Origin of the sequence: Paenibacillus lemnae, assembly GCF_012933385.1 — a bacterium.
Taxonomy (GTDB): domain Bacteria; phylum Bacillota; class Bacilli; order Paenibacillales; family Paenibacillaceae; genus Paenibacillus_AQ; species Paenibacillus_AQ lemnae.
This window is the reverse complement of record NZ_JABBPN010000006.1, coordinates 115344-173014: the sequence shown is the minus strand read 5'-3', so window position 1 is coordinate 173014 and position 57671 is coordinate 115344. Positions and strand designations below refer to the sequence as shown.

Genomic DNA, 57671 nt, shown 5'->3' with positions numbered 1-57671 from the left:
CGCATAAAATCGGTTTTTGCCTGGACACCTGCCATTTGTATGCTGCCGGCCAGTGGGATATTAGTCGTACTGATCAATTGCTCGCAAAAGGAAACGAATTAGGCTACTGGGATCATCTCGTGGCCGTACACCTGAATGATTCGAAATATAGTGCAGGTTCACGAAGAGACCGTCATGAACGAGCAGGCCGTGGAAATATTGGAAAAGAAGGTCTTCAAGCACTGCTGCTTTCTGAAGAAATGTCGGACAAAGCCTTTATTTTGGAGAGCGAAAAAGGTGAGGACGGGACACACAAGGATGATATTGCTGAAGTGATGTCCTGGCTGCAATAAGGAGGGAATAGGAATGATCCATCTGTATCTGGATGATTGGCGTGCCTGCCCCGAAGGATTTGCCCTGGCTAGGAACGGGGAAGAGTGTTTAATGATGTTAAGGGAATGCGAGGTCGGTATTTTATCTCTCGATTACGAGCTGGGGCCTGATCCAATGAATGGTGGAGACGTGACCGCCGCTCTGATTCGTGAGAAGCTGTATCCGAAGGAAATATTTTTGCATACCTCAAGTCCTTGGGGTAGAAAAAGAATGTACGAAATGCTGTATGAACATATGCCTGCTGAAGTGAAAGTCCATAACGGTCCCATGCCCGAGCATTATCTCAGTCAATTTAATAACAGGAATCAGCACCGGACATGATTTCATTATCACAGCGGCAGTTGAAGGAACGTTTGGATTGGCATCAGCATTTGATTGCACAAAATCGCTCCAGACCCACGCCGGTTATTGTTTTTCTTCATACTCCTTTATGTGGAACCTGCGGGGCTGCGCGGAAAATGCTGAATGTGGCAGAGATGATGCTTCCGGAAGGCATACTACTGGAAAGCGATGTGAATTTTTTGCCTGAAATCGTTACGCGCTTTGAGGTTCGGAGTGTGCCTGCTTTATTAGCGGTAACGGGTGATCCGGGTGAACCTTACCAGCTTCTATACCGAATGGGATCGGTACAAGATATTTTGAATTTTGTCAGGAGTGTGCTTTAATGATATCCCTTCATAACGTTAGTTTTCGAAGAGAAAACAGTCTGATCCTGAATGATATTTCCATGGATATGAAGCAGGGTGAGCATTGGGTTATTCTCGGCCGTAATGGCTGTGGAAAAACGACCTTGCTTGAACTGTTGACTGGATACATGTTTCCTAGCAGCGGGCAGGTTCAAGTTCTGGGCAATATGTATGGACGATGCGATGTGCGAGAAGTGCGTAAAAAAATCGGATATATCAGTCAGTCGCTGATGGAAAAACTGTCTCTCCGGGATCCGGTGTGGGAAGTGGTGGCGACAGGAGCCTATGCTTTCCTTCGTTTTTACCAGGCGATTCCGGAAGAGGTTCGTGAGAAGTCCTTATCAATTCTAACGGAGATGAATTTTAGTCATTTGGCAGACCATCCGCTGGGTACGCTATCTCAGGGGGAACGCAAAAAAGTAATGCTTGCGCGCTCACTGATGGCCGACCCCGAACTGCTGATTATGGACGAGCCTTGTGCAGGTTTGGATTTGTTTGAAAGGGAGAAAATGCTGATCGAAGTAGATCGATTGAGACAAAGAGATGTTTCGGTAGTATATGTCACACACCATATCGAAGAAATCGTTCCTCTTTTCACCCATGTTGCATTAATGAAAGACGGACAATTGGCAGGAGCTGGCCCGAAGGAAGAGGTTCTGAACCGGGAACTTATCAAAACTACGTATAATATCGATGTTGAATTAGAATGGGACGGTGGTCGTCCCTGGATCAAAGTCATTTCTGGAGGCTAACCCCATTGAACGAGCATGAAAAACAAGATTTAGAAGAACAATCAACAGAAATACCAATTATAGAGGATCAACCTGTCACTTTGCAGCAGGTACGTCTCATCTGTACAGCAAATCACGGATTTGCACCTTATGCACAGGAAGAATTAAGACGCCTGTTCGGCAAGCTGAAAAGTACGATGCTGATTCCAGGTGAGGTCTTTGTGGTTACACTGGATGCCGAGAGTTTCGCTTCTGCTGTAGAGCGTATTCAGGCACACTCCCCGGTATTTCTGAGACATATGTTTCCTGTTGGACTGGAACTGTCCAGTGCTGCTGAAGAAACTCTGGTTCAGGAGACCGTTAATTTCTTACTTCGAAAAGAGGATCTGGCGGGCAGACGTATTTCGGTGCAGGTGCGCAAAGCAGAGAACAGCTGCTGGAGCGAAAGCCCGGGCAGCTTGAGAGAAGTGCTGCAGGACAAGTTTTCCGAACTGGAGGCGGAGTTTACCGTTCAGGATCCGGAGTGGATCATTTCGGTTTTTGCCGATGAGGAAAAATGGTATATTGGTGTGTCAGAGCCTTCCACCAATTTGTCGGACTGGAATGGCGGCGCCATCCGGTTTCAGCGCGAAGATGGTCAAATCTCAAGAGCAAAGTTTAAATTGCTGGAAGCTGAAAAACAATTTTCCATTCCGTTTTCTTCTTTTCGAAATGCCCTTGATATTGGCGCTGCCCCTGGCGGATGGACGTCATTTTTACTGGAGCGGGGATTACGGGTGACTGCTGTTGATCCTGCAAAAATGCATGAATCATTGAAACAGCATCCGGGCCTTCGAATTTTGAACAAAAACGCATCTGAGGTCAAATTCAAAGAGAACGAATTCGATCTGATTGTCTGTGATATGAGCTGGAGTCCTAAACAAATGGCCAGACTGGTTACCGAGCTGTTGTACAGCTTGGAGCCAGGTGGAACCGCCATTGTAACGGTGAAGCTGCTGACCAAAAAACCGATGGCATTGATCAAAGAAATCACAGCCTGGTTTGAGGATTCCCGCATGCAGATCCAGGCAGCCAGGCAGCTGTTCCACAACCGCGATGAGATCACTTTGTATATGGTTAAATATTAATATGAACTGAACTATATATAATAACTGAATACTAAAGCGGAGGTGACGAGTGATTCTGTAGAAGCGATCGGAAGAACACTCGCCATCTCAGCAACAGTAGGAGGTTACATTAAAGTTTAGTCTATATTAAAAAAACTCTTTACAAAGAAGATCGAAATGAAATATAATGATTCCAAAATTAACCAAACAATCAGGAAAGCATCCTGTCTGATCAACTGCAGTCTTCTGCATGAGATCCGGCGGGGTGCTTTTTTGTGTTATCGACATGTTGAGGAAGGAAGAGAAAACCGATGAAGCAGCCGACGAAGCTGGCACCGGGGATGATGCTGGGTGAACGTTACCGGATTGTGAGAAAGATCGGGGAAGGAGGGATGAGCTGTGTTTATCTGGCAGAGGATTACAAGCTGCCGGGAAAACAGTGGGCAGTAAAGGAAAGTGTTCATCATCACGGAACGTTAAACCGTGTGCAGGAGGAAGCCAATTTATTAATCAATCTGAATCATCCAAGGCTTCCCGGCATTATTGACTTCTTCGAACCGGATGAAAGCGGATATGCCTATTTGATCATGGATTACATTGAAGGACAGACTCTGGAACAATATTTAAAACAATGCCAAGGCCGTGTGAGCACAGATTTTATCCTCATGATTGCCCGGCAGCTGCTCGATGTCCTTGGTTATCTTCACTCCCATACTCCACCCGTGGTGTACCGGGATTTGAAGCCAGCCAATATAATGCTGAAACCCGACCATACGGTCAGCTTGATTGATTTTGGAATTGCGAGAAACTACACGGGACTCAAGGAAGAAGACACGGTCAAGCTGGGTACGGTCGGATTTGCAGCACCGGAGCAGTACGGAGGCGGGGAAAGTGATTGCAGGTCGGATCTATATGGACTGGGCGCACTGCTTCTCTATATGCTGACGAACCGGCGATTTAGTGAGTGGCTGCCGGGAGTGAAATCCAGTATTCGTGAGTCGGCTCCGTATCCCTTAATACCCGTAATTCGCAAGCTATTGGAGCATCGTCCGGAAGATCGTTACGCTTCTGCTGCAGAGGTGGCAAGAGTTATTCAGGAAACACTGCATCCAAAGCGTAAAGATCCGGTTCCAGCGCAAATTGGCTCTGGCTTCTCAGGCAGTCTGGTCACAGCCGTAATGGGTGCTTCAGCAGGGCTTGGAGTGACACATTGCTGTATTATGATGGGCCACTATTTAGCACAAAAGTACAATCGTGTAGCCATAGTAGAAATGGGTGTGCAAGCTTCCGCATTCAAGCGCATCCAAGAAATTGCATCCGGCTCATCGGGACAGCATCTGCGGAAGTTTGTTATTCACGGCATTGACTTTTGGAGACAGGCGGCCCGGAGCGATATTATTTCCCTGCTGGCAGGAAGCTATGATGCTGTAGTTTTGGATCTCGGTGTCTATCGTGACACGGAACGTCTGGAGGAATTTTTGCGGGCACATGTACCTGTCATCATTGCTCCCTCAGCCGAATGGAGATGGCGGGATGTCACCGTCCTCCAGGATCGTTTATCAAAGCATGATCAACCGGGCCGTATGTTTGCTGTACCTTATGGCGACGAAGAAACATCCAGAAGCTTAAGCAAAAGACTCCAAGGAAGCAAAGTCATTTCTCTTCCTGCCTTAAATGATCCGTTTCAGTTTACAGACAAAAGTCAGCTGGCAATGGACCAAATCTATGAAGGTTATATTCATGGCAATATTAAAAAACGATGGTTTAGATTTAGAAAGATTTGAAGATGAAATAGGAGGAAATAGCAGAACATGCCGATTATGACAAGGCGAAGCAAAAAACTTTTGTACGCAGGCCTTGCAGGAGCCGGGATCGCCGCATTGATATTGGCAGGAGGGTTTCTCTGGATTCAAAAGTCAAGCAGCGTTCAGCACAATGAAGAGGTTGGCCGTTATCTTGAGAAAATCAACGAATTGGAGTCCTTTCAGACTGCATTGGAGGAAGTAAGCAGCACGGCGTGGGTTCCACTCCGAAATGTGCCGGCGGGCGAATTGTTGAATCCAGGTGACTTAGAGAAGGTAATGCTTCCTCAAGAACTGTCACCTGATAACCTGCCCAATAGTGTGGAAGAACTGGCAGGCAAAGGAGCTAAGATCGAGCTCCGAAAAGGTACGCCGATTACCATGTCCATGCTGTTTGATCAGGAACTGACGCCGGCAGACTTGCGGAATCGGGAGATGAAGTCCATTTGGATCCCAAGTAATTTACAAGTCAAGGACACCATTGATATCCGGATTCAGTTCCCTACGGGACAAGATTATATTGTGCTATCCAAGAAAAGAGTCGATCGTCTTGCGGCCCCGGCCTTTTGGACCACACTCAGTGAGCAGGAAATTCTGCTTCTGTCCAGCGCGATGGTGGATGCGTATTTGAACAAGGCTTCGCTCTATGCACTGACATATGTTGAACCGGAGCTTCAGCAGCGGCCTGTGGCGAATTATCCGCCCAAGCAGGAGGTTCATAAGCTAATCAAGAACAATCCCAATATCGTCTTCACTGCAGAAAGACAGCTGGAAAGCACATTACGCGCAGCACTGGAACAGGATTTATCGAGGTTCAATGAATTAGGTTCCGGGACGGCTAGTACTCAGTACGCAGAGGGGAAGCAGGACTTTAATACTTGGAGTGCAGCTAATCCTGAGAATGAAACCTTTACATCTTCTGAACCTGATGGGAATGAACCCTCACTTTCAGAACATGAAAAGGCAGATATTATTTTTTCAGCACCCTAAGTTAGAAATGAAGGAGGTTAGGAGATGAAGCAGTGGGTTTTTGGCGGTGTATGCGATAAAAGTGATTTTCTAAAATATGTGGCAAGTGTTCTGAGCAAGAGCGGCTCAAAAGTACTCCTTGTGGATGGAACGCCTGACGACATCTACCAATACAGCATGGGTCAGACCATTGACATACCAGGAATCTATGAATTTTTTGGTTTTGATATTGCTTGTGGTTTTGACACGATGGCTGATGTTGAAAATCAAATCCGGCGGACATCCGAGTGCAGTTATGATTATTGGCTGATCGATGCAGGGAAGCCGTCTTTTATGAATGATGATGACTGGGTAAAGGCAGACGACATCATATGGGTAAACAATTTTAGTCTAAGCGACCTTTCAAAAAACAGTAAATGGCTGATTGAACTGTCAAAAGGGGAGCAATTTCAAAATCACTGTGCCTGTCATTCGCTGTTGCTGAATGTGGTCGAGGATCTGACAGATGATGCTTATATCGATGGCCTGATGTCTTTGACAACCGTTCGCTGGCTGGGTACTCCGATTCGTGTACCTTGGGATGAACATACCTATGCCTTGAAGATTGAAAATGAACATCATGCCAGACTGAAGCTCAAACCTTTAAACCGAAAATATAAGCGGGCTCTTGCAGAGCTGATTGAAAGGCTGAGTGAAATGGAGCAGCGGCAGATCTACAAGGCCTTTCGTCAGGCGGAAAGGAGAAGGGCATGAGCTTGATCGCATTATGGAGTCCGCTTTCAGGAGGAAGTGGAAGTACAGTTTTAGCTTGTAGTCTGTCTATAATGCTCTCGATGGAGTATAAAGCAGCATGTTTATTAATGCACGGCGGCAAGATGAGATCTCGTGTAGAACAAGCTTTTCCAGGAGTGAACAATGTAACGGAAACTATTTATGACGATGGTAATCAAGGCATGTCTGCACTGCATCGTCTGGCGGTGTGCGGCCGTTTAAGCCAACATAATTTCAAGGATTATGCTTCAACGGTGATTCCAGATAGAATGCATTTCATGAAGGGAACACCCGAACCGCTACTACTGCGGGACGAAGCAGAAGTACATACATACAGGACAATATTAAATGCTGCAGTTCAGTCTTACGATGTCGTGGTAGCAGATGCAGGCAATGGGCGTCCTGAAGGTATGGATCTGGAATTAATCATGTCCGCTGACCTGCTCCTCATCGGGCTGAATCAGAACATGCATGCTTTGGATGAGCAATTTGAGAACAAGCTTTACGGTATACCGGAACAAGTAAAGTCTTTTGGATATGTTGTCGGAAGGTATGACACTGACAGCCACTATACATTACAAAATATCAGGCGGAAGTTTGGGTTGAAGGAATTTATCGAAAAAGTTCCATACAGCTCGAATATTGCTGACGCCTGGAATTCCAGGAGCATTACGGCCTGCTTACTTCGAGGTCAAGGCGGAATGAAACATAAACGAGAAACGGCGTTTAATCAAGCAGTACGGTCCATTTCATCATTAGCGTCTGATACTGTGGGGATGCCGGGGCTGCGAAATTCAGTGGAGAGAGGTGCATGATGGGTTCCAACATGTGGTCCCATGCGCTGGCGATTCTTTTGATCATCCTGTTAGCCGGGTTGTACCTGTATCTGCGAATCCGCCGAAATCCGTTCAATCCTCAGTCCGGCATTCGTAATATACCAATCTCAATTGAAAGCATGACGGAATTTGTTAAAAACAGTCTGCATCATCTTACTCATAGTCAGCTTTCAGATCTGGGCCTTCATGAAGAAGAATACCGAAAAAGACTAAACAAGCGAACTGAGCTGCGTCGAGCCTTGAAAGGGTGTGTCTCAGGCGATCCACTGGATAAACTGTACGTGAAATCGATCCTTAAAGAGCTGCTGATGACAAAGCTAAGGTTAAGTGAATTTGAAATAAATGCTGCCCTGCCATTTGATCAGCATGAACGTTTAACATCCCGGGATAAATTTGATATTATGCTGTATCTTTTCAAACAGGACTTCAAAGACCAAGCTTTAAGTCACATGATCGAGAAATATCAGCTGGCAGAACCCCGGATTTTGGAAGCGTATGGATCTGACAAAGTATACGCGGTAACGGCAGAGGACATTGAGTATATGTATGCCAATGAAATCCGGATGCTCAGTAAAGAGGAGAAGCTGGATATTGTCGTCCAGCGTATTTATCAGCACTACAAAGGGTTTTCGGTGATCGACGAAATCCGGGATCAAAGGATTGATGGGGTCAGCGGAGGGGTCAGCGGAAGCATTGGAAAGCTGCCTATGCAGCAGCTGGAATTGAACATGGATTTATTCTCATCTGACCCAGCGGGAGAATGTGAGAGCGTGTGGTTGTTTTATAAAGGGATTTCGCTGCATTTGGGATTTCTTTCTTTTGAGCAGCCCAATGAACTGAAACGGGTATGCCAGAATATCTACAAGTACAATCATCCGGGGCAGCTGTCAGAAACGGCCGGTTATAAAGTAAATGAGATGAAAGATGGATCACGGGTTGTGGTAGTGCGGCCTCCGTTTTCCGAAACCTGGGCATTTTTCGTCCGGAAATTCGATATTGAAGATGTGTCGTTAGAGCAGCTGATACAGGGAAGAGAAGCGTATCTGCCCATCGGCCTGCTTGCTTATTTAATGAAAGGCAGCAGGATCACAGCGATCACTGGTGCTCAGGGATCAGGCAAAACCACATTACTGATGGCTATGATCAAGTATATCTACGCGACCTATAGTATAAGAGTACAGGAAATGTCCTTCGAGCTGCAGCTTCGTAAAATCTACAGCCGCCGTAATATTCTGAGCTTTCGGGAGACGCCCCATATCAGCGGTCAGAGAGGGTTGGATCTTCAAAAAAAGACAGATGGTACAGTGAATATCCTTGGCGAAGTAGCAAGCGATGAAGTCGCATCCTGGATGATTCAGATGTCACAGGTCGCAAGTTTATTTACTGTGTTCACGCACCATGCCAAAACTTTTAATGATCTTGTGTTTTCTTTGAGAAATTCACTACTGAAGAGCGGCATGTTTCAGCAGGAAGAAGTTGCAGAACAGCAGGTGGTCAGTGTCATCAACTTTGATATCCATCTCAAAAGAGATCACACAGGTCACCGCTATATTGAACGCATCACGGAATGTATTCCTTCGTTGAAAGGTTCCTTCCCGGATTCAGAATCTAAAGCCGGATTTCAGTACCGCAATATCATTGAATATCGAGATGGTGGATATGAAGCCGTATTTCCTATTTCCACATCCTCGGTTGAAGAAATGAAGGGTCATATGCAGCCAGAGGACATCCAGGCTTTCAATGATTTCTTACATACTGGATGGGGGTATACCGCTTGAGCGTTAAACAGATTTTGCTGCTGGTCCTATCAGGCTCTCTGCTTCTGTTTCTATGTTTGGCTGTATTGGCTAGGCATATGCAGCGCAGAAACGATGTCGCTGTTGGTGTGAGAGATACGGCTTCCTTAACTCAGTTGCTGGCAGAAATGAAGCAGCAGTACAGACAGCTGCTGCAGCGGCTTTATGTGATCTTGGCTAGAATTCCTGTATGTTCGACCTATGTTCGAAGAATGCGCAAGCGAATTTCTTTTCTGCATCCTTTTGATGAAATTTCACTTCGTTATGAGACGATGAAACTGGTTGTTAGGGTCGCTGCAGCAGTGTTGATCTCAGCTGCACTGCTTATTTGGAGCAGCAAAGGTCCTGTCTTTTTTGTTACCGCTATGCTGGCGGCCGCGGTTCTGCATGATTTGATCCTGGATTTGTTTTTGAACCGGCTTGAACGAAAACTGTTGAGGCAGTCTGTCGAGCTGTTCTCCAATATCCGGCATCACTATCAACAGCACGGGATGGTGGAAGAAGCGATCTATGAGGCGGCAGAGACGGCTGACCATGAAATATCCATTCATGCTCATGGCATTTATCAGGCATTAGTATCTCAGGATCCGGAGGAAGCACTGGAACGATTCTACGAAACTTCCCCGAACCGATACCTTAAAGCTTTTGCAGGGATATCTCATCTTGTGCTGGAGTTTGGTGATCATGAGAAGCGGAGCAGTTCCATCTTTTTAAAAGGGATTAGCAGTTTGACGAAGGAGATTCAACTCGAGATCTTAAGGCGGGATAAGCTGGATTACCTGCTCAAAGGATTGAACATCATTGCATTGATTCCTGTTTTCTTCACTACTCCAATTGAATGGTGGGCGCGCTCGAGTTTCCCGGCAATGGACGCATTTTATATGAGCAAACTTGGAGTGATCACAAAGCTCGTTGTTTTCGTCACAATATTGGTCTCTTATGTTCTGTTACAACGATTGCATCAGAACCTGGAATCGGAATACCGGGCAGGCTTTGACAAGAGCATATGGGAAGCAAGGGTACTGCAAACGAAATGGCTTTATAACGTTGTAAGTCTTTTTGTTCCTGAACCGGGAACAGCGAAATACGAACGGAGAACAACACTGCTCAAAGAAAGCAATACAAGAATCCGATTGGAGTCATTCTATCTTCGAAGGCTGGCAGCTGGTTTTGTCTTAGGGCTCTTTGTACTGCTGGTTTCTGTCTTTTTGCAGTTTCATGCCAAACATCAAATACTATATTCAGTTCCAGTGGGATCAGCCTACTTCGGTTCCATGAATCAGAATGAGAAACTATCGCTTCAAAAACAAACAGATGAGGATAGACAAGTGATTCAGAAGATCCAAACATCATCCCGGAGAGACCAGCAGCAGGTCATTGAGATCATGGATCAGATGACTGGCGGCCGCTGGAGTGAAGAGCAGTTGACAGCTGCGGCAGAACGAGTCCTGAACAAATGGCATCTCTTACAGCATGAATTTCTGAAGTGGTGGGAGGTTTTCATTGCGGTAATAGGCGGTATTCTGGGCAGCTATTTTCCACTGTGGCTGGCGTATTTTAACCGCAAAGTCCGCAGGATGGAGATGAAGCATGAAGTATACCAGTTTCAAACGGTCATTTCTGTTCTGCGTGAGATGGACAGAATATCAGTCGAAGAGATTCTGGAATGGATGAACCGGTTTGCGTTTATGTTTAAGGCTCCGATTCAGAAAGCGATATTGCATTTTGAACATGGTGCCGATCTTGCTCTGCAGGAGTTAAAAGAGGATATCTGGTTTCCGGAGTTTCGCCGTTTAGTAGATCAATTGATGATGGCCGTGGATTTGGTACCGATAAAAGAAGTCTTTGACGATCTGGAAGGTGAAATGGCTTATGTGTTCGAACAGCGTCGTCAGGAATATGAAAAAATGATCGATGTCAAAGCAGCGTGGGGGAGATTTATTGGATTCACCCCGATGTACGCCCTAGTATTTCTGTATCTGGTTATCCCTTTGATCGGAATGAGCTTTGACCAGATGAATGATTATTATGAACAGATTCAGAAGATTTAATGACACGGTCCATGCCGTGATCAACTAAAACAAGTCCGCTAACGCGGTTACAGGAGGAATTAAAAAATGAATAATGCGTCTTCTGCTCTCAAGGTTGCTGCGGGTATTTTTCTGACCATTGCGCTGATTACAATTGTAGTCATCTTGTTTATTTCGGCCCAGGAAGCTACCAAAACCGCTCAAAACAATTTTTCGGATATTCAAACCGAACTTTCCCAGGCTGCCTTCACCGTTTATGACGGGACAACGATCAGTGGTTCACAGGTGACCAATGCGCTGCGGAAATATAAGGACAAAGACCAGTTCGGCATTATGATCAAAACCGGTAAAAATCCTGCTGGACAATGGTACGGAAATGTTCTGAACACAGATGGTTCAATGGAGAATCCAGATTCCCGTCAAGGCATAATTGCTGAAACCTGGAACGAGAAGAGCTCAGAATATGTGAATCCGAGCGGTAAATTTAAAGCGGCGATTGTAAAAGATAATTCCAATGTCATACGCGGGATTATTTTCGTTCAGTAAAGCTGTGAAAAATGCAGCCGTCTCGATGCTGGAACTGGCCGCTGCTGCCGCACTGTTCCTGTCCGCTTGTGTTATGGCTTATAGTCTTCAGCAGGACATCTCTATGGCCCAGAAGGCTGTTTACGGAGTGCTTGAAGACCAGCATGTCTCGATAACTACACAAGTCTATCAGAATTCACCTCAACAATTAAGAGTCAGCAGCGCGGATCTGCTTTATTTCATCCATTCTTCCCAGCACAGAACTTATCCCGTTAAGATTCATGATGAATGGTATGGTGCTGGTATTGTAATTCCGCCTGAAGTTATATTTGATCACCTTCCATCATTCTACCAGGTTCAGTATCAGTATAATTCCGCTGGAGAAATTGCAGCCGCTGCATATATAAAGGAGAAATAAATAGGATGTCCAACGCACTTAGCAAGTGGTTTGCCGCTTTACTATCTGTACTGCTGCTGTATTTATTACCAGCCTGGGAGGGTGCGCGCAGACAAGACGATCTATCCCGGTTAATGGTTATGCAATCAGTGACCAAATTCACGGACAGTATCCGGATGAAAGGTTACATCTCTCCTGGTGTCTATAACGATTTTCGAAAAGAGCTAGGTGCAGCGGGAAATGTATATCAGGTAGAGATGGAGCATCAGCATAAAAGATATCATCCGGAATACAGTGACCCAGCGGATCCTGCCACGTTTTTGGGCCGTTACTCTGTCGTACATGATGCATATTACACTTCAGATATTATGCAGGTCTTGTTTCCAGAATCAGAATTATCGAGTGAAGCTGATGAGCGTCTCTACAAACTAACAGCCGGTGACTACTTCAGTGTTGAGGTATCGAATATGAGTACAACGCCATATCAGATCTATTCAAATGTTTTGACTACAACCGACCCCTCAGCCGGAGCAGGCATCGCTTATGTTTACGGCGGGATGGTGCTCAATGAAGATTACTGATTTCGCTATTTTGTTTGTCGCGCTTGTTTTCCCTTTTTTCTTTATCCTTGGAATGCAGAGCCACCATATGCAGGATACGGCGTTCATTGAAATGAAGTATACTTCCGGATTAAGGACGGCCGTTCAGGATGCCGGGGTAATGCTGACGCTCAATGAAGATCCTGTCATGGAAGCAGGATATGTGTCTGCAAAGTATTTTCGGGCAGATAAGGAAAAAGCACTGCAAGCTTTCTCTAAAACACTTTATGTAAATATGGGGGTGGCAGACGACCCGAAGGCTCAAGAAGCGCTGTGGTGGTACATTCCGGCTTTGGCTGTTATTGATTATAACGGATTCTATATCTACTCGATGCAATCTGTGCCAGATGAAGATGGAAGAGATGCATGGAAACATGTGTGGTCCCCTAAAATTCCGTATTCGTATATGGATGCTGATCGTAATATGATTTATTTCACATTAGATGACAAGGTTACAGCATTTAATGAAGTTCACAGAACGTGGATAAGCGGCTTTCAAAAAGAGCTTGCGGGTACAACTGGAATTTCACTGCTTGATTCTGTAGAAAGTTTTGAGGGAATCCGGCGTACAACCATAGTACATTCCATCCAGGATAACGTGGCTTATTACATCCATAAACACAATGAAATAGCACTGCGCAGCGGTATATCATATCAATTTAACATGCCGGTCATCGGGCAGGAAGAGTGGGTAAACACCATTGACGATATTGGATTTATGGCTTTTGTACAGGGGATCCCAGTAGGGGACAAAGCCTATAACAATTATGCCTTGGGCGGGGGCAGACTGATCAAGAAACCGACCTATTATGGAGTATACGATTACAGTACTGATCGCAAAATCGTTGTCCGTGACAGCTGTGCGCATTCTTATGAAATACAGGAAGTGTTCCAATCACCAAAAGCAGCAGCAGAGGCAGGATACATTGAAGGTGCTTGTTTGCATGTTCCAATGCCGTAATGCCTAAAAATACAGTTTCAGCTTCGGGGCTGTCTATGTTACAATAAATTCTTGATTACGTCATTGGTTTCGTTAATTCAGATGATGCAAGAGCTTATTTTATATAGACAGGAGTTACCCAGAATATGAGTTTATTGACTGTAGAAGAGGTTTCCCATAATTTTGGAGACCGTGTTCTGTTTAAAAATGTATCCTTCCGCCTGCTGGCTGGAGAACATGTGGGTTTGGTTGGTGCGAATGGTGTGGGTAAATCCACGCTGATGAACATTCTTACCGGTCAGCTGCTGAAAGACAGCGGCAAGGTGGAATGGACTCCAAAAGTGCGGTACGGATATTTGGATCAGCATACCAAACTCATTCCCGGAAAGTCTGTAAGGGACGTGCTGAAAGATGCGTTTCTTCCTTTACTGAAGCTGGAGCAGGAAATGATGAGTATCACAGATAAAATGGGAGATGCCTCTCCTGAAGAGCTCGAACTGCTGCTTGAGCAGATGGGCGAAATACAGGAGCAGCTCGAAATGGGCGACTTTTACATGATCGATGTGAAAGTGGAAGAGATGGCGAATGGTCTTGGCCTGTCCGTTATCGGTCTGGATCGGGATGTTGCCACTTTGAGTGGTGGCCAGCGGACAAAAGTTTTGCTTGCCAAGCTGCTGCTGGAAAAACCGAATGTGCTTCTGCTCGATGAGCCTACGAACTATTTGGACGTCGAACATATTGAGTGGCTTACCCAGTACTTGAAACAGTATCCGTATGCGTTTATGCTGATTTCCCATGATACGGAATTTATGAACAAGGTTGTTGATGTTATCTACCATCTGGAATTTGCGAAGCTGACTCGCTATACAGCAAACTATGAGAAGTTTCTGGAGATGGCGGATATCAACAAAAACCAGCACATTGACGCATATGAAAAACAGCAGGAGTTTATCAAGAAGCAGGAAGATTTCATCCAGCGCAATAAAGCAAGATATTCCACCTCTGGCCGGGCTAAAAGCCGGGAGAAGCAGCTGGATCGGTTAGACCGAATCGACCGTCCAGAAGAAGCGGCCAAGCCGGTCTTTAACTTCAAAGATGCACGTGCTAGCGGGAAGACCGTATTTGAAGGTGTGAATTTTGAGATTGGATATGACCGCCCCCTGCTCCCGAAGATGTCGATCACGATTGAACGGGGCGAAAAGATCGCGATTGTAGGCTGTAACGGTGTAGGTAAATCGACTCTGCTTAAAACGATTTTGGGTAAAATCCCTCCCTTCAGCGGCAAAACCTATCAAGGTGATTTTCTGGAGCCTGCCTATTTCGAACAGGAAGTTCGTCCTGGTAACCTGACTCCGATTGATGATGTATGGAATGAGTTTTCCCATTTGAATCAACATGAGGTTCGTGCGCATCTGGCGCGCTGCGGGTTAAAGAACGAGCACATTACACGTCCTCTAAAGGCATTAAGCGGCGGCGAACAAGCGAAAGTCCGGCTCTGCAAGCTGCTGATGCGTGAGAGCAATTGGATTCTCTTTGACGAACCGACCAACCACTTGGATGTTGCCGCCAAAGAGGAACTGAGAAGAGCGCTGAAAGAATTTAAGGGCACTGTACTTCTGGTATCTCACGAACCTGAATTTTACGAGGATTGGGTAACAAAAATTTGGAATGTCGAAGACTGGTCCCAACAGTCATAGCCCAAAACATTAAAGCCACTCTAAGGAGTGGTTTTTTTATGATCTGAAAAGGAATGAATACTTCTAATTTAGGCAACCTATGGTCAAATGGGCAAATACAGAAGTGGAGGCGCTGCCCCTTGAACGATTCGGTGCTGCTGGCTGTCACGGACGTTGTTCGAAGAAATCATATTCAAAAGTGGTTGCAGAAAGCGGGATATTCGATTCTTGTTGCAGAGCATTTGTCATCCGCAATGATTCATGCAAAGCAATCTCCGCCGGATATTATCATTGTGGACAGTGCTCTTGAAGGCATGAAGTCATTCCAAGTCCTGCACAGTTTTCAAACAGAAAAACAGCAGGTACCGGTCATCGTTCTTGGTACAGACGGTACTGAAGAAGCAGCAGCTGCTTTAGAAGCTGGGGCCAATGATTATATCTTTGACTGGACGGATGAGCGCGAATTCAAAGCCAGGGTAGGCAATCTGATCCATTTGTTTCGCCGCAGCAAGATCAATCACACAAAATATAAAGAACAGATCATCTCAATCGGAGATCTCAGCATCAATCCGTCGAGCCGGCAGGTGCTTCGTTCCGGTAAACCGATTGACTTGACCCGTAAAGAATTTGAACTCCTGCTATATCTTGCGAGAAGAAAAGACGAGGTTTGTGCCCGGGAAGAAATATTGATGAACGTCTGGGATTATGATTTTCATACAGGTACCAATGTTGTTGATGTGTACATTCTTCATTTGCGTGAGAAAATGGACAAGGGCTATAAGTGGAAGTTAATTCAGACGGTCAGGGGGGCTGGATACTTACTCCGTACCCCGGCAGGAGAAAGGAATAGCTGAGATATCATAACTCTCACAATAAAAAACCGTTCTCTCCAAGACTTGCAGGAAGAGAACGGTTTTTGTTTAGGAAATTCAGATTACAACACGCGGCGGGCTTTCAGATAAGTCTTGCTCCAATGTCCAGAAGTCAGCGTTGAAACCATAACACCCGGCTTGCCATAGGTGTGCATGAACTTACCGTTGCCAACGTAAACGCCGACATGGGTTACATTACGGCCGTTCGCGCGGCTGCCGCTGGAGAAGAATACCAAATCACCTTTTTGAAGATTAGATTTTGATACCGCTTTGCCCATTTTAGATTGAGCAGCGGATGTGCGCGGGAGATAGACTCCATATTGTTTGAAGATATGCTTCATAAACGAAGAGCAGTCAAATACCCGGGTCGTGCTGGTTGAAGCACCAAATTTGTAAGGAGTACCCATATATTTTTTACCAAAATTAATGACTTTTTGGCCTTTACTTATAGAGTAAGAGCTTGTTGCTGCCTCTGCTTGTCCAGCAGGACCTGCTGCCAAGAGTGAACCCATACCGAGTGATGCGCTCAAGCTGATCATTACCGCTTTTTTAATCCAAGTCTGTTTATTCATGATGTAGTACCTCCAAAAGTGTGTATTGTGTTGCGATGAACCGAGTATAACAGATTTGAAACCATACATATTTTTCTAATGTTGCTGAATCGCTTGATAGCCTTCAAATGAGAGCGATTTATTAAAATCAAATTAAAAGTTACAAAAAGTAAAGATTATGTGTGGAGAGCAAGCTGAAAAGAGCCATAAAACCTCACTGGTTCAAGGTTTTATGGCTCTTTTTAAGATCAATCATATGGATGACAAAAACGTCATAAATTAATGATCTTTGCTCTGAATAATTAACAGAAGTCCATCATCGATCTTAATTGTTCCTCTTTCAGCTGTTAATCGGTTGCTGATGCCGAGTGACTCTCCTAAATGAAGGGTCGCATTGTACAGTGGGTATTGAAAACCTTCTAAATAAATGCCAGTTACTACTGGAGTCATGGGAAGCAGGGACACATAAGTATACCCTTTATCTTCAATCATGCATGACGAGTTGGTGAGTGTTATGTAGTTGTTGAGATCTACTATAGAAGTCTGGACATGCTGTTCCACACCCCGAGTCAGCATCTGAATATTGGCAAGCGTGTGGTCCATGCGGGTTCCGGTAGCTCCAATGATCAAAATCTGTTCCGGCTTACGATTTAAGGCTATATCCATTGCGAGTTCCGTGTCCGTCAAATCCTTCTGGATCGGATCACATGTCATCGTATCCCCGCTCATAATCCGTACCTGTTCCAGCTGTTCTTTCGAAATGGAGTCAAAATCACCAACAGCTATATGCGGTTTAATTCCGTGCTCTATTAAGAACAGTGCTCCCCGGTCAGCTCCAATAATATAATCTGATGCTTCAATTTCATCCAGCAGCTTTGGAGACAGGTTCCCTCCCGTAAAGATGAGGACTCTATCTATGTTCATGCATTAACCTCCTTCGCTTTGCGGAAGCTGTCGTTTATTATCAGTATAGATAAGTTTTTGATCTTGCACAATTTTATCAACGGCGGATAAAATGAGAAGAGCAAAGTAAGCGAAAGCGGAGGAAATCAATTTTGGACATGCATGTATTTGATTGGTTCAGCATCATTGGCACTGTAGCATTCGCCATGTCCGGTGCATTTGTGGCTATGGAGGAAGAATACGACATTTTGGGTATAGTCGTATTAGGGCTCGTTACAGCGTTTGGGGGCGGCGTTATCCGAAACGTTCTTATCGGTGTACCGGTAACAACACTGTGGAGCCAGGGAGACTTGATCCTGCTTGCAGTTATTTCAGTCTTTGTAGCTTTTATTCTTCCAATGGCTTGGATCAAGCATTGGAAGCGAACAGAAGCCCTATTTGATGCAATAGGATTGTCGGCTTTCGCCATCCAGGGGGGAATTTATGCGACGCAGATGAATCATCCGATGAGTGCTGTCATTGTAGCAGCGGCTCTAACAGGAATCGGAGGCGGTATTGTCCGTGACCTGCTGGCTGGCCGTAAACCGCTGGTCCTGCGCGATGAGATTTATGCAGTATGGGCTATGGCTGCCGGTGCTGCAATTGGCCTGGGAATCACCACTTCAACCTGGCAGCTGCTCCTGCTCTTTGTTCTAGTTATCATATTCCGGATGATGTCTGTACACTATCGCTGGCGACTGCCTAGGCGTCTGCTCACTGCAGAAACTGGTCAAAAAGGCAAAGACACAGTCATCTGAACATTTGATAAGATCTCCCACATTATCTGAAAGGAATGAAGCTTATGATTTCTGTCCTGTTCGTTTGTTTGGGCAACATCTGTCGTTCACCGATGGCGGAAGCTGTTCTGCGTCATAAAATCGTTCAAAAAAGATTGGATGATAAAGTTAAAGTTGATTCAGCGGGCACTGGAGACTGGCATATTGGCAAACTTCCTCACGAAGGGACACGTAAGCTGCTGGACAGCTGGCGAATCAGTTATGAGGGAGTTTCGGCCAGACAGGTGAACAGCCAGGATTTTACGGATTTTGACTATGTGATTGCTATGGATGATTCCAATGTAGAAAATTTAAGATCTCTTCCAGGCGGTGAAGGAGTGGATATTATTAAATTCATGGACTTACTTCCTGATGAAATACTGAGAGAGGTCCCGGATCCGTACTTCACCGGTAACTTTGATGAGGTTTATCGTTTAATTGATTTGGGGTGCGAGGTATTGCTGGACAGAATTGTCAAAGAAAAGTTATAATCATGTTCAACAAAGGGGTGCTTTACGTTCCTCTTTACAAAAATTATGTAAGCGGATGCATCTCCGAAGCCAAAAAGATGAACAAAGCACATTCTTTATCAATGCGCATATTGTTCATCTTTTTTTAAAGAGTACATGATTATTTTAAGAAGTACATAAGAGCTGACGGAAGTTCTTTCTGCCAAAATCCCCAGATATGGCGGCCGTCCTTCTCTTCATAATGCACCGTGGCACCGCGGTCTTCCAGCAGCTGTTTGGTATCCCGGTTCAGCTCCACAAAATTGTATACACCGGTATCGGTCGTATAGCTGTCCTCTTGGAGGCCGACGATCATAAAGATATTCAGCCAGGACAGATCGGTTTCCAGGGTCATAATATGCTGAGACTGCTCATAAAAGGCACCGGACAAGCTAATGATGCGATGAAACAGTTCGGGGTAACGCAAAGCAATATGCAGGGATACACTTCCTCCCAAGGAATCACCTGCCAGGACACGTTGATCCGGATCTTGGCGCACGGGATATTTCTCTTCTACATAGGGAATAATTTCTTCGGCAAAACAGGAGAGATAGGCATCAAACCGATTCCCGAAAGGAGCATATTCTTCCGTGCGTATCTTGGTATTCACTTCGACTCCTACAATAATGAATGGATCCAGTCCTTCTTCCAGGATCAGCTGATTGGCCCAGGTAGCGATACGTCCAAAATTAAAAAACTCTTCACCATCCTGACAGTAAACGACAGGATAACTAAGCAGTTCATTGTAGCTCGGAGGAAGGTAGATGCGCAGGTTCCGCGACTCTTTTAAATGACGGCTTTGAATTTCTTCTTTCACAATGGTACGCTTCATTAATGATTTATCTGTCATGTTTCGTCACCTTTCGAGGGTAAGTTTTTGAAAAGATGTCCACAATAAGTTAAGATTAACCTGTTGTCACTGGAATGACTGGTAAGATGTGATCGCTGTTATGCTGTTATAGTAATTTCTCATCCCTGTTACATATACAAAGTGAGAGGGAATCGAAATTTATTCCCTATTTCTTTGACGAATGAAGTGAAACAGGTGTATAATAATTCTATAACAGCGGAACTTGATATTCAAATATTTATTGAGGTGAAAAAAATGACCAAGGTTCCTTACGAAGTATATACCGAGGAAGTCGAAACACTATCCGTACTATCCCCGGAAGGCGAGATTGTAAACAAAGATCTTATGCCGGATTTAAGCGATGATCAACTGAAAGAAATTATGTACCGCATGGTATTTACCCGCACCTGGGATGACCGGGCCGTAAACCTCGGCCGCCAAGGACGTCTCGGGTTTTATGCGCCTGTTTCCGGTCAGGAAGCAACAATGGTGGGTAGCGTATACGCTCTTGAGAAAGAAGATTTTGTATGCCCGGGTTACCGTGATATGCCGCAGATCGTGTGGCATGGCCTGCCGCTTTACCAAGCTTTCCTTTATTCCCGCGGCCATCAACATGGCGGACAAATTCCGGATGGCGTGAATGTGCTGATGCCACAGATTATTATCGGTGCACAAATTTTGCATGCGATGGGTATTGCTATGGGTTACAAGCTCAAGAAACAAAAGCAGGTTGTTATTACTTACACAGGTGACGGCGGATCTTCTGAAGGTGACTTCTATGAAGGCCTGAACTTCGCAGGAGTTTACAAGCTCCCGGCCATTTTCTTTGTTCAAAACAATGGCTATGCGATCACGACTCCGTTTTCTAAACAAACAGCTGCCTTGTCTATTGCACACAAAGCGGTTGCTGCAGGCATCAAGGGCGTTAAGGTAGACGGTATGGACGTATTTGCAGTCATTAAAGCTGTGCGCGATGCAGCTGAGCGTGGACGCAATGGTGAAGGAGCTACGCTGATTGAGGCGGTGACTTATCGTTTCCGTCCGCATTCCATGTCGGATGATGCTTCCAAGTATCGTACGAAAGAAGAGGAAGCAGAATGGAACGAGAAGGATCCTATTGCCCGTCTTGCTAAGTACCTCGAGAAAAAAGGTCTTTGGACAGAAGAAGACACACTTCGGGTAAAAGATGAAGCGAAAGCTACGGTGAACGAGCAGATCAAAAAAGCTGAAAAAACCGACAAAATGACGGTTTCCGGCTTGATTGACAGCATGTTCGAACAAACCCCTAAGCACCTGGAAGAACAAAAAGCCGATTTCAAATAAGATAATGCGGCTGTTTGGCCGCGTCTCATACAAAATGCGGTACTGCTAAGCTTATGTGATCTGTTATGTCTAAGGAGGAAATGAAGCAATGGCACAAATGAACATGAAAGAAGCGATTCGCGACGCTATGCGCGTCGAATTGAACCGTGATCCGAACGTTGTCATCTTCGGTGAGGACGTTGGTAATGTCGGCGGTGTTTTCCGTGTAACGGAAGGACTGCAAAAAGAATTTGGTGAAGAGCGCGTCTTCGATACACCGCTAGCTGAGTCTGCCATCGGTGGTATGGCTGTCGGTCTGGGTATTCAAGGTTTCCGTCCGATCGCTGAAATTCAGTTTGTCGGATTTATCTATGAAGCACTAGATCAAATTTTGGTACAAGCGGCTCGGATGCGTTACCGTTCAGGCGGCAAATATACCTCACCAATCGTTTTCCGCACACCGTTTGGCGGAGGCGTAAAAGCGGCTGAGCTTCATACAGACTCACTGGAAGGTTTAATTGCTCAAAGTCCGGGTATTAAAGTCGTAATTCCTTCCAATCCTTATGATGCAAAGGGTCTTCTGATCTCTGCCATCCGTGACAATGATCCGGTCTTCTTTATGGAGCATTTGAACTTGTATCACGCTTTCCGCGCTGAAGTTCCGGAAGGTGAATACACCGTTGAGATCGGCAAAGCCAACATTGTTCGCGAAGGTTCCGATGTGACAATCATCTCTTACGGACTGATGGTTCACACGGCAACCAAAGCGGCTGATGAATTGGAAAAACAGGGCATTAAGGCTGAAATCATTGACCTGCGCACCGTAGCTCCAATCGATATCGATACACTTCTTGAATCCATCAAGAAAACGAATCGTGCGATCGTGGTTCAGGAAGCTCAAAAAACAGCCGGCGTTGCTGCAGAAGTTATTGCCCAAATCAATGAAAAAGCAATTCTGCATCTGGAAGCTCCTGTGCTGCGTGTAACTGCACCAGACACAGTATATGCCTATGCTCAAATTGAGGATGCCTGGCTGCCAACACCTGCTCGTATCGTAGAGGCTGTTAAGAAAGTCATGGAATTCTAATTGCAGTAATTATCTAGGGAGGTTTTACAGTTGGCAAAATTTGAATATCGTTTTCCAGAGCTGGGCGAAGGTTTGCACGAAGGTGAAATTATCAAGATGCACATCAAGCCAGGCGACAAAGTAACAGACGACGACATCATCATGGAAGTACAGAACGACAAGGCCGTCGTTGAAGTTCCTTGTCCCGTTAACGGTACGGTTCAGGAGGTCTTTACCAAGGACGGTCAAGTGTGCCGCGTTGGCGAAGTCGTTGCGGTTATTGATGCTGAAGGTGAAATCCCTGAGCAAGAAGAGCAGGCAAATGAACAAACTGAGCAGGAAGTTGATTCGGCTAAAGGCGGAGTGGATACACAATCATCTCCAGCATCAGATGCACCTGCAGATGCCAAGGAAGGCGAAGCTGGCGAGGCTTCCACACCGTCAGCTCCTAATAAAGATGTGCTGGCGACACCGAGCGTTCGTAAATTTGCTCGTGAGCAGGGCGTCGATCTTTCTCAGGTTCAAGGTTCCGGCAACAACGGTAAGGTGACTCGTGAGGATGTTGAATCCTTTAAAAATGGCGGCGGCGCTGCAGCTCCTAAAGCTGAAGAGCAGGCAGCAGAAACACAAGCAGCAGTACCAGCAGCTTCTTCGGCTGCACCGGTTTCCGATGCTCGTGCTGAAGAAGAGCGCGTACCATTCAAAGGTATTCGCAAAGCAATTTCCAATGCAATGGTTAAATCGGCTTACACAGCTCCGCATGTAACCATCATGGATGAAGTGGATGTAACCGAGCTTGTAGCATTCCGTACACGCATGAAACCAATCGCTGAGAAAAAGGGCACTAAAGTAACATACCTGCCGTTCATCGTTAAAGCATTAGTTGCAGCAAGCCGTCAATTCCCGGCTCTGAATGCGATGATTGACGAAGAGAGCAACGAGATTGTGTACAAAAAGTACTACAACATCGGTATTGCTACAGACACAGACAACGGCCTGATCGTTCCGGTCATCAAAGATGCTGACCGCAAGAGCATCTGGATGATTGCTGACAGCATTCGTGATTTGGCTGCTCGCGGTCGTGAAGGCAAGCTGAGCGCTGGAGAGATGAGAGGTTCCACAATCTCGATCTCTAACATTGGTTCTGCAGGGGGTATGTTCTTTACTCCAATCATCAACTTCCCTGAAGTTGCGATTCTGGGTACTGGACGTATTTCCGAGAAAGCTGTAGTTAAAGACGGGGAAATTATTGCTGCTCCGGTTATGGCATTGTCCTTAAGCTTTGACCACCGTATTATCGATGGTGCTACAGCTCAAAACTTTATGAATTACATTAAACAACTGCTCGCTAATCCTGAGCTGCTTGTTATGGAGGTGTAACACATGGTAGTAGGAGACGCTTCTCTTGATATCGATACACTAGTCATTGGTGCAGGTCCTGGCGGTTATGTGGCGGCAATTCGTGCCGCCCAGCTGGGCCAAAAAGTTCTTATTGTAGATAAAGCTGAAGTCGGCGGTGTGTGCTTGAACAGAGGCTGCATTCCTTCCAAAGCTCTAATCTCCGCTGCACACAGCTTTGAATCTGCAAAGCATGCAAGTGCTTTTGGGGTAAACGTGGGAGACGTAACGGTTGACTTCACAAAGACTCAAGAATTTAAAAGCGGTGTTGTAAAAAAACTGACCGGCGGTGTCGGTGCACTTCTGAAAGGTAACAAAGTGGAAATTTTCAATGGTGAATGCATGTTCATTAACGAAAATGAAGCTCGTGTATTTAACGAGCATGAATCCCCTCGTTACCGTTTCAAAAACTGTATCATCGCTACAGGCTCCCGTCCGATCGAGCTGAAAACTTTCCCGTTTGGCGGACGCATCCTGTCTTCAACAGAAGCTCTGGAGCTTCCCGAGCTTCCTAAGAGCCTGGTTGTCATCGGAGGCGGTTATATTGGCGCTGAGCTGGGTCAAATGTTCTCTAAGTTTGGTACGAAAGTGACTATTCTGGAGGGACTGGATTCCATCCTGAACGGCTTTGATCCGGATATGACGAAACTGGTTGCCAAAAACATGAAAAACACCGGTGTCGAAATTATCACTAGTGCAAAAGCAGAAAGTGCAGAGCAAAGTGATAAAGACGTTACTGTTAAATATTCTGTTAATGGCGAGAGCAAGGAAATTACGGCAGACTATCTGCTCGTAACCGTTGGACGCCGTCCAAATACGGATGGCGAACTGGGACTTGATCTCATCGACATCGAAATGACGGACCGTGGATTGATCAAGGTAGATCATCAAGGCCGCACGAATCATCCGCACATTTTTGCCATTGGTGACATTGTTCCAGGTCCTGCTTTGGCTCACAAAGCATCATATGAAGGTAAAGTGGCTGCAGAAGCGATCTCTGGTCTTCCATCCGTGGTCGATTACAAATGTGTACCTGCTGTTGCCTTTACCGATCCAGAATGCTCCAGTGTGGGTCTGACAGAAGCTCAGGCGAAGGAACAAGGCTACAAACCAAAAGCTGCGAAGTTCCCATTTGCCGGTAACGGCCGTGCCCTGTCCCTGAACAGCCCAGACGGGTTTGTAAAGATTGTGGCTGATGAGGATACCGGCCTTGTGCTTGGTGCTCACATTGCAGGTATTGAAGCTTCCAATCTGATTGCCGAGCTTGGCCTCGCGATCGAAATGGGTGCAACCCTTGAAGATATCGCACTGACTATCCACGCCCATCCAACACTGGGTGAAATCGTTGCAGAAGGTGCTGAGCTGGTGCTTGGACATCCGATTCACGTGATGGCACCGCGTAAATAATTCATTCAGCCTTAATTTTAGTTGTTTCTATTCAACGGCCGTCAGGATCCTCATGGGTTCTGCCGGCCGTTTTTTAATAGTTGATCTTTGTATTAAAGGGAAAGTACACTATAAAGAAACGAAATTATGAAACTAGGTGGGATTCACTTTGAAAAATTACTTGGAACTGCTGCAGGATATATTAGATCACGGTGTCCAGAAAGAAGATCGAACCGGAACCGGAACAACCTCTGTATTTGGAAGACAGCTTCGTTTTGATCTGTCGCAAGGGTTTCCGCTGGTAACGACCAAGAGAGTTCACTTGAAATCCGTTGTGCACGAGCTGCTCTGGTTCTTAAGTGGTGAAACGAATATACGGTATTTGAAAGAGAACAAAGTTCGGATTTGGGACGAATGGGCAGATGAAAATGGCGATCTGGGGCCCGTTTATGGTTCACAGTGGCGGTCATGGGAAGCTCCTGACGGGCGCAAAATCGATCAAATCGCAAATGTGATACAGTCGATTCGAAACAACCCGGATTCAAGACGGCATATCGTAAGTGCGTGGAATGTGGCCGAGATTGAGGATATGAAGCTGCCTCCGTGCCATTTTGTATTTCAGTTTTATGTTGCAGGCGGAAAATTGTCCTGTATGCTCACCATGAGGTCTGTCGACACTTTCCTGGGGCTCCCATTTAATATTGCCAGCTACGCGCTTCTGACGCATATGGTTGCCCAGCAGTGTGATCTGGAACCTGGAGAGTTTATTTGGTCAGGCGGGGACGTACATATCTACTCCAACCATATGGAACAGGTTAAGACACAGCTGGAACGTGAACCGTATCCACTGCCGACATTAGTGATCAAGCGAAAGCCGGAAAGTATTTTTGATTATACGTATGAGGATTTCGAATTCCAGGGATATGAACATCACCCTGCCATTAAAGCAACGGTAGCCGTTTAAGCAGAAGCGATCATATAAAGATGTTGAAAGGAGCGTATAGGATGAGTATTTCTATGATCTGGGCGATGGACCGGAACGGATTAATTGGAAAAAACAACGATATTCCGTGGCGATTACCAAGAGATATGGCCTACTTTAAACAAAAGACATTGAACAAAACGATTCTTATGGGGAGAAAAACATGGGATTCTTTTGGAGGAAAGCCGCTTCGTAATCGGACCAATATTGTGCTGACAAGGGATCCCCATTTTCAATTGAATCAGGACCAGGGGATCGTCATTCATGACCTTGATCATGTGGATGATTTCGCCAAGGACGAGGAATTAATGATCATCGGCGGATCCCAAATATACGAACAGATGCTTTCCAGGTCCGATCGCCTTTATGTAACGTTCATAGATGAAGCATTTGAAGGGGATTCTTATTTTCCCGAAGTAGATTGGGAGCAGTGGACCTGTGTCAGTGAAGAACAGGGAATCAATGATGAGAAGAACCCGTATCCGTATCGATTTGTAGTGTATGAGCGCAAGACTAAAGCACATTCCTGACCCTGTCACAATTGATCATGCTGAGTATTCAATGCAGGAAAACACAAATGATTATGCATATAGTCCATTTAACATAAGAAACGACAAATGCTACGATATTTTTACACTGTGAACCGGTAAAGATGGTAAAAATCCAGGAGACATGCGGTGATAAAAGTTTTTCTTGATGGATATAGAAAAAATGAATCGCGGTTTTCATGAAATATCCTCTCTTTTACAGCGGGAAAGCTCACATTTTATGATATGATAAAAAATACAATCAAACATATTACTCAGCAGGAATAGAACGGATGGGGGAAAGCAGGATGTCAACACCAACAGGATTTATGGAATATAACCGCCAGCTGCCGGCAGATCGGGAACCAGCTGAGCGGGTAAAAGACTGGGAAGAGTTTCATAAACTTATGGCTGAGGAAGAGCTTCAGACCCAGGGAGCTCGCTGCATGGATTGCGGTACACCTTATTGCCATACAGGAATTGATATGTCCGGCGGCACATCGGGCTGTCCCGTTCATAATTTGATTCCAGAGTGGAATAACCTCGTATATCGCGGGTTGTGGAGAGAAGCGCTGGAGCGCCTTCACAAGACCAATAACTTCCCGGAGTTCACGGGCCGTATTTGTCCCGCTCCATGTGAAGGCTCGTGTACCGTAGGCTTGATCGGACAGCCGGTCACCATCAAGAGCATTGAACAAGCGATTATTGATAAAGGTTTTGAAGAAGGCTGGGTCGTTCCTGAACCGCCAGAGAAACACACGGGACGTCGAGTTGCCGTTGTAGGATCTGGACCAGCAGGACTGGCCGCTGCAGCACAGCTGAACAAAGCAGGACATTCCGTTACAGTGTATGAGCGTTCTGACCGTGTCGGCGGTCTTCTGATGTACGGGATTCCATCCATGAAGCTGGATAAAGCGGTTGTACAGCGCCGTGTGGATCTGCTGGCTGCTGAAGGCGTGGAATTTATTGTCAATACGGAGATTGGCAAAGATATTCCTGCACAGCAGCTTGTGGATGAATATGATGCTGTTGTCCTGTGTGGAGGAGCTACCAAGCCGCGTCAATTCAGCATAGAGGGCAGCGACCTGAAAGGTGTTCATTATGCGATGGATTACCTGAACGGTACGATCAAGAGCTACCTGGATTCCAATCTGGAAGATGGAAATTATATTTCTGCTAAAGATCAGGATGTGATTGTCATCGGCGGCGGAGATACGGGATCAGACTGTGTGGCAACTGCTCTGCGTCATGGCTGCAGCAGTGTCACTCAATTCGGAACGCACAAGAAAGCGCCATTGGAACGTGATCCTCTCACCAATCCTTGGCCGCAGTTCCCGAACGTCTACACGCTGGATTATGCTCATGAAGAAGCGAAAGCTTTGTTCGGCCAGGACCCACGTGAGTTTTCCATCATGACGACGAAATTTGTAGGTGATGAAGAGGGCAACCTCAAAGAACTTCATACCATTCAAATCGAACGGATCGTAGATGAGACAGGCCGTAAAGTGTATCAGCCGATTCCTGGAACAGAGCGCGTGTTCCCGGCTAAGCTTGCCTTTATTGCTATTGGCTTTGACGGACCGGAGTCCACAATTCTGGATCAACTGGGACTGGAGAGCGACCGTCGTTCCAATGTGAAAGCCCGTTATGGCAAATACACAACCAATGTCGATAAGGTGTTTGCGGCTGGAGATATGCGCCGCGGGCAAAGCCTCGTCGTATGGGCCATCAACGAAGGCCGTGAAGCCGCCCGTGAAGTGGATAAGTATCTGATGGGCAGCACGGTTTTGGTTTAACAGATTTTATAATATGTGATATAATTCTATATTATGTTGATAGGGACTTCGCCTGCGCGAAGTCCTTTTTTGGAGTCTGCTGCGGCCGAGCTGCGGCAGGGTCAGACGGAAGGAGAGACCTGCGTGAAGACACTGGTCATTGCCGAAAAACCGGATATGGGACGGAATATAGCCTCCGTCATTGAGCCCAGGGCCAAGAATAACCGCTCTTATCTGGAGGGCGATCAGTATATCATTACCTGGGCTGTTGGTCACCTCGTTAGTCTGGCAGAACCGGATGCTTATGATCCCAAATACAAGCGGTGGAGCATCAAGGATCTGCCGATTATTCCGGAACAATTCAAAATTGTACCGAATCCCAAGACGAAAGATCAGCTTAAAGTGATCGGTGAATTGGCGAAGAAATGCAATTCCATCGTGAATGCCTGTGATGCCGGACGAGAAGGTCAGTATATTTTCGCACTCATTCAGCAGCAGCTGAAACTGAAACAGCCGGTCAAGCGGCTATGGATTTCAGATTTAACGGCAGAGAGCATAGCGAACGGATTTCGCAGTTTGAAGGACGGTGCTGAGTTCGAAGATCTGACCCTGGCTGCCCGGGCCCGCAGTGAGGCAGATTGGCTGATCGGCATGAACGCATCCAGGGCATTTACGACCAAGCATCAGACACTCCTCTCTGTAGGGCGGGTACAGACGCCTGTGCTGGCACTTATATATGACAGACAGAAAGAAATAGAGGCCTTTGAGTCGCAGACATTTTATGATGTGAAAGCTTCTTTCAGCCAGGAATCACTGCAGTACCCCGGCACTTGGCAGGGAGAGCGTTTGACGTCCAAGGAAAAAGCTGAAGACATTGCAAATCGTGTTAAAGGCAAGGCAGGGGCTATTACGAAATATGAAATGAAAGACACGAAAGATTATCCGTTCAAATTGTATGATCTAACCCTGCTGCAGAGAGAAGTCAATGCCAAATACGGATACTCTGCTAAAAAAACATTAGACATCGCTCAGGGATTATATGAACGGCATAAGATTATTTCGTATCCGAGAACGAACTCCAATTATGTGAACGAACAGAATCTTGAAGGTATGCACAAAGCGCTGCATATGCTGAAATCTACCGGGTATAAGGAAAAAGCGGAAGGTGCAAATCCTGCCTTGGTGCATAAGAATAACAAATCCGTATGCAATCCGGAACGGGTTGAGGATCATCACGCGATATTGCCTACGTTGAAGCGTCCGGGAACATTGAGCAAGGAAGAACAGCATATTTATGATTTGATCATTGTGAGGTTTTTGTCCCATTTTTACCCGCCTGCGGTCTATAAACAGCATACAGTAATTACCGAAGTAGAAGGGGAGAGCTTCAAAACCAATATTAAAGAGCTGGTATCCCTCGGCTGGAAAGTGCTGATTCAGCAGGATAAAGAGGCAAACTCCAATAAGCGGTCCGGCAAAAAAGGAAAAGAGGATGGCGAAGAGGAGACTCAGGAATGGAGTGGAGGACCCTTTAATGTCAACCAGGACAAGCCCGTGACATGTGTGCATAGCGAAGCTAAAGAAAAGGCCACACAGCCTCCTAAGAGCTATACAGAAGGTACCCTGCTCAAAGCGATGGAAAGCGCCGGAAAGAGTATGGAAGATGAAGAACTCCGGGATGTGATGAAGGACAGCGGTCTTGGTACGCCGGCGACCAGGGCAGCTACTATTGAACGCCTGAAAAAAGTAGGCTATATCATCATGCAGGGCAAAAAAATAAGTATCACTCAAAAAGGAAGGTCAGCCGTCGAACTCATCCGCCACGCAGGAGTAGAACTGTTAGCCTCCCCGGAAATGACCGGTCAATGGGAACGGCGTCTTCATCAGATATCCAAAGGCGAAGCATCTTCAGAAGTGTTCATGAAAAATGTCCAGCGTTTTACGGTATCGATTATAGACAAGGTATCTTCCCAGAAGCCTGCGCCTTCCTCGATGTTTGCAGAAGACCGGGAACGATCTAAAGGAGTACCCGGTAAACGTAATACAGCCGTTAAAAGCTCAGCCCACTCTTCGAAAGCCACAGCAGCAAGGGGAACGGCCAAAGTGATGGAAGTACAGACAGAGGCACGAACCCCTCTAGGAGACTGTCCGGTTACTGGCTGCGAGGGCCGGATTATTGAAGGAAAGAAGGGCTTCGGCTGCTCTCAATTCAAGGCAGGCTGCACGTTTGTCATTTGGAAAGAGTTCGCGGGAAAGACCATTACGCAGGCCATGCTGAAATCATTGCTCTCTCAAGGCAGGACGCAGCTCTTATCATTCAAGGATGACCGCGGCACAGCTTTCAAAGCCCGCATTGTTCAAGTCCGGCCCGAGAGCGGACAATTGAGAGTGGAACGAGACAATCCGCTACCGTAACATGGTTACAACAGAAAGGCAGCTTTCCAGGAGAATGATCCCGGAACAGCTGCCTTTTGAATTTTTTTAAGAGTGTCTTTGGGGCGTGAGAATGCCATGGTTGGCGATGATTTGCGGCACCTCGGTGAGCGCAGGAACGGTGTACAGGATATTATCCGGCTCCTCTTTTAATTCCACCAGATTGTAATGCCACTCGGTTTTTTGCTTGATATAGATCGTATTGATTCGGGCTGTAAGCGCAGGGATGACATCTGTCCGAAGGGAGTTGCCCACCATCCAGGTGCTGGATCTCTGGAAATCGCCGGTACGCAGAATTTTCTCCAACGCATCGATGTTTTTATGCTGCCGGATATAGATCCGGTCTTCAAAATAATCAGCGAGCTTCATTTGCTCAATTTTACGTTTTTGAATTTTAGTTTCGCCGCCAGTATATAAGTGAAGATGATGTCCTTCATGCTGCAGCACATTCAACGTTTCTACCATGCCAGGATACGCCTCCACCTCCTGATCATAAACGCTGAGGCCGAGCTGGAACAGCTGCTCTTCTTCTTCAAGCACAGGCGGTCTGCCATGAAGCTGGCTGAAATAACGATACGTATCAATCAAGGACTGCGGGAAGTTTGCACTGGCGAATCCAAGCTTGTTCACACCAGCAATATCAATCTCCATTTGCTTGGAACGGACATCGTCCGTGGTGATGTTTGAGGATTGAAACCAGTTCGTCATTCGTTCAAAAAAGTCGGCAAGGATCAAATCAAAATATTTGTTGCAGTGGATCAATGTATCGTCCATATCAAAAATAATATGTTGTTTCGTGCTGCTCATCTGTCTCACTCCTAACCACTTATCTATCTATTGTATCGTCACTAAGATAACCGCATATAGGATTCCAGAAACATCTGGAGTTCCGATGCACCGTCCGGCCTTAAGCTGAAACGTCCGTTCTGGTCTTCTGCATTCACATGCGAACGCAGCAGTCCGGCTGCTCTTAATATAACCAGATGGTGCAAAAGCTTCTCATCAGAAAGTTGAAGATGCTGGGCGATTTCACCGACTGTCTTTGGTTCATCTGCAACAAAACGCAGCAATCGCAGTCTTTCGGCATCGTGCAGCGCTTCCGTCATACGGAGCAGAACCATGGGCGGATCATCTTCGTTCTCCTCCGGCACATCAACCGGATACTGAATGAGAAGGAGATTCTCATAGAAGCAATATGTATTGATGGGCCTGAAATGTACACCGGGAAACAGGATAACCGAAGAAACAGGAAGATCATCAAGGACGACACCACCTGTGGCATATTCGATCAAGCTCTCTGACTCCATTTTGAGAAGCAGCACGGATTTCTCCTGAGCATCTTCCTCAATCAGTACACGGAATTCCTCTTCAACTTCTGAGAAGTAATGAAGGTTCCAAAGCGTAAGGAGTGGTGGATATGCAGACATCACCCGAGTTAAATCCTCCAGGGTCAGCGATGGCATGAATGGAGTCAGCTGCGGATGCAGTTTTTGTGGTGAACTGTTCTGTACCCAAGAAAGAAAGGATTCGATATGGTCCTCAGGGTTTTTCTCTCGAATGATGACGAGCGCATAAAGGACATCAAAGTCTAAAAAAGGCCAGCTGCCGGCTTTTTTGAGTTCATTCACAACGTGAGTCGGGAGCTGTTGGTCCAGATCACTCTTAAACTGGGATCCGATGTCCAGGTTGTCGGTCCATTTTTCCGTGACATAGATCATAAAGCTGCTGAGCAGCTCGTACACCGCGGAAACATCAATGCTTACTTTATACTTCATGAAACGGGTACCCTCCCGGTGGATTGACATTATTTTTATTATGGCTTGTAAGGAACAAGGTTGTCCACTATAATGTTCATTTGGCTTTCAGGTTTATAGATAACATATTTTTGTTTTACCGATAGAAAGGGGCATCATCATGTCAGGCACCTCAGAGATGAAACAGGATAAAACCCTGTATTTTATATTAATTGGCGTTATTGTGGCGGCCGGAATCAGTCAAGGTATGCTGCTTCCCGTGCTCGCTATATTTCTCGAAAGGATGGGTGTGTCTTCAGGCATGAACGGGATGAACGCAGCCGCCCTGTACATCGGTTCATTCGGAATGACACTTGCTGCTGAGAGAATCCTGGGGAAAGTCGGATTCAAAAAACTGATTGCCGCCGGGCTTGTACTGGTCATGCTGTCCTTGATGGTGTTTCCGCTGTTTCCGAGTGTCGGTTTATGGTTTGTTCTTCGGATTCTGGTCGGTGTGGGTGACAGTGCCCTTCATTATGCTTCTCAGCTGTGGGTATTGATGATGTCGACCAGCCGGAACCGCGGAAGAAGTATTTCGATCTATGGCATGTCCTATGGGCTCGGATTTAGTATGGGACCGCTAGGGATCAATCTACTGAATTTTGGTAATCATGTGCCTTTTTTTGGATTGGCTGTATTGTTTGCTGTTTTGCTTGTGATCGTTCTCATCCGGATGCCGGATGTAAGGCCAGAACGTCAAGCAAGTGGTGACGCGCCTGGCAGAGGACGGTATATGAAAAGCTACGCACTGGCTTGGTATGCGCTGCTGCCGGCTTTTTTGTACGGTTATATGGAAGCGGGTATCAACAGTAACTTTCCGGTTTACGGACTCCGCAGCGGGTTTTCACTGGAGCAGATCTCATCGCTTCTCCCGTTTGTCGGGATTGGGGGCTTGCTTCTTCAGCTTCCCCTTGGCATCTGGAGTGACCGCTTTGGCCGCAAAAAGATTCTGATGACAGCAGGCATAACAGGTGGTGTGTGCTTTATGCTGATTCCATTTGCCGGCACCAGCTATTGGCCTGTGCTCATCCTGCTCACGATTGCCGGCGGGATGGTCGGCTCCTTCTTTTCGCTGGGGCTGGCTTATGCTGCTGATATTTTACCCCGGACTTTGCTGCCTGCCGCGAATGTGGTGGCTGCGTTCCATTTTAACATTGGAAGCATCCTGGGACCTAATGTGGGAGGGGCGGCTATGCAGACTGGATGGATAAGCGGCGTGTTTATCGTTATGGGGTTATTGTATATCCTCTTTGCCTGCTCAAGTCTGTGGTTTAAAAGAGGTTCAAACCCAGGATAGGAACAGCTGTTCTCATGGCAATTGCTTACGCTTTCTTCTAAACTAGAGATTAGGAATAGAACCTTGACGGGAGAGAGAGAAATGATTAAAGTGGATCGCCTCAAGAAGATGGTCATCACCGAGAAAAAACCGGTGCTGAATGATATAAGCTTTCAAATGGAACGAGGAGAAATGATCGGTTTAATCGGGGCTAGCGGAAGCGGGAAAAGCCTGCTGCTCGGCTGTTTGGCGATGCGTCAAAAATGGGACGGGGGACGTTTCCTCATCGATGGAGAGGATGTGCTTAAGCAATCAGGCGGCAAACGGAAGGTGCGGCGGGAATGGGCTTATTTGGAGCAAAACCCGGTGCTGAACCAGAACCGGACCGCACTGAAGAATGTGTTAGTCGGTCAATACAGCCAAACCCCGCTCTGGCGTATGGTAACCGGTATGGTACGATCCGATGATTATATGGGTGCCATGGATACGATTGAAGATTTGGGATTGCTGGATAAAGCCAAGCGCAAGGCCGGAGAACTGAGTGGTGGTGAAAAACAGCGAATTGCGATTGCAAGAGCACTGGTCCATGGAGCGAACGTCATACTTGCTGATGAACCGGTTATGGGCCTCGATCCCAAGTCCGCTGAGAATGTTCTGCAGACCTTAAGGACTCTCTGTGACGAAGAAGGTCTGACTGTGGTTGCGGTCATTCCTTTGGAACTGGCGGAAAAGTACTGCACACGTATTATCGGGCTGGCAGGAGGCCAGATCGCGGTAGATGTAACGGGCAGACGTCTGACACATGGTGAAAAAAACAGACTGTAGGGAAACCTGATCTTATAGCCTGCTGATGGATCTTCAAGGTAAGCCAAAGAAAGAGTGATGCATGTGAAGTTACGATGGTTAAAAAATGCAGCTTCGGGCTGCTTGATTATGCTGCTGAGCGGCTGCAGTTTTATCAGTGATCCGGTATCTTTAATGACGACGCCGGATCTGCCAGCAGATAAGGCGACGCTGATGGGAGCTGTTATCTCCTCTATTAATGGCAGCGGTACGGAAAAAGGGGACATTATTCGTCCACGGAGCGATTCAGATCCGAGCTCCATACGTATTGAAGACTTAAATAATGACGGAATTATGGAAGCCGTCGTTTTTTACAAGACACCGAACGAGGAAGTGCAAATCCACGGCATGATCCTGCAGCAGCAGGGGAACTCCTGGGTGAAAAAGCTGGATTTTGACGGTGAAGGTACGGTTCTGGAATCCTTTGATTTAATTGATATTACGAATGATGGCAAGCTGGATATTGTGGCAGGCTTCTCACGCGGTGAAAGAGAGCTGCAGAACGGTATGGCGGTTTATACCTTCACTGGTGACTCGCTGCGCAAAATACTTCCATTGCCTTATACACATTTTGAAGTGACTGATTTAAATGGCGACCGGGTGGATGAGTTAACGGTGGTCTCACTTCAGAAATACGAGCTTTCTTCTATCACGACATATCAATATGACAGCACTATTGAAGATTTTCAAGAGCTAACCAAGCTGGACCTTGGTCAAAATATCGAAAGTTATTACAATATTGTCTCAGGAAAAGTGGCTGAAGACAGAGAAGGTATCATCCTCGATACATCCATCGTATCCAATGCATCCACCTCCAAAATGATTGTGATGGAGGATGGTGAGCTTGTGGATGTACTTAAAGAGGATGCGGCGTACAAAGAACTGCCGGTTATCAGCCAGGATATTAATGGAGACGGCATTCTGGAGATTGGCCTGCTTCAGGAGCCTTCCGGCTGGGAAGGAGCGAGGTTCGATGAAATCCCGTTTCTGAGCACGTACTATCAGTGGGATGGCGAGACCCTTCTTGCAAGCAGCCAGAAAGGCCTGAATTTTGTAACCCAGCGATATGAAGACATGGATGACCGTTTCTTTTTAAATTTTCCGCCGGAATGGCATAATTTAATAACGATTGATCCGGAATCGGATAAAGACAAGTATCTCAAATTCATTCTTCAGGACAGCGGCAAGACGGTCGCTGAAGTGAAGTTTTTCTCTACAGCAGAGTGGGAGCAGGCGAAACAGGAGTGGAAACTTCTAGTGAAAGATGAGGAGCAGGTCATCGGTTACAAAGGTGATCTGAAACTGACCAAAAATGAAAGAAAAACCAACAGCAATGAGGTTGCACCTATAGAAAGAAAGGGGAAATAGACATTGAGCAAGGTCCTTATACTGGAAGATGAAGAGTCGATCCGCAGTTTTATTGTCATTAACCTGAAACGAAACGGGCTGGAAGTTATTGAAGCCGGAGATGGAGATCAAGCTCTTCATCTGCTGCAGACGGTGCCTGATATCGATATTGCTTTGCTGGATGTCATGGTGCCTGGAATTGACGGCTTTGAAGTATGCCGCCGCATCAGGGAAACCAATGAACGTATCGGTATTATATTTTTAACAGCGAAGGTGCAGGAACAGGATAAAGTGTACGCGCTCTCCGTTGGAGCAGATGACCATGTCAGCAAACCATTCAGCCCTACGGAGCTGATTGCGCGTCTTCAATCCCTGCTGCGGCGGGTGAATGTCCAGCGAGCAGGTGCAGCCAAGGTCACATTTCAATCCGGTCCGTTTACACTGGACTTGATTTCGAAGTTATTTAAAAAAGACGGAAAATCTCTGGAATTGACACCAACAGAATTCTCACTGGTCCAGTTCTTTCTGGAGAAAGAGAATACACCGCTCAGCCGTGATGTGCTGCTGGATCATGTATGGGGCAAAGAATATATGGGTGACCCCAAAATCGTGGATGTGAACATTCGGAGACTTCGTCAGAAAATTGAGAATAATCCTTCCGAGCCGGAATTCCTGCAGACGGTATGGGGACACGGTTATAAATGGAAGGGTCAGGGCCAATGATCAAAAAAGGGATCCGGCGGGAGATCGTACTGCACTACTTTTTAGTCGTGTTTATGGCGCTTCTGCTGGTCGAGGTTATTTTTCTTCTCGCAATTCGAACGTATTACTATGACAGCGTGTTTAGTCATATCGCCTCTCATATTGGGTGGGCCGATGAATATTACCAAACCTTCGGATTAAATGACCAAAGCACATCAGCTATGACACGGATCATGTCTTATTTCGAGCTGTTCGGAACAGAGCTTCAGGTATTAAGCCTGGACGGCCAGATCATATCCAGTTCAAATAAATTTGATACGGACATGGTGATTAGAACGAGCGACGTCACTCAGGCATTATCCGGTGAAACGAGCCGCTGGGTCGGAAAGCAGCAGGGAACGAATCAAATTGTCATGGCGGTATCCAGGACACTTAAAAATGCCGGAGAAAACCAATATGTACTGCGTTATGTGACGTCCCTGGATAAGATCAATGACAAGCTGTTGAATGTTACGCTGCTCTCTATCCTTATCGGTACTGCCGTTCTGGCGACTGTTCTGGCTTTCAGTATTGGTCTGGCGAATTCCATTGTGAAGCCGATCAATAACATCCGCGCGGTGTCCGCCCAGATGGCTAAAGGACGCTTTGATGTTAGAGTTAAAGGTGATTACAAGTACGAATTAGGTGAGCTGGCATCCACACTGAATTATATGGCACAAGAAATTGTACGCAGCAATCAGGTCAAGGATGACTTTATCTCTTCTATATCTCACGAGCTCAGGACCCCGCTAACCAGTATCAAAGGCTGGAGCGAGACTTTGAATTCCGGAGGGTATGATCCCGATGAAACGAAGATCGGAATGCAGATCATTACGAAAGAGACAGATCGTTTGATCGGCCTGGTGGAAGAAATTCTTGACTTTGCCAAGCTGCAGCAGAATGAAATGAAGCTGGTAACGGGTGTAGTCAACCTGCGGGAACTGCTGCAGGAAATTATGCTGAATCTGTGGGCCAAAGCCGAGAAAAAAGGAGTGCTTATCAACCTGGACAGTGAGCTGAAACCTATGATCTACGGAGATGCGAATCGGCTTAAACAGGTGTTCTTGAATCTAGTCGATAATGCAATTAAATTCTCACATGAACATGGTACAGTACAGCTGTCATTTGAGCTTGATGAGAAGTTTGTTACGGTTACGGTTCAAGATTATGGCATTGGCATCAGCGAAGAACATATCAAGCGGGTGAAAGACCGGTTCTTCCAAGTGAATCCTGTGAATGGCGGAACGGGACTTGGCCTTGCCATCACTCAGCAGCTGGTGGAACTTCATCACGGACATTTGGAGCTGGAGAGCGAATTTGGTCAGGGTACATCCGTAAAAGTGAAACTGCCTTTACCAAGCCCTGAACTTGCTGCCCTAATCCCGGAAAATGACGCTGATGTTAAATCGTTACCGATAAACAGCATTCTCCCTGTACATGAAGGAGTCAGGGAGCCATAAGACAGGAGGGAGGAGGAGAACATGACAATTGATGCATGCAGCCTGCTTGAAACCCCGCTGGGCTCATTTCAGCTTCGAAGAGCCATGGAAGGTGAAGAGAAGATCATGTTTCAGCTGCTGACTGCGGTGGCGGAAGATATGGTTATTCAGCAGCGTAATCAATGGATACCAGACATGTTTAGTATGGACCTCATGAGAGAGTATTTAAAGGAACGCGAAGTGTGGATCCTTTATGATAATGACACCCCTGCGGGCATGTTCACTCTCCAGGATAGTGATCCAGCGTATTGGGGTGAACGAAATCATCCGGATTACAGCTATTTGCATCGGTTTGCCATTCTGCCTCAATATCGAGGTATGGAACTGGGAAGCCGAATGATTGACTTTGCAGAGAACCGTTCCAAACAGCAAAAGAAAAGGGGACTGCGGCTGGATTGTGTATCTCATCTGCCCAGCCTGAATGAATATTATCAAGGGCTGGGCTATCACTTTGTTGCAGCACAGCAATTGACGAACCGTACGGTCCATCTATATGAGAAGTCCTGGGTCGACATGACATCTTAGATATAAAATACAAAAAAAGCGATCCGTCATGATAACGGATCGCTTTTTGTTGATCTTAGGACGAAGAAACGTTGGCGCGCAGGCGGCCTTTTTCGTATACTTCCTGCAGAAGGCGGGATGGCTGAGTACGAACCATCGGTTTTGGAGAAACCGTCTCATGAGGTCCGACTACGATTACATTGCCTAAGCTGCCTTTGACAATGGCACCATCTTTGATTACTGCACCTTCACCGATGATTGCGTGCTCAATATGAACACCTTTGCCAATTTTCACGTTCGGCATTACGACACTGTCCTTAACCAACGACTGTTTACCAATCTCGGCTCCACAGAAGATGACAGAGCGTTTTGCTTTGCCTTCAAAATAGCAGCTATCATGAATAAAGCTGTCACCCGCTTCCAGCGGACGTGAAGGATGAGCAGTGATTTTGGTACGCCAAGGACGCGTGAACATCGGCCATTGTTCGTTTTCGAGAACCAGGTCGGTTTGATCCAGTACATCCATATGGGCTTCCCATAGGCTTTCAACCGTACCAACATCTCTCCAGTAACCCTTGAATCGGAAGGCCAAAAGCGGATTGTCTTCAGACAGCATTTTAGGAATGACATCTTTTCCGAAGTCGTGTGTCGATTTCGGATCAGCAGCATCCTCAAGGAGATGACGTTTCAGATAATCCCAACGGAAGAGGTATATTCCCATGGAAGCCAGATTGCTTTCCGGTTTCTCAGGTTTCTCAGCAAATTCAGTGATTTTGAGGTCCCCGTCCACACTCATGACCCCAAATCGGCTGGCTTGCTCCCACGGCACTTCCATAACGGAAATGGTGGCGGCTGCACCTTGTTCAATATGTGCATCCAGCATTTCGCGATAGTTCATATGATAAATGTGATCACCGGATAGAACCAATACATGTTCTGGATCCTGGCGGTCAATGTATTCCAAATTTTTATAGATCGCATCAGCGGTACCCAGGTACTCACTGCCTAGATCTTGTGAAGATAGTAAAGCGATTCCGTTATCATCATTCTGTGAAAATTTCCAAGGTTCACCTTCACCGATATGATTATGGAGCGAACTGCTTTCATACTGTGTTAAAACACCGACGGTATCGATTCCCGAGTTCACACAGTTGCTGAGAGGAAAATCGATAATACGGTAATGGCCCCCAAACGGAACGGCTGGTTTTGCAAGCTTAGACGTTAGTGGGGCTAATCTCTTGCCCTCTCCTCCCGCCAGCAGCATGGCGATGCATTCTTTTCTCTTCATCACGTTTCCCTCCCAAAATTTTTCAACGTAATATCTACTTAAACGATTGCTCAGGGGTTTGAAACGATTATATTGATTTATTTTTATGAAAATTACATATTTATTTTTCAGTATCATTTTTATTTTCAAAATGGTTAGAATGGGGTAATGATGTTATATGGTTTTTTTATGTGTAAAATTAGATCTTAAGATAAGAAGGTGATCATTTGATTGGCAAACCATTTTGGGATGGAAACGCAGTTCAAGAATCGCTTTATCTTTTTCATGAAGGAACATCATTTCACAGCCATCGCTTCATGGGGGCGCACCCTCGCACAGAGGATGGTGTTGAAGGAGTCAGGTTTACTGTATGGGCTCCGCATGCCAAACATGTTGGCCTGGCTGGTGACTGGAATGCATGGGACGGGTCACAAGATTCGTTATTTAGGATACCCGAAACCGGCGTTTGGAGTCGTTTTTTTCCCGGCATGTCGGCTGGAACATTATACAAATACCAGATAACGGGACCTTATGATGAAATATTTCTGAAAGCAGATCCTTATGCATTTCGTTCAGAGCTGCGCCCGGCAACTGCGTCAGTCATTGCCGATTTGTCCGGATATAAATGGAATGATGGAGCTTACCGACGGAAAAAGGCAGTATCGGCCATTTATCGGAAACCCATTAACATTTATGAAATGCATTTCGGAACATGGCGTCAGCGGGAAGACGGTACGTTCTATACGTACAGCGAGATGGCGGATTTGCTAATACCTTATCTGCTCGAAATGAATTACACACATGTGGAATTTATGCCGCTTTCCGAACACCCTTATGATTTATCATGGGGATACCAAGGCACAGGTTTTTATGCACTGACCAGCCGATACGGCACGCCGCACGAGTTCATGTATCTGGTAGACCGGCTTCACCAGGCAGACATCGGTGTTCTGCTGGATTGGGTTCCCGCTCATTTTGCCAAAGATGCTCATGGGTTGAGGCAGTTTGACGGCATGGCCCTTTACGAATACGAAGATCAGATGAAAGCGGAAAAACCGGGCTGGGGAACACTCTCTTTCGATTATTCCAAACCGGAAGTTCGTTCATTCCTCATTTCAAACGCCATTTTCTGGATGGAAATGTATCATATTGACGGTCTGCGTGTAGATGCAGTAACCAGTATGATTCGTCTGGATTTTGAAAAGAAAGAACACCAGTATCAAGTTAATGAGCAGGGGACGCTTGAAAATCTGGAGGCAATCTCCTTCTTGCAGGAGCTTAACAAAACGGTGTTTGAATATTTCCCCCATGCCTTGATGATGGCAGAAGAGTCGAGCGCATGGCCTGGAGTGACATCGCCTGCGCATGAAGGCGGACTTGGATTTAATTACAAATGGAATATGGGCTGGATGAACGATACGCTATCATACATAGAAGAGGATTTTCATCAGCGGCCTGATAAACATCATCTGCTGACATTCCCAATCTGTTACGCCTACTCAGAAAACTTTACGCTGCCTTTATCCCACGATGAGGTGGTACACGGCAAGAAGTCGCTGCTAAACAAAATGCCCGGTTCTTATGAGCAGAAATTTGCCGGTTTACGCGGACTATTAGGTTATTTAATGACTCAGCCGGGGAAGAAGCTTCTGTTTATGGGGGGCGAGTTTGGACAGTTTATCGAGTGGAAAGATCAGGAACAGCTCGACTGGTTGCTGCTGGATTATGAATCCCATCGCCAGCTTCACGCTTATTCAGCTGCTTTGAACAAGCTTTACCGGGATCAGAAAGCCTTATGGGAGCTTGATCATGACCTGGAAGGGTTCCAATGGATTTCTGCCAATGATCATAATCAAAGTGTCATCTCCTATATGCGGAAGAGCAGGAAACCGGGCGACACGTTGATTGTTGTGATTAATTTTCAGCCGGTGTTCCATCCCCAGTACCGGATCGGGATGCCTAAACCAGGCCAATATGAAGAAATTTTTAACTCCGACAGCATTGTCTTTGGTGGAGAAGGCCGAGTCAATGACGGGATTCTGAAAACAGATAAAACCGTCTGGCATGACCAGCACCAAAGTGTAGAGATTGTGGTTCCGCCACTGAGCATGGTGATTTTAAAGAAAAAACCGCCTCGTCCCCGCAAAGCCGGTGTTGATAAGGCAGAAAAGAAATAGATAAAAAGAAGAGGGAGAGTGAGCCATGAAGCTGTTATTTGCTGCTGCAGAAGGAGTACCCTTTATCAAAACAGGAGGTTTGGCTGATGTGATTGGAGCCCTGCCCAAGGCGCTTCAAAAAGCCGGAGCTGACATTCGGGTGGTTATGCCGAAGTATGGAAGTATTCCAGACTCTTACCGTGAGAACATGGAGCATGTTGGAGAAGTCCGCGTTCAAGTAGGCTGGAGAAAGCAGTTTTGCGGTGTAGATAAAATCGTGGAAGATGGAGTAACCGTTTATTTTATCGATAACGAATATTATTTCCGAAGAGATGGAATCTACGGGTATATGGATGATGGTGAACGCTTCTCATTCTTTAACCGCGCGGTTTTGGACATTCTTCCGCTTATCGATTTTCAGCCTGATGTGATTCACTGTCATGACTGGCATACGGGTATGATTCCGCTTCTCCTTGAAGCAGATTACAGGTATCAGGAATTTTATGAGGATATCCGGACGGTCTTTACCATCCACAACCTGCTGTATCAAGGCGTATTCCCGTACGAAGTGCTGGTAGACACTTTGGGCCTGCACAGCCGATATTTTCATGCGGATGGCGTAGAATATTATGGCAATGTTAATTTTCTGAAAGCGGGCATTGTATATAGCGATCACGTAACGACAGTGAGTCCAACATATGCCAGGGAAATTCAAACATCGTATTACGGTTACGGGCTTGACGGATTGTTGTCCTCTCAAGGAAATAAACTGAGCGGGATTGTCAACGGGATCGATACGAAGAGCTATAATCCGTCCAGTGATCCACATCTAGCAGTAAAGTATCGCAGCAATCTGGCCAAAAAGGTGAAGAACAAGCAGGAACTTCAAAAAGAACTGGGCCTGCCGGTCAAGAGCCAGGTGCCTATGATGGCCATGGTCACACGACTGGTCGATTCCAAGGGACTGGATCTTGTCGTTCGCATTTTGGATGAGCTGTTGTATTACGACGATATTCAATTTGTCATTTTGGGAACAGGAGAAGCTTCTTATGAGCACTGGTTCAGAGAAGCGGCCAATCGTCACCAGGACAAATGCTCCGCGCAGATTCTTTTTAACGAGCCGTTGTCCCGTCGGGTTTATGCTGCGAGTGATTTGTTCTTAATGCCTTCCAAATTTGAGCCATGCGGTATTAGTCAATTGCTTGCACTGCGTTATGGCAGTATCCCGATTGTCAGGGAAACCGGCGGGTTGAATGATACGGTACACGCTTATAACGAGTTCACCCGTGAAGGAAATGGATTTTCCTTCTCGAGCTATAATGCACATGACATGATGAACACCATTCGGCGGGCTGAGTCTATATACCGTCAACCAGAGCACTGGAAGCAGCTGACCAAAAATGCAATGTCAGGAGACTACAGCTGGCTTGTGTCTGCTAAACAGTATATGGATATTTATGATCAAATTTCAGGCCGGATCTTGTAAAGGTTTTGCAGTTTGGCAGATATGATGTGAACAAAAAAAGAGCTTCCGAAGAGAAATGTTGATCATCTCTTTTCGGAAGCTTTTTCTGTTTATTGGAGGCTTCGGCATAAAATACGGTACCCGTAAGCGTCCAGATTAATATTCATAATGCCGTCCTCCGTGTCTACTTTCTCTTGAGAAAGGGCATCATACCAATCATTCTTGACGAGTGGATGAGTTAACGTTCGAGGCTGATCCGTATTGTTCATCCAGATAATAAAATGTACTTTATCGTCTACACGCTCATAAATAATGCACGGATCGTTTGGATCAGCTTTCAAAAAGCGGAAACGTCCTTCCCGAAGCGCTTTATGTTTTCTGCGCAGCTGTATCATGAGTTTGTAGAAATCATACAGTTCGGTTTGTTGTTTGTCCGGATCCCATTCCATACATTTACGGCAATCCGGGTCATCGCCTCCGGTGAGACCAATCTCATCCCCGTAAAAGATGCAGGGTGTTCCAATGTAGGTGAACAAAAAGACGACAGGTAATTTCATACGGCGGATATCGTTGCCGACCCGATTGAGCAGACGCTGGGTGTCATGACTGCACAGCATATTAAAGACCACTTCATTGGTTTGCTGAGGGTATCTCATAATGAGCGAAGCCATATTGTCAGCAAACGTTCGTCCATCCATCGCTCCGTTAAAGAAGGCCAGTACTTTATCTGCAAAAGGATAGTTCATCACTGAATCGAACTCATCCCCCATCAGCCAAATGAGAGAGTCTGACCACACTTCACCCACAATGTAAGCTTCAGGATTAGCACCCTTCACCACTTTACGGAAATCACGCCAAAAATCATGGTCGATTTCGTTGGCTACATCCAGGCGCCAGCCGTCCACATGAATTTCTTTAATCCAGTATTCGGCAACTTCCAGCAGGTATTTTTTTACCTCCGGGTTGGCGGTATTGAATTTCGGCATATTCGCAAAGAAACCAAAGGTATCGTACGTAGGTATGCCATCATTTACGGCGACCGGAAACTCATTCACATGAAACCAATCTTTGTATTTGGAGTCCGCTCCATGTTTAACAACATCCTGAAAAGGAGGAAACTGATCGCTGCAATGATTGAATACTGCATCCAGCATAACCCGTATCCCGCGTTCATGACATTGGTCTACAAGTTGTTTAAACAATTCATTCGTACCAAAGTGCGGGTCAACCTGTTTATAATCGACGATATCATACTTGTGATTGGAAGGAGAAAGGAAAAGAGGTGTGAAATAGATTGCGTTAATGCCAAGTTCCGTTAAATCATCCAGGTGGTTCATCACCCCTTGAAGATCGCCGCCAAAAAAATTATCGTATTTCGGCTGGCCGCCCCAAGGCTCGGTGCCTTCCGGGTCGTTGGATGTGTCACCGTTACAATATCGTTCAGGCATGATCTGATAGAACACAGCTTCCTTAGCCCAGTCTGGAACTTTGAATACATCAACTTCATGGATATAAGGAAACTCAAAGTATCCGCCGGGAGGGTATGGATAGTCGTGGCTCAGGCCCGTATCTGTCAAATATATCGTTTCATTATCATTATGAAAACGGAATCCATAAGATAGCCGTTTATATTGCGGCGAAACAGCACATTCCCAATAATCAAACATGCCATCAGATGCAGCCTTTTCCATCGTTATTTCATAATAGGTCCGTTCCCAGTCGTATTTGTCACCGGTCATGGCCACTACACATTCCACATTATTTTTTTGGGTGCGGACACGCAGGTGAATCGTTGAGGTATCATAGGCATACGCCCACTTATCACGTGGAACATGGTAGATCGCTTCTAACAGCATGGCTGCACCTCCTGTATGAGTCTAGGCGTTAATAACCAGCCAGGTTAGCAATTGAATCATAGATATTCATTTTTCTCTACCTATTATAATTGAGTGCGCTTTCTTTCGTTAATTGACCATCGTTTAGAAGCTCCAATTCAGTGAATGACTGATTCTATACGTTTTTTATGAAAAAAATTGGAAGACCATTGCATATTCATGCATGCTGTTCTATAATGACACAGGTCATGAGCTTTTAAATGGAAAAACCACAGAGGAGAGATACCGTAATATGAGAACTAAAATGAAAATCTCCATGCTTCTACTGATGGTAATTTTACTGTCCGTAGGCTCGATTGCAGGGATCGCAGGAGCAGAACAAGAGAAGAAAACGATTATCCTGGGTACGAGTGCCGATTATATGCCTTACGAGTTTCATAAAACCATTGACGGTGTTGATACGATCGTCGGATTTGATATTGAAATTGCGAAGGAAATTGCCAAAGATTTAGGCGCAGAGCTGGTCATTAAAGATACTTCATTTGATGCATTGCTGCCCGAACTGACCAGCGGCCGTGTCGATTTTGTCATCTCAGGGATGAATCCGACAGAGGAACGCCGGAAAAGTATTGATTTCTCCATTCCTTACTACCGTGCAGAGCAATCCATCGTTGTGCGCAAAGAAGATCAAGAGAAATACAGCACCATGGAAAGTTTGGAGGGTGCTCGAATTGGTGTTCAGAAGGCTTCCGTGCAGGAAGGTATTGCAGCTAATATTCCGAATGCGCAGGTGACTTCCCTGGATAAAATACCGGACCTTCTCCTTCAGCTGGATACGGGACGTGTAGATGCCGTTATCGCGGAGTATCCGATTGCCAATGCCAATATGGATATCGAAACCATGGCAATTACAGATGCCAAGCCGGTAAGTGAAAATGATGAATACGCGGTTGGTGTCCGTAAAGGCAATGAAGAACTGCTGAACAGCATTAATCAGACACTGGAACGCTTAGTCCAGAATGATCTGGTTCAGAAGTATGTGGATGAAGCCGGGGACTTGGCGGCAGGACGGGTGAAAGAAGAATTAAATACGTTTGAGTTCTTCTGGAAATACCGTGATTATTATCTCAAAGGGATTCAATTTACCCTGCTGATCTCAGCACTGGGTGTGTTTTTTGGATTTATCCTCGGTTTAGTGCTGGCTCTAATGAGAATGTCAGGGATTTCTATACTAAAGTTTCTGTCGACCGCTTATATTGAGGTCTTCCGCGGAACCCCAATGCTGGTACAGCTGTTCATTATTCATTACAGTCTTCCCGCATTCGATATTAAGTTTACGCCGATTCAATCCGGTATCCTGACCCTGTCTCTTAACAGTGCTGCATATTTGGCCGAGATCTTCCGGGCCGGTATACAGGGCGTCGACCGTGGTCAGCTGGAGGCAGCCCGGTCGCTCGGTATGAGCCGTGTAGCAGCCATGCGCCACATTGTGCTTCCACAAGCATTCAAGGCTGTACTGCCTGCCATCGGTAACGAGTTTATTGTGATTATTAAAGAATCATCCATTGTATCCTTTATTGGTGTGTTTGATTTGATGTATCAATCACAGATTTTGCGAGGCAGCACCTTTGCGCCATTGAATCCGCTGCTTGTAGCAGCCATAATCTATTTCATACTGACATTCACACTCTCGAAGCTGATGGGTGTGCTGGAAAGGAGATTGAGCGCCAGTGATCACCGTTAAAGATCTGCATAAATCGTTTAGCAAAGTCGAGATTCTGAAAGGAATTAGCGCCGAGATTCAGAAGGGTGAAGTTGTCGTCGTCATCGGTCCAAGCGGCTCGGGGAAAAGTACATTTTTGCGATGTCTGAATCTGCTGGAGCAGCCGACTTCCGGAGAAATCATGTTCGAGGGCGAACAAATCACCGCCAAGAATCATAACATCAACGCTACCCGCGAGAAAATGGGGATGGTGTTTCAACAGTTTAATTTGTTTCCGCATAAGAGCGTGCTGGAGAACATTACTCTGGCTCCGATGAAAGTAAGGGGACAATCCCGGTCAGATGCGGAAAAAGTGGCAGATGAGCTGCTGAAGACGGTTGGGCTGCAGGATAAGAGAAATGCGTATCCTTCCCAGTTGTCGGGTGGTCAAAAGCAGCGGATCGCCATTGCCCGTGCTTTGGCCATGCAGCCGCATGTGATGCTCTTTGACGAACCGACCTCGGCGCTGGATCCCGAAATGGTCGGAGAAGTTCTGGAAGTTATGAAAAAACTGGCTGAAAACGGAATGACCATGGTCATCGTGACACATGAGATGGGATTTGCACGCGAGGTTGGCGACCGCATTCTGTTCATGGACGGCGGCCGCATCGTGGAAGAGGGAGCACCGGATCAAATTTTCTCCAACCCGTCACATCCCCGTACCCGGGAGTTCTTGAGCAAAGTGCTGTAAAGTTAAGTTGAACCAATGGGGTTGTCCACCAAGGGCAGCCCTATTTTTATGAGCGGCTCCCAAGTGATGGAAGCATTTTCATGCAGAAGTGGTTACAAAAATGTGATATATTTGTAACCATTACAGCAAGGAGGCATCCAGATGAATCTGAAAACATGGTCCAAAAGTAAAGTGTTAAAATGGTTTACAGCCGCTGCGATGACATTCAGTATGACTTCAGCAGCAATTCCGGCAGCGGAGGCAGCATCCGTACATACGACGAAACAAGGTGACACCTTTTACCTGCTCTCCAAGAAATACAGTGTCCCTTTGAACTCTCTCATGAACGCAAATCCGGGCATTCAGGCTCTAAACATATATCCCGGCCTTAAAGTCAATATACCAGGCGGGAATACTGCCAGCAGCTTCATTCCCAGCTTGCATGTCTTTCCGGAACAAAACGTTGTAAAAGCTTGGGGCAAAACTTTTCAATACAGCAAGACAATGTCGGTGAAAGCTACAGCTTATTCTTCAGCTGCAAGTGAAAACGGCGGATGGGGAGCGGTCGATTACTTCGGAAACCCCCTTAAGCTCGGTACGATCGCCGTTGATCCTAAAGTGATTCCGCTGGGTACTAAGGTACTCGTAACAGGACACAGGCATCCAAGTCTGCCCAAGAAAGCATTCGTGGCTGTCGCTAGAGATATCGGAGGCGCTATCAAGGAAAACCGTGTCGATATTTTTATTCCAGGATCTCCTAAATCCGTGAGTGCTTTCGGATATCAGAATGTGAAATTATATATGATTAAATAATTTGTAAAGACGGCTCTTAGCGGCCGCCTTTTTTCTTATATAGCGTGCCCAATATGCTGATATCTTAGGATAAATAGACCGCTTTGTCAGCGCTTGCTGGAGTTTACTATTTTCACGCAGGTGGGAAAAGTAAATTACATTAGTTGGTAATTATATGTTTAATATTTCTATAATTAGGGGAAAGGTACATAGAGGTAAAGTCTTCCAAACATTGGCTGATTCCTCGGTATCCTGCAGGAAAGGAGGTCACTTCATGAAAAGCTTTAGTCGGTACACGGTACTGTTTACCATTGTGCTGGTAGCGTCGTTATCATTTGGAGCTATGGCATCGGCGGACTTCACTTACTGGTTTAATGACGGTTCAAGCACATGGGCGCAGTTGTATTACACGAATGATCAGGGCGCTTGGGCATTGCCGATCTATCAAAATTCCTTCGGTGATGTATTCAATTTGAGCGATGTGCAAGAAATTCAAGTTGTGTATTTGAACCGATAATAACCCCAAGGCGGTGAACGCGGATGAACACACTGAAAAAGCGGCTCATAACCGTATTTACGTTTGTGATGATCCTGAGCTTTGCCATGGTTGGCTCAGCAAGTGCTCAAGCAGGATCTTCCGGCGGATGGTCCTATTGGTTTTATGATGGATCCGGCTGCTGCTCAATGCTCTACCATGCACCGGGTGACGGCAGTGCGCACATTTTTACCGGACTGTATCAAGATTCTAACGGTGAAATTTTCTATTATGCAATTCAATAATCAGATTATCAAAAAAAGCTGCCGCGATCCCGGCAGCCTTTTTACATAAGATGAAATTTATATAGTCTTAACGCAGCTGTAAAAGCTCAGGAAGCGTGACGAATGAGTATCCCTTGCTTCTCAGGTCATGGATCACTTCGGGCAGCGCCTGAAGGGTGCCAGAGAGATCAGAGCCTTTTCCACCGCCAGCATGCTGAAGAACGATCGCTCCCGGACCTGCAGCGGACAAAATATTCTCTTTAATCTGCTCTTTATTCAGGCCTTTCCAATCCAGAGAGTCGACGTTCCAGTTAACAACCTTATATTGATGCTTGCGAGCCCATAGAAGCTGTTCTTCTGTGATATCACCATAGGGCGGACGAATAAGCGTGGGAGTTTCGCCCGTAATCTTCTGGATAATCATGTTCGTTTTTTTAATCTGTGACTGAAATTCAGGCAGGCTTAACAAGCCAAACTGTGCATGATTGTAAGAATGATTGCCGATGGTGTGGCCCTCAAACTTCATTCTTTTAACGAGAGAAGGATGTTTTTTTGCGCGGCTGCCAACTACAAAAAACGTTGCTTTCACGTTCTCTTTTTTTAAAATATCGAGTACCTGAGGCGTGAATCTCGGATCTGGAACATCATCAAAAGTTAACGCGATCTGCCGATTAGCCGGTCCCTTGGCACGGAACGTATCAGGATACTTCTTCAGCAGCTGGCTTAATGTTAGCCGGTCTGAGGATTCTTGTCCTAGTCTGTCTGAGGCATCCGAAAAGCCTTGTACAGTAGTGCAGGGAAGGGTGAATAGTAAAATACATATCAAACCTATTTTGATCCAAGGGGCGTAGAGATGGTTCAAGTTCATCGGCTCCTTTATCTTTTTATTGGTATGCCCTGGAGTCGTTCAAAATATGCTTGAATCTTCCAAGTGGGCTGCTGTAAGCTTCTTTTTTGGATAGGCAGGCCATAAGGTGTATAATGATGTTGCAATATATTTAAGCAGGAAGGAATGAATCCGTTTGGCTGATTTATTTACACCATACAGTTTTAAGAATCTTACATTGAAGAACCGGATTGTAATGCCGCCGATGTGTCAGTACTCGGTTCAGGCCGAAGACGGTAATCCCAATGATTGGCATTATGTGCATTATGTAAGCCGTGCCGTTGGAGGCACAGGCCTCATTATTATAGAAATGACTGCCATTGAGCCCGATGGACGCATATCGGATCAAGATACAGGCATTTGGAGCGACGAACATATCCCCGCATACCGCAAAATTGTGGACAGTGTTCACTCCTATGGCACCAAAATAGGAATCCAGCTCGGCCATGCCGGCCGCAAGGCTCAGGACGCAGAACCGCCGATGGCACCTTCATGCATCCCGTTCAGCTCGCAGTACGGTATGCCTCGTGCTTTGAGCACGGATGAGGTGGAAGAGAAGATCCAGTTATACCGTGAAGGAGCAAGACGTGCGGTAGAAGCGGGATTTGATACGGTTGAAATCCACGGAGCACATGGATATCTCATTCACCAGTTTCATTCTCCGCTGACGAACCAGAGGAAGGACGAGTACGGTAAAGATTATGCTTTATTCGGTGAAAAAGTGGTGCAGGCTGTAAAAGAGGTTTTGCCGGAAGGGATGCCCATCATTATGCGCGTCTCTGCGAAAGAATATGTTGAGGACGGATATGGTATCGACTATATTGCTTCAATATGCGAGCGCTATAAACATGCGGGCGTGGATATTTTTCATATTACATCAGGCGGAGAAGGACCGGTTGGGTCGGACGGAGGTCCAAAAGCGGTTCCCGCATACCAAGTGGATCTTGCCGATGAATTTAAGAAGAAGCTGCATACACCGGTGATTGCTGTCGGTCTGCTGGATGAATTCGAAGTGGCTCAGAATGTGATTCTGGAAGGTAAAGCGGATTTGGTCGCTGTAGGCCGCGGAATGCTGAAAGATCCTTACTGGGCACTGCATGCTTCTGAAGCGCTTCAGGGAGAACAGAAAGTACCTAAAGCCTATGAAAGAGGATTTCCGCGCAAAAACAAGTGATGTATTAAAAATCATGAAACCTCTTCTAAGACTGCTGCGTATTGAATAAGCATGTGAACCATATTAAGTATCCGGGAGGCAATATAACATGTCTATTTTCAAAAGATTGCGTGATTTGACCATGTCCAACATCAATGCCATGATCGACAAAGCAGAAGATCCAATCAAGTTAACAGATCAATATATCCGCGATATGAGCGAAGATCTGGAAGATGCCGAGAAAGCGGTCGCTGCCCAGATTGCCATTGAAAAACGGTTTAAAGCTTTGTTCGAAGAACAATCGGCGTTGGTTGAGAAACGCACACAGCAGGCGCATATGGCTGCACAGGCACAGAATGTAGATCTCGCACGCCGCGCTCTTGAAGAGAAGAAGACGGCTGAAGCGAAAAGAGACGAGTATAAAATCAGTTTTGACCAGAACAAAGCAGCCGCTGATAACCTGCGTTCCAAGCTGGATGAAATGCGCAAGCAGCTTACCGCAATGAAGAACAAGCGGGAAACATTGTTGGCACGTTACAATGCCGCAAAAGCACAGACTGAAATTAATAAAGCGATGAACGGATTCAGCTCGGATTCCGCATCTTCAGGATTAAAGCGTATGGAAGAAAAAATGCTGCAGATGGAAGCCCGTGCTGAAGCCGGCAACGAGCTAAACGCCAAAGAAAAATCGCTGGATGAGGAATTCGAAAGCCTCGGCAAAAACAGCGCTGTCGAGGACGAACTGGCTGCCCTGATGAAGCAGTACGACAATAAGAATTAATCCGGCCGGTTTCTGAATGGAACAGCCGGATCCAGGCGAAGGAGAAATACCGCATGATGGTAATTTCTCCTTCGTTTTTCCATGGAATGATATGTTGAATGTGGAGGTAAAGTATGACTTTTGATATGATTTTAGGAATTCTGGTGTGGACCGGTGTTGGGGCGCTGCTGCTGTTTGTGTTAATGTACGTGGACTCGCTCTTTACCAAGTATAAAGATCTTGAAGAAGTGAAAAAAGGCAACATGGCTGTAACTGCCAGATTGATCATGAAGCTGTTCGCACAAGGATATATCCTTTCCATTTCGATCAAGACATCACCTGATTTGATAGAAGCGATTGTAGTATCTGTCATTTCATTTGTTATTTTATTTATTCTGGAGAGACTGGCAGAGTGGATGCTGAAACTGCTCGGTAATATTAATCTGGATCTGGGCACACAGCAGGGCAAAACAGGCTACGGTTTATTTGCAGGTACGCTTCACATTGTCGGTGCATTAATCATCACAGCTTGTTTGTAATTTGCAGCGTACGTAAAGGAGACACGTTATATGAGTGTATGGAAGAGAATCGGGAATTTGTTTGCCAAACCGGAACCGCCAAAACGTGAGAAGACGATGCTTGAACTGGCTCCTGGTGATATATGCGAAGTATCGCTCGTCACTTACGAGGTGACAGGACGGGTTCATAATCGAGGACGGAATGCGGTGGTGCTAACCCTTCAAGACGGGAGTAATATTGCCTATCTTCATATTGAGGAACGAGAGACGCTGCAATTTTCGTTGTACACGCCGATCGACGGCAGACTGGACACTCCTGATGAAGTGCCAAGTATCCTCGAGCTGGATGATGGGGTATACCATCTGGAAGAGGAGTATGGCGGCATGGTCATGATCACCGGCAGGACGCCATTTACACAAAACGGGGAACAGCATGTGTGGCAGTATCAGTCCGATGATTACAGACTGGTTCGCATTGAATGGCAGAACGGGCGGTTTATGCTCTATGAAGGAGAGAAAGTGATACCTGGAGATGTCAGAGTCATCCGGGCAACCTAGGAGTGGTAATATGAAAAAACGCTCTATGCTATCCATTAAATTAATTTTAATTCTGAGCTTCCTGGTTTCATTATTAAGCGGCTGCGGAGCTCCTAACGTAAAATCAAGCTATCCCCTGGAGTCTGTGCAGCGGGATGGCAGTGCCACTTCTTATGTCTATCGGGCAGCGGATAAAACGGTACCTGATGTGGCCCGGGAGTTGACCGAGGATACGGCGCCTGATGATATATCCAAGGAAGACAATGAGCGGATGTTCCTCGTCTACGGGAACGATATCTATCATGTGCAGCAGGATCCGAACGAGCCTCAGGATACATTGATTGAGATTGATTCCAAGGAATATGTGAGACAGAATTACGATTCCAGCTTTTTGCAGGGCTATTTGACAGCAGTGCTGATCGGCAATCTGTTTGATTCCTTAGATGGACGGAAATATGGAGGCGGATACCGGGGTTATACGAGCCGGGATGTGTACAAACCGAAAACAGGCACATATCGGGCACCGACCGCCGATGACAAAAAAGTCGCACCGCCTTTGACGCAGGACCGCAGCGGAAAGATTACAAGGCGCGGACAAGATACGGTGGGGTCAGGCGGTAATATTTTTAAACGCAACCCGTCTCAGGACAGCAGTAAAGGAACGATTAAGCGCGGGGAGAGCGGAAAGAGCGGAGGTATTTTCTCTTCGCCAAAACGCTCCTATACCAAACCCAAAACAAGGTTTGGGGGATCTGGAAAGATTGGTCGAAGAGGGCGAAGGTGATTGAATGAAAGCATGGACCATGGTCCATGCTTTTTTTTTATTACTTTAAATTTACAAATTTAACAATGGGCATGACACCTGCTTAACAATTCAATATTATGCTTGTACTGTAAATCATATTGGATGAGGGGTGGACAACTTGAATAAAACGATGGATCGCAAAACATTTCTTTCTTACCTTGGAACAGGAACCGCTGCACTGGCTGCCGCATCTGCGGGCTTGGGAATGCTGGAAGGGAAAGCGTCCGCAATGTCCGGCACCGCCGATCATTTATTCGGGTTCAAGACCAACCGGGTCAGCGGATATTTTAATCCAATAGAACCTGCCGATGCCGACCAGCTTGTTCTGCCTAAGAACTTCAAGTATGATGTGGTCGCAGCTTATGGGGATGTCATTAACTCGGCAGGCGAGACGTTTGGTTCCGGCAGTGATTATAATGCATTTTTTCCGCTGAAGGGATCTAATGTACGGGGATTGCTCCTCAACAATCATGAATATTCCACGATTTTCTCAATCGGTCCGGTGAAGGATGACAAAATGACTGCTGATCAAATTCAGAAAAATTTGTACGATCAAGGGATGTCTGTCATTGAGGTGTATCGTGATGAGCAGGGCGTTTGGAAAATGGACACCCGGTCCGCGTATGCAAGAAGAATTAATGGTTTTACTACATTTGCCCTGACCGGTCCTGCCAAAGGAATTCCTGCTTTAAAAGGTGCGACAAGTGTACAGGGAACGTTTGCGAACTGTTCCGGAGGAGTCACGCTTTGGAATACAGTATTGTCTTGTGAAGAGAACTTTGAAGGTACGGCTGAAGCTTCTCGTCTGCCGGATACACACTATGGCTGGGTTGTGGAAGTCGATCCGTTTGATAAAGCTTACCTGAAGAAACACACGGCACTGGGCCGGTTCAACCATGAGAATACTGCGATGGGTCTCGCTAAGGATGGCCGTGTCGTCGTATACATGGGAGATGATAGAAAAGACGCCTGTGTTTATAAATTTATTAGCAGAAACAAATACGACAAAAGCAAAGGCCGCGGAAATTCCGCCCTGCTTGAAGATGGAACACTGTATGTAGCGAATTTGAAGAACGGAAAGTGGATCCCTGTTACGGTGGACGAAGTCAACAAGGCCGCAGACAAAGATCCTAAAGCAAAAGGGAAATTCAAATCCCAAGGTGATGTTGTGACTTACTGCCAGGAGGCAGCCAAGATTGTTGGTGGAACGCCGACAGACCGTCCTGAAGATATTGAAATTTCACCGTTTGATCATACCGTATTTATCTGCCATACAAACAATGATAGCCATGGCAATATTCACGGACATATTACACGGATTTTCGAAGCCGGGAACGATCTGGCTGCGCTGGAATTCGATTTCGAAATCTTCGCTGCCGGAGGCAGACAATCTGGTTTTAGCTCGCCGGACAATCTGGCTTTTGATTCCAATGGGGATCTTTGGGTGGTGACGGATATTTCAAGCAGCAGTCAGAATAAAGGCGTTCATAAATCTTTTAAAAACAACGGATTGTTTGTCATTCCAACAAGCGGACCGGATCAAGGGAAAGCTCTCCAATTTGCTTCAGGGCCGGTAGAATCCGAACTGACAGGGCCTTACTTTACTCCAGATGAACAGACATTGTTCCTTTCGGTACAGCACCCAGGAGAAAACACAGAAGATTTGAGCAAGCCAACCAGCACATGGCCCCACCGAAAAGGTGAAAATAGAGCCAGATGCGGCGTGGTTGCCATCAGCGGCTTTAAGCTGGAGTAGTTAAACGACCCGATCTGTCATAAGCCGCACGAAAGGAGATGAGTAATATGCCATTTGGAAATATCGGAATTGGCGGATTGATTTTAATTTTAATCATTGCCCTCATTATTTTTGGACCATCCAAGCTGCCGGAGCTGGGCCGGGCGTTTGGGCGGACATTGAGTGAGTTTAAAGTAGCTACACGCGGATTGGTGAACGGGGATGAAGAGGAGAATCCGAAGGATGCTGCGACGTCTGCTTCAACGGTCTCTAAACCGAAAAGCTGATCCCAATGCACAGAGTGCAGTCCAGCACCTGGAGGAATTGAGAAGAAGGCTGATTACCATCTTCACTGCATTTATCGTTTCCATGGCGGCAGCTCTTTTAGGAGTAGAGCATATTTATAATTGGCTGGTTCGGAATCTGGATCAGAAGCTTGTTCTGCTGGGACCGTCAGATGTGATCTGGGTGTACATGGTGTTATCCGGTGTAGTCGGTGTTATCATTACGCTGCCGATCGCAGCCTATCAAATCTGGAAGTTTGTGCAGCCAGCCGTGCCTGATGCAAGCAGCAGATCTGTCCGGCTGGTCATTCCGCTGATCAGCATCCAGTTTATACTGGGAATCAGCTTCGGGTACTTTGTTCTGTTCCCAATGGTTCTCGAATTCATGGAGCGTATGGCTGACCGCGGGTTTGAGACGATGTACACGGCGCAGAAGTATTTTGCCTTCCTGGTACATATGACCGTTCCCTTCGGTGTGCTGTTTGAAATGCCGGTGGTCATTGTCTTCTTGACTAAACTGGGCATTCTGAATCCGGAAAGGCTGGCAAAATCCCGCAAAATGGCTTACTTTCTGCTCTGTATCATTGCAGTCACCATCACTCCCCCTGACATCATGTCCGATTTGATCGTGATTGTTCCTCTCTTCTTACTGTACGAGCTGAGCATAGGCATCTCCAAAGCCGTATATACGAAGCACCTCCGGCTAACCCAAGCCGGTAATGGCTAGAGACCTTGCCCAAGGTCTCTTTTTTATATAGTCAAAAAGGAAAGAGAGTTTGCGCTCACCCCCAGAAGAAGATATAACTGTAGTAAGAGTAGAAAACAGGGAGGCGGAAGTCACTTGGGTACAAAATACGATACAGAGAAATTCAAACGCAAAGCACTTCAGGTTCCCGCTGCCCAGGAACTGATTTTAAATCAGGTGACATCAGGGGAGATCGAAACGATAGTATCAGTAGATAGTCATGAGCGTATCATAGCTGAGGCTATTACAGCCCCTCACCCATACCCGGCATTTCGAAGATCAGGCATGGATGGATATGCTATAGTGGCTATTGATACGTTGAATACCGACGACGGTATTGTCTGGCTGAAGGTGATCGATGAGGTTCCTTGTGGGACAGTGTCTTCCAAAATCATTAGCAGCGGAACAGCAGCTCGAATTATGACTGGGGCCCAGGTGCCAGAAGGTGCAGATGCTGTGGTTATGCTGGAAGCGACGGAGCAGCGAAATGAAAACGGGGTAAGCTGGGTCGGTATAAAAGTACCGGCAAGGAGCGGGCAGAATATTACGCCGGTTGGCTTTGAAATTACAGAAGGTGACACTCTGCTTAGAAGCGGTCATAAGATTGGGCCAGGGGAACTTTCTGTTCTGGCTACTTTCGGAGTGCATCAGATTCAGGTGTACCGTAAACCAGTGGTTGGCATTTTCTCGACCGGTTCAGAGCTGCTGGACATTACAGATCCGCTGGAACCAGGTAAAATCCGCAACAGCAACACATATATGCTGGCATCCCAGATCCGCGAAGCAGGCGGTGAACCGGTTGTGATGGAAGCGATACCGGATGACATTGAGCTTGCACGGAGCAAAGTCGAGGAAGCATTGCAGCGTTATGATCTGGTGGTCACGACTGGAGGGGTGTCTGTCGGAGACTATGATATTATGGGTGACCTGGTTC

Annotated in this window: 57 protein-coding genes (2 of these 57 cut by a window edge); 49 read left to right on the top strand and 8 right to left on the bottom strand. The window is 46.2% G+C overall.

The annotated features are described in order from the left end of the window. From HII30_RS09305 to HII30_RS09225, 17 genes are all read left to right on the top strand, one after another. A protein-coding gene (locus tag HII30_RS09305) for a deoxyribonuclease IV (RefSeq protein ID WP_169504766.1) crosses the window boundary here: on the top strand, positions 1-332 show its end. It extends 514 nt beyond the left edge of the window; the window shows 332 of its 846 coding nt (coding positions 515-846); its start codon lies beyond the left edge, outside the window; its stop codon occupies positions 330-332. 13 nt (positions 333-345) lie between these two features. Beyond that, positions 346-693, top strand: coding sequence for a cyclic-phosphate processing receiver domain-containing protein (locus HII30_RS09300; protein WP_169504737.1), 348 nt, complete (start codon positions 346-348; stop codon positions 691-693). Continuing rightward, positions 690-1037, top strand: a complete 348-nt coding sequence (locus HII30_RS09295; RefSeq protein WP_169504736.1) for a thioredoxin family protein — start codon at positions 690-692, stop codon at positions 1035-1037. The genes HII30_RS09300 and HII30_RS09295 overlap by 4 nt, the downstream gene beginning before the upstream one ends. Further along, complete coding sequence (locus tag HII30_RS09290) at positions 1037-1810, top strand: ABC transporter ATP-binding protein (RefSeq protein ID WP_169504735.1); 774 nt, start codon at positions 1037-1039, stop codon at positions 1808-1810. The genes HII30_RS09295 and HII30_RS09290 overlap by 1 nt, the downstream gene beginning before the upstream one ends. Before the next feature lie 5 nt (positions 1811-1815). Then, on the top strand, positions 1816-2916 hold the full coding sequence (locus HII30_RS09285; protein ID WP_425495985.1) for an SAM-dependent methyltransferase: 1101 nt from the start codon (positions 1816-1818) through the stop codon (positions 2914-2916). A 290-nt stretch (positions 2917-3206) separates the two neighbouring features. Continuing rightward, positions 3207-4679 carry a serine/threonine-protein kinase gene (locus HII30_RS09280; RefSeq protein WP_169504733.1) on the top strand — a complete coding sequence of 491 codons (1473 nt, stop codon included), beginning with the start codon at positions 3207-3209 and terminating at the stop codon, positions 4677-4679. Between the two features lie 27 nt (positions 4680-4706). Then, on the top strand, positions 4707-5687 hold the full coding sequence (locus HII30_RS09275; RefSeq protein WP_169504732.1) for an SAF domain-containing protein: 981 nt from the start codon (positions 4707-4709) through the stop codon (positions 5685-5687). A gap of 24 nt (positions 5688-5711) precedes the next feature. Beyond that, positions 5712-6419, top strand: a complete 708-nt coding sequence (locus HII30_RS09270) for a hypothetical protein (RefSeq protein ID WP_169504731.1) — start codon at positions 5712-5714, stop codon at positions 6417-6419. Beyond that, entirely contained in the window at positions 6416-7252 is an 837-nt protein-coding gene (locus tag HII30_RS09265) for a hypothetical protein (protein ID WP_169504730.1), read from the top strand. Before HII30_RS09270 ends, HII30_RS09265 begins: the two co-directional genes overlap by 4 nt. Further along, positions 7252-9051: an ATPase, T2SS/T4P/T4SS family gene (locus HII30_RS09260; protein WP_425495984.1), complete on the top strand. Its 1800-nt coding sequence runs from the start codon at positions 7252-7254 to the stop codon at positions 9049-9051. The genes HII30_RS09265 and HII30_RS09260 overlap by 1 nt, the downstream gene beginning before the upstream one ends. Next, on the top strand, positions 9048-11120 hold the full coding sequence (locus tag HII30_RS09255; protein ID WP_169504728.1) for a hypothetical protein: 2073 nt from the start codon (positions 9048-9050) through the stop codon (positions 11118-11120). The genes HII30_RS09260 and HII30_RS09255 overlap by 4 nt, the downstream gene beginning before the upstream one ends. A gap of 66 nt (positions 11121-11186) precedes the next feature. After that, positions 11187-11645: an ABC transporter permease gene (locus HII30_RS09250; RefSeq protein ID WP_169504727.1), complete on the top strand. Its 459-nt coding sequence runs from the start codon at positions 11187-11189 to the stop codon at positions 11643-11645. A gap of 4 nt (positions 11646-11649) precedes the next feature. After that, positions 11650-12042 (top strand): hypothetical protein, encoded by a 393-nt coding sequence (locus tag HII30_RS09245; protein WP_169504726.1) that lies wholly within the window; start codon positions 11650-11652, stop codon positions 12040-12042. 5 nt (positions 12043-12047) lie between these two features. Beyond that, complete coding sequence (locus tag HII30_RS09240) at positions 12048-12602, top strand: hypothetical protein (protein WP_169504725.1); 555 nt, start codon at positions 12048-12050, stop codon at positions 12600-12602. Further along, positions 12589-13581 (top strand): hypothetical protein, encoded by a 993-nt coding sequence (locus HII30_RS09235; protein WP_169504724.1) that lies wholly within the window; start codon positions 12589-12591, stop codon positions 13579-13581. The genes HII30_RS09240 and HII30_RS09235 overlap by 14 nt, the downstream gene beginning before the upstream one ends. A 125-nt stretch (positions 13582-13706) precedes the next feature. Beyond that, the gene (locus HII30_RS09230) at positions 13707-15257 is read left to right on the top strand and encodes an ABC-F family ATP-binding cassette domain-containing protein (protein ID WP_169504723.1); all 1551 of its coding nucleotides are present in this window, start codon (positions 13707-13709) and stop codon (positions 15255-15257) included. Positions 15258-15376: 119 nt separating this feature from the next. Then, positions 15377-16090, top strand: a complete 714-nt coding sequence (locus tag HII30_RS09225) for a response regulator transcription factor (RefSeq protein ID WP_246246215.1) — start codon at positions 15377-15379, stop codon at positions 16088-16090. Positions 16091-16170: 80 nt separating this feature from the next. On the opposite strand, the gene HII30_RS09220 is transcribed toward HII30_RS09225, so the two are convergent. Then, positions 16171-16680 carry a C40 family peptidase gene (locus tag HII30_RS09220; protein WP_169504721.1) on the bottom strand — a complete coding sequence of 170 codons (510 nt, stop codon included), beginning with the start codon at positions 16678-16680 and terminating at the stop codon, positions 16171-16173. A gap of 258 nt (positions 16681-16938) precedes the next feature. Next, positions 16939-17583 (bottom strand): thiamine diphosphokinase, encoded by a 645-nt coding sequence (locus HII30_RS09215; RefSeq protein WP_169504720.1) that lies wholly within the window; start codon positions 17581-17583, stop codon positions 16939-16941. Between the two features lie 137 nt (positions 17584-17720). Here HII30_RS09215 and HII30_RS09210 point away from each other — a divergent pair, with 137 nt between their 5' ends. Next, on the top strand, positions 17721-18359 hold the full coding sequence (locus tag HII30_RS09210; protein ID WP_169504765.1) for a trimeric intracellular cation channel family protein: 639 nt from the start codon (positions 17721-17723) through the stop codon (positions 18357-18359). 44 nt (positions 18360-18403) lie between these two features. Next, entirely contained in the window at positions 18404-18868 is a 465-nt protein-coding gene (locus HII30_RS09205; RefSeq protein WP_169504764.1) for a low molecular weight protein-tyrosine-phosphatase, read from the top strand. A gap of 139 nt (positions 18869-19007) precedes the next feature. On the opposite strand, the gene HII30_RS09200 is transcribed toward HII30_RS09205, so the two are convergent. After that, on the bottom strand, positions 19008-19736 hold the full coding sequence (locus HII30_RS09200) for an alpha/beta hydrolase (RefSeq protein WP_169504719.1): 729 nt from the start codon (positions 19734-19736) through the stop codon (positions 19008-19010). 255 nt (positions 19737-19991) lie between these two features. Between HII30_RS09200 and pdhA the strand changes: the two genes are divergently transcribed. From pdhA to HII30_RS09160, 8 genes are all read left to right on the top strand, one after another. Further along, on the top strand, positions 19992-21059 hold the full coding sequence (gene pdhA / locus HII30_RS09195; RefSeq protein ID WP_169504763.1) for a pyruvate dehydrogenase (acetyl-transferring) E1 component subunit alpha: 1068 nt from the start codon (positions 19992-19994) through the stop codon (positions 21057-21059). Positions 21060-21147: 88 nt separating this feature from the next. Beyond that, on the top strand, positions 21148-22125 hold the full coding sequence (locus HII30_RS09190; protein ID WP_169504718.1) for an alpha-ketoacid dehydrogenase subunit beta: 978 nt from the start codon (positions 21148-21150) through the stop codon (positions 22123-22125). Positions 22126-22155: 30 nt separating this feature from the next. Then, positions 22156-23484 carry a dihydrolipoamide acetyltransferase family protein gene (locus HII30_RS09185; RefSeq protein ID WP_169504717.1) on the top strand — a complete coding sequence of 443 codons (1329 nt, stop codon included), beginning with the start codon at positions 22156-22158 and terminating at the stop codon, positions 23482-23484. A 3-nt stretch (positions 23485-23487) separates the two neighbouring features. Beyond that, positions 23488-24909 carry a dihydrolipoyl dehydrogenase gene (gene lpdA, locus HII30_RS09180; RefSeq protein WP_169504716.1) on the top strand — a complete coding sequence of 474 codons (1422 nt, stop codon included), beginning with the start codon at positions 23488-23490 and terminating at the stop codon, positions 24907-24909. Between the two features lie 148 nt (positions 24910-25057). After that, entirely contained in the window at positions 25058-25852 is a 795-nt protein-coding gene (locus tag HII30_RS09175; protein ID WP_169504715.1) for a thymidylate synthase, read from the top strand. Positions 25853-25893: 41 nt separating this feature from the next. Next, positions 25894-26400: a dihydrofolate reductase gene (locus HII30_RS09170; RefSeq protein WP_169504714.1), complete on the top strand. Its 507-nt coding sequence runs from the start codon at positions 25894-25896 to the stop codon at positions 26398-26400. Positions 26401-26705: 305 nt separating this feature from the next. Next, entirely contained in the window at positions 26706-28193 is a 1488-nt protein-coding gene (locus tag HII30_RS09165; RefSeq protein ID WP_169504713.1) for a glutamate synthase subunit beta, read from the top strand. A gap of 123 nt (positions 28194-28316) precedes the next feature. Continuing rightward, positions 28317-30587 (top strand): DNA topoisomerase 3, encoded by a 2271-nt coding sequence (locus HII30_RS09160; protein ID WP_169504762.1) that lies wholly within the window; start codon positions 28317-28319, stop codon positions 30585-30587. A gap of 66 nt (positions 30588-30653) precedes the next feature. Here the strand turns inward: HII30_RS09160 and HII30_RS09155 are convergent, their stop codons facing one another. Continuing rightward, the gene (locus tag HII30_RS09155; RefSeq protein WP_169504712.1) at positions 30654-31412 is read right to left on the bottom strand and encodes an HAD family hydrolase; all 759 of its coding nucleotides are present in this window, start codon (positions 31410-31412) and stop codon (positions 30654-30656) included. Between the two features lie 41 nt (positions 31413-31453). Beyond that, positions 31454-32380 carry an ArsR/SmtB family transcription factor gene (locus tag HII30_RS09150; protein WP_169504711.1) on the bottom strand — a complete coding sequence of 309 codons (927 nt, stop codon included), beginning with the start codon at positions 32378-32380 and terminating at the stop codon, positions 31454-31456. 157 nt (positions 32381-32537) lie between these two features. On the opposite strand from HII30_RS09150, the gene HII30_RS09145 reads away from it, so the two are divergent. From HII30_RS09145 to HII30_RS09120, 6 genes are all read left to right on the top strand, one after another. Then, positions 32538-33695: an MFS transporter gene (locus HII30_RS09145; RefSeq protein ID WP_246246214.1), complete on the top strand. Its 1158-nt coding sequence runs from the start codon at positions 32538-32540 to the stop codon at positions 33693-33695. A gap of 81 nt (positions 33696-33776) precedes the next feature. Further along, the gene (locus HII30_RS09140) at positions 33777-34499 is read left to right on the top strand and encodes a phosphonate ABC transporter ATP-binding protein (protein WP_169504709.1); all 723 of its coding nucleotides are present in this window, start codon (positions 33777-33779) and stop codon (positions 34497-34499) included. Between the two features lie 63 nt (positions 34500-34562). Then, positions 34563-35885, top strand: coding sequence for an FG-GAP repeat domain-containing protein (locus HII30_RS09135; protein WP_343045088.1), 1323 nt, complete (start codon positions 34563-34565; stop codon positions 35883-35885). A gap of 3 nt (positions 35886-35888) precedes the next feature. Then, positions 35889-36587 carry a response regulator transcription factor gene (locus tag HII30_RS09130; RefSeq protein WP_169504707.1) on the top strand — a complete coding sequence of 233 codons (699 nt, stop codon included), beginning with the start codon at positions 35889-35891 and terminating at the stop codon, positions 36585-36587. Continuing rightward, a complete protein-coding gene (locus HII30_RS09125) occupies positions 36584-38065 on the top strand; it encodes a sensor histidine kinase (RefSeq protein WP_169504706.1) in 1482 nt (493 codons plus the stop codon). Before HII30_RS09130 ends, HII30_RS09125 begins: the two co-directional genes overlap by 4 nt. Before the next feature lie 21 nt (positions 38066-38086). Beyond that, entirely contained in the window at positions 38087-38629 is a 543-nt protein-coding gene (locus HII30_RS09120) for a GNAT family N-acetyltransferase (protein WP_211184504.1), read from the top strand. A gap of 55 nt (positions 38630-38684) precedes the next feature. Here HII30_RS09120 and HII30_RS09115 read toward each other — a convergent pair whose 3' ends face one another. After that, entirely contained in the window at positions 38685-39896 is a 1212-nt protein-coding gene (locus tag HII30_RS09115) for a glucose-1-phosphate adenylyltransferase (RefSeq protein ID WP_169504705.1), read from the bottom strand. A 209-nt stretch (positions 39897-40105) separates the two neighbouring features. Here HII30_RS09115 and glgB point away from each other — a divergent pair, with 209 nt between their 5' ends. Both glgB and glgA read left to right on the top strand, forming a co-directional pair. Further along, positions 40106-42052 (top strand): 1,4-alpha-glucan branching protein GlgB, encoded by a 1947-nt coding sequence (gene glgB, locus HII30_RS09110; RefSeq protein WP_169504760.1) that lies wholly within the window; start codon positions 40106-40108, stop codon positions 42050-42052. 25 nt (positions 42053-42077) lie between these two features. Beyond that, positions 42078-43517 carry a glycogen synthase GlgA gene (gene glgA, locus HII30_RS09105; protein ID WP_169504704.1) on the top strand — a complete coding sequence of 480 codons (1440 nt, stop codon included), beginning with the start codon at positions 42078-42080 and terminating at the stop codon, positions 43515-43517. A gap of 89 nt (positions 43518-43606) precedes the next feature. On the opposite strand, the gene HII30_RS09100 is transcribed toward glgA, so the two are convergent. Continuing rightward, on the bottom strand, positions 43607-45352 hold the full coding sequence (locus HII30_RS09100) for an alpha-glycosidase (protein WP_169504703.1): 1746 nt from the start codon (positions 45350-45352) through the stop codon (positions 43607-43609). A gap of 271 nt (positions 45353-45623) precedes the next feature. Here HII30_RS09100 and HII30_RS09095 point away from each other — a divergent pair, with 271 nt between their 5' ends. The 5 genes from HII30_RS09095 to HII30_RS09075 all read left to right on the top strand — a co-directional run bounded on the left by HII30_RS09095 (position 45624) and on the right by HII30_RS09075 (position 49335). Next, a complete protein-coding gene (locus tag HII30_RS09095) occupies positions 45624-47075 on the top strand; it encodes an ABC transporter substrate-binding protein/permease (RefSeq protein WP_169504702.1) in 1452 nt (483 codons plus the stop codon). Continuing rightward, positions 47062-47784 (top strand): ATP-binding cassette domain-containing protein, encoded by a 723-nt coding sequence (locus HII30_RS09090; RefSeq protein WP_169504701.1) that lies wholly within the window; start codon positions 47062-47064, stop codon positions 47782-47784. Before HII30_RS09095 ends, HII30_RS09090 begins: the two co-directional genes overlap by 14 nt. Positions 47785-47925: 141 nt before the next feature. After that, positions 47926-48576: a 3D domain-containing protein gene (locus HII30_RS09085; protein ID WP_211184502.1), complete on the top strand. Its 651-nt coding sequence runs from the start codon at positions 47926-47928 to the stop codon at positions 48574-48576. Positions 48577-48829: 253 nt separating this feature from the next. Then, positions 48830-49072, top strand: a complete 243-nt coding sequence (locus HII30_RS09080) for a hypothetical protein (protein ID WP_169504700.1) — start codon at positions 48830-48832, stop codon at positions 49070-49072. 23 nt (positions 49073-49095) lie between these two features. Further along, a complete protein-coding gene (locus HII30_RS09075) occupies positions 49096-49335 on the top strand; it encodes a hypothetical protein (RefSeq protein WP_169504699.1) in 240 nt (79 codons plus the stop codon). A gap of 67 nt (positions 49336-49402) precedes the next feature. On the opposite strand, the gene HII30_RS09070 is transcribed toward HII30_RS09075, so the two are convergent. Beyond that, complete coding sequence (locus HII30_RS09070) at positions 49403-50182, bottom strand: polysaccharide deacetylase family protein (protein WP_169504698.1); 780 nt, start codon at positions 50180-50182, stop codon at positions 49403-49405. A gap of 154 nt (positions 50183-50336) precedes the next feature. Between HII30_RS09070 and HII30_RS09065 the strand changes: the two genes are divergently transcribed. The 9 genes from HII30_RS09065 to HII30_RS09025 form a co-directional block, all read left to right on the top strand. Next, positions 50337-51374, top strand: coding sequence for an NADH:flavin oxidoreductase/NADH oxidase (locus HII30_RS09065; RefSeq protein WP_169504697.1), 1038 nt, complete (start codon positions 50337-50339; stop codon positions 51372-51374). 88 nt (positions 51375-51462) lie between these two features. Further along, the gene (locus HII30_RS09060; protein WP_169504696.1) at positions 51463-52134 is read left to right on the top strand and encodes a PspA/IM30 family protein; all 672 of its coding nucleotides are present in this window, start codon (positions 51463-51465) and stop codon (positions 52132-52134) included. 113 nt (positions 52135-52247) lie between these two features. After that, entirely contained in the window at positions 52248-52652 is a 405-nt protein-coding gene (locus tag HII30_RS09055) for a DUF350 domain-containing protein (RefSeq protein ID WP_169504695.1), read from the top strand. Between the two features lie 30 nt (positions 52653-52682). After that, on the top strand, positions 52683-53189 hold the full coding sequence (locus HII30_RS09050; RefSeq protein WP_169504694.1) for a DUF4178 domain-containing protein: 507 nt from the start codon (positions 52683-52685) through the stop codon (positions 53187-53189). A gap of 10 nt (positions 53190-53199) precedes the next feature. Beyond that, the gene (locus HII30_RS09045; protein WP_169504693.1) at positions 53200-53952 is read left to right on the top strand and encodes a DUF4247 domain-containing protein; all 753 of its coding nucleotides are present in this window, start codon (positions 53200-53202) and stop codon (positions 53950-53952) included. Between the two features lie 151 nt (positions 53953-54103). Then, positions 54104-55729: a PhoX family protein gene (locus HII30_RS09040; protein ID WP_169504758.1), complete on the top strand. Its 1626-nt coding sequence runs from the start codon at positions 54104-54106 to the stop codon at positions 55727-55729. Between the two features lie 47 nt (positions 55730-55776). Beyond that, positions 55777-55995, top strand: a complete 219-nt coding sequence (gene tatA, locus HII30_RS09035; protein ID WP_169504692.1) for a twin-arginine translocase TatA/TatE family subunit — start codon at positions 55777-55779, stop codon at positions 55993-55995. Beyond that, entirely contained in the window at positions 55952-56719 is a 768-nt protein-coding gene (gene tatC / locus HII30_RS09030) for a twin-arginine translocase subunit TatC (RefSeq protein ID WP_169504691.1), read from the top strand. The genes tatA and tatC overlap by 44 nt, the downstream gene beginning before the upstream one ends. A gap of 114 nt (positions 56720-56833) precedes the next feature. Further along, on the top strand, positions 56834-57671 hold the 5' portion of the coding sequence (locus tag HII30_RS09025; protein ID WP_169504690.1) for a molybdopterin molybdotransferase MoeA. Its footprint extends 437 nt past the window's final position; only the first 838 of its 1275 coding nucleotides appear in the window; its start codon is at positions 56834-56836; its stop codon lies beyond the right edge, outside the window.

Bases quoted from the DNA above. Each gene is read 5' to 3' on its own strand.
- HII30_RS09200 (WP_169504719.1), bottom strand. From the start codon at position 19,736: ATGACAGATAAATCATTAATGAAGCGTACCATTGTGAAAGAAGAAATT.
- HII30_RS09155 (WP_169504712.1), bottom strand. From the start codon at position 31,412: ATGAGCAGCACGAAACAACATATTATTTTTGATATGGACGATACATTG.
- HII30_RS09280 (WP_169504733.1), top strand. From the start codon at position 3,207: ATGAAGCAGCCGACGAAGCTGGCACCGGGGATGATGCTGGGTGAACGT.
- HII30_RS09145 (WP_246246214.1), top strand. From the start codon at position 32,538: ATGAAACAGGATAAAACCCTGTATTTTATATTAATTGGCGTTATTGTG.
- HII30_RS09295 (WP_169504736.1), top strand. From the start codon at position 690: ATGATTTCATTATCACAGCGGCAGTTGAAGGAACGTTTGGATTGGCAT.
- HII30_RS09140 (WP_169504709.1), top strand. From the start codon at position 33,777: ATGATTAAAGTGGATCGCCTCAAGAAGATGGTCATCACCGAGAAAAAA.
- HII30_RS09080 (WP_169504700.1), top strand. From the start codon at position 48,830: ATGAAAAGCTTTAGTCGGTACACGGTACTGTTTACCATTGTGCTGGTA.
- HII30_RS09040 (WP_169504758.1), top strand. From the start codon at position 54,104: ATGGATCGCAAAACATTTCTTTCTTACCTTGGAACAGGAACCGCTGCA.
- HII30_RS09055 (WP_169504695.1), top strand. From the start codon at position 52,248: ATGACTTTTGATATGATTTTAGGAATTCTGGTGTGGACCGGTGTTGGG.
- pdhA (WP_169504763.1), top strand. From the start codon at position 19,992: ATGACCAAGGTTCCTTACGAAGTATATACCGAGGAAGTCGAAACACTA.
- HII30_RS09060 (WP_169504696.1), top strand. From the start codon at position 51,463: ATGTCTATTTTCAAAAGATTGCGTGATTTGACCATGTCCAACATCAAT.
- HII30_RS09300 (WP_169504737.1), top strand. From the start codon at position 346: ATGATCCATCTGTATCTGGATGATTGGCGTGCCTGCCCCGAAGGATTT.
- lpdA (WP_169504716.1), top strand. From the start codon at position 23,488: ATGGTAGTAGGAGACGCTTCTCTTGATATCGATACACTAGTCATTGGT.
- HII30_RS09125 (WP_169504706.1), top strand. From the start codon at position 36,584: ATGATCAAAAAAGGGATCCGGCGGGAGATCGTACTGCACTACTTTTTA.
- HII30_RS09150 (WP_169504711.1), bottom strand. From the start codon at position 32,380: ATGAAGTATAAAGTAAGCATTGATGTTTCCGCGGTGTACGAGCTGCTC.
- HII30_RS09235 (WP_169504724.1), top strand. From the start codon at position 12,589: ATGAAGATTACTGATTTCGCTATTTTGTTTGTCGCGCTTGTTTTCCCT.
- HII30_RS09230 (WP_169504723.1), top strand. From the start codon at position 13,707: ATGAGTTTATTGACTGTAGAAGAGGTTTCCCATAATTTTGGAGACCGT.
- HII30_RS09045 (WP_169504693.1), top strand. From the start codon at position 53,200: ATGAAAAAACGCTCTATGCTATCCATTAAATTAATTTTAATTCTGAGC.
- HII30_RS09120 (WP_211184504.1), top strand. From the start codon at position 38,087: ATGACAATTGATGCATGCAGCCTGCTTGAAACCCCGCTGGGCTCATTT.
- HII30_RS09270 (WP_169504731.1), top strand. From the start codon at position 5,712: ATGAAGCAGTGGGTTTTTGGCGGTGTATGCGATAAAAGTGATTTTCTA.
- HII30_RS09100 (WP_169504703.1), bottom strand. From the start codon at position 45,352: ATGCTGTTAGAAGCGATCTACCATGTTCCACGTGATAAGTGGGCGTAT.
- HII30_RS09050 (WP_169504694.1), top strand. From the start codon at position 52,683: ATGAGTGTATGGAAGAGAATCGGGAATTTGTTTGCCAAACCGGAACCG.
- HII30_RS09275 (WP_169504732.1), top strand. From the start codon at position 4,707: ATGCCGATTATGACAAGGCGAAGCAAAAAACTTTTGTACGCAGGCCTT.
- HII30_RS09260 (WP_425495984.1), top strand. From the start codon at position 7,252: ATGGGTTCCAACATGTGGTCCCATGCGCTGGCGATTCTTTTGATCATC.
- HII30_RS09165 (WP_169504713.1), top strand. From the start codon at position 26,706: ATGTCAACACCAACAGGATTTATGGAATATAACCGCCAGCTGCCGGCA.
- HII30_RS09265 (WP_169504730.1), top strand. From the start codon at position 6,416: ATGAGCTTGATCGCATTATGGAGTCCGCTTTCAGGAGGAAGTGGAAGT.
- tatA (WP_169504692.1), top strand. From the start codon at position 55,777: ATGCCATTTGGAAATATCGGAATTGGCGGATTGATTTTAATTTTAATC.
- HII30_RS09205 (WP_169504764.1), top strand. From the start codon at position 18,404: ATGATTTCTGTCCTGTTCGTTTGTTTGGGCAACATCTGTCGTTCACCG.
- HII30_RS09240 (WP_169504725.1), top strand. From the start codon at position 12,048: ATGTCCAACGCACTTAGCAAGTGGTTTGCCGCTTTACTATCTGTACTG.
- HII30_RS09290 (WP_169504735.1), top strand. From the start codon at position 1,037: ATGATATCCCTTCATAACGTTAGTTTTCGAAGAGAAAACAGTCTGATC.
- HII30_RS09170 (WP_169504714.1), top strand. From the start codon at position 25,894: ATGAGTATTTCTATGATCTGGGCGATGGACCGGAACGGATTAATTGGA.
- HII30_RS09210 (WP_169504765.1), top strand. From the start codon at position 17,721: ATGCATGTATTTGATTGGTTCAGCATCATTGGCACTGTAGCATTCGCC.
- HII30_RS09075 (WP_169504699.1), top strand. From the start codon at position 49,096: ATGAACACACTGAAAAAGCGGCTCATAACCGTATTTACGTTTGTGATG.
- HII30_RS09220 (WP_169504721.1), bottom strand. From the start codon at position 16,680: ATGAATAAACAGACTTGGATTAAAAAAGCGGTAATGATCAGCTTGAGC.
- HII30_RS09095 (WP_169504702.1), top strand. From the start codon at position 45,624: ATGAGAACTAAAATGAAAATCTCCATGCTTCTACTGATGGTAATTTTA.
- HII30_RS09250 (WP_169504727.1), top strand. From the start codon at position 11,187: ATGAATAATGCGTCTTCTGCTCTCAAGGTTGCTGCGGGTATTTTTCTG.
- glgA (WP_169504704.1), top strand. From the start codon at position 42,078: ATGAAGCTGTTATTTGCTGCTGCAGAAGGAGTACCCTTTATCAAAACA.
- tatC (WP_169504691.1), top strand. From the start codon at position 55,952: ATGCTGCGACGTCTGCTTCAACGGTCTCTAAACCGAAAAGCTGATCCC.
- HII30_RS09070 (WP_169504698.1), bottom strand. From the start codon at position 50,182: ATGAACTTGAACCATCTCTACGCCCCTTGGATCAAAATAGGTTTGATA.
- HII30_RS09190 (WP_169504718.1), top strand. From the start codon at position 21,148: ATGGCACAAATGAACATGAAAGAAGCGATTCGCGACGCTATGCGCGTC.
- HII30_RS09085 (WP_211184502.1), top strand. From the start codon at position 47,926: ATGAATCTGAAAACATGGTCCAAAAGTAAAGTGTTAAAATGGTTTACA.
- HII30_RS09215 (WP_169504720.1), bottom strand. From the start codon at position 17,583: ATGAACATAGATAGAGTCCTCATCTTTACGGGAGGGAACCTGTCTCCA.
- HII30_RS09115 (WP_169504705.1), bottom strand. From the start codon at position 39,896: ATGAAGAGAAAAGAATGCATCGCCATGCTGCTGGCGGGAGGAGAGGGC.